Origin of the sequence: Pelagibacterium mangrovi (genome assembly GCF_036662815.1) — a bacterium.
Lineage (GTDB): Bacteria > Pseudomonadota > Alphaproteobacteria > Rhizobiales > Devosiaceae > Pelagibacterium > Pelagibacterium mangrovi.
On record NZ_JBAFXA010000008.1, the window covers coordinates 1 to 56,817 of the forward strand.

Here is a 56,817-nt window from a genome sequence, read left to right on the forward strand (position 1 = left end):
CTGAGGGAAACATTAGCGCTGCAAGGGGAGCCCCCTCGCCCCGTTGGGGAGAGGGTTGGGGTGAGGGGGCTGAGCTTCGGCGGGTACCATGGTTGTTGGGCAGGCTCAGCGCACCCCTCATCCGCCCCTGCGGGGCACCTTCTCCCTCAAGGGGAGAAGGGGAGCACTTGGCGGAGTCTGAGGGAAACATTAGCGCTGCAAGGGGAGCCCCCTCGCCCCGTTGGGGAGAGGGCTGGGGTGAGGGGCTGAGCTTCGGCGGATACCATGGTTGTCGGGCAGGCTCCGCGCACCCCTCATCCGCCCTTCGGGGCACCTTCTCCCCTCACGAGGGGCGAAGGGGAGCCCTTGGCGGGTGTTGTGGAAAATGTTGGGTGCTGCGAAGCCTATAATTGGGGGGGCTGGCCTTTGACCACCATCGGGAGGCCGGCGACGACGAAATAGACGTGGTCGCAGATGCCGGCCAGTTCCTGGTGGGCGGCGCCGGTGAGGTCGCGGAAGGTGCGGGCCAGCGCGTTGTCGGGGACGATGCCCAGACCCACCTCGTTGGAGACGAGGATGATCTGGGTGTTCTTGATCCCGGCCAGCACCTCGACGAGCGTGTCGATCTCGTCGGCCACGTCGCGCTCCATGCTGAGCAGGTTGGTGATCCAGAGCGTGAGGCAATCGATGAGGATCACGTCGTGGGACTGCGCCGCGGCGAAAATGGCCTGGGGGAGTTCGAGGGGTTCCTCGATGGTGGTGAAACGGCCCTCGCGGCTGCGTTGATGGGCCGAAACGCGCTCCATCATCTCATCGTCGAGCGCTTCGGCGGTGGCGAGATAGGCCGGCGCCACGCTCGTGCGCGTCGCGAGGCGCTCGGCAAGCGCCGTCTTGCCCGAGCGCGCGCCGCCCAGAACCAGGATGTGACCGTTCACTGCATTGCCTCCCGCAAGATTTTCTTTAGACCCCCTTTTTCGGTTCAACGGGCCGGAATCGCACTCTAGATCGAAACGAGGTCGAACAGGCCTTGAAAATGGTATCTACGATCAAGTTCGGCAATCAACCTGACACCGGGGCTGGGCCGATTTACGATTTGACCTCATTATACTTTCGTCCTATGCGCAATCCCGATATTGTCCGCCGCGTCGAACCGCAATCCCACCTCCTCCGGCCGGATTCGCCGTCCTCTGGCAGAGCGAGAATGAAGTGAGTACAGGCCTTTGAGCGTGCCCAGATATTTCCTCGGCGTCGATGGCGGCGGCACCAATTGCCGGATCAGGCTGGCCGATGCCGATCTCACGACCCTTGCCGAGGCGCGGGGCGGGCGGTCCAATCTCCAGCTCGAGGATGGCGATCCGGCCTATCGCTCGATCACCGAGGGAACGAGGGAAGTGTTCGCGATGGCGGGAATAGATTTCGCGCTGACCGCCCAGACCCATGCGTGTTTCGGCATGGCGGGCGCGCGGTTGCCTTCGGCGCGCGAAGCGTTTGCGGCGCGCGATTGGCCTTTTGCCCAGGTGACGGTCTATGACGATATCGATATCGCCCGGGCCGGCGCCCATGAGGGCGAGGATGGGGCGGTGATCATCGTGGGGACCGGCTCGGCGGGCATGGCGCTGGTCGAGGGTGCACGCTATCAAATCGGCGGCTGGGGGTATTTCATCGGCGACCAGATGTCGGGCGCGATCCTGGGGCGCGAGCTGGTGCGCCGGGCGGTGGAAGCGACCGATGGGCTGGTTCCGGCCTCCCCGCTGACGCGGGCGGTGATCGACACGCTGGGCGGCAGTCTCGACGCGGTGATGGCCTGGAGTTTTGATAAACGCCAGCCGGCCGATTACGGTGCGCTGATGCCCCTGTTCATCGAATATTTCGAAAACAATGATCCGGTGGCGGTCGAGCTGATGGAAATCGAGCTCGGCTATATCGACAATTACGTCAATTATTTCAAAGCCCGGGGCGCGGGGAAACTGGCCGTGGTCGGTGGATTCGGCCAGCGGCTGATGCCGTTGCTGTCCATACGCTACGGCGATTATGTCTGTTTGCCCCGCGCCGAACCGCTGCATGGCGCCGTGATCCTGGCGCGCCAGAACGCCCAAAACGCATTTTAAGACGGAGGCTCGTCCTTGTCCGCACGCATTATTCCCGTTCCTCCCTTCGATTACGTCGTTTTCGGCGCCACGGGCGATCTCACCCGGCGCAAGCTGATCCCGGCGCTCTATCATCGATTTGCCGACGGCCAGTTCGACGAGCGCTCGCGCATCGTAGGCGTGTCGCGATCGGAGTTGAGCGATGCCGATTTCCAGAAGGCGGCGCGTGATGCGGTGACCGAATTCGTGAGCGAGGACTATCGCGACGAAGCGACCGTCGAAAAGTTCGTCTCGTGCTTTTCCTATGTGGCCAACGATGTGACCGACAAGAAGGGCTGGGCGGACCTCGACAAGGCGCTGCGCACCGACCCCGAGGTGGTGCGCGCCTTCTATCTTGCGGTGGCGCCGGCTCTGTTCGGGCCGATCTGCGCCTATCTGGACGAAAAGGGCTATTGGCGCCGCGACGCCCGCGTGGTGGTGGAAAAGCCGCTCGGCCATGATCTCGAATCGTCCATGGAAATCAACGACGCGATTTCGGACGTTTTTGCCGAGGATCAGGTTTACCGGATCGATCACTATCTGGGCAAGGAGACGGTCCAGAACCTTCTGGCGCTGCGGTTCGGCAATATCCTGTTCGAGCCCATCTGGGACGCTGCCCATATCGACCACGTGCAGATCACGGTGGCCGAGGACGTGGGGGCCGGGACGCGCGGCTATTACGACGATTCCGGCGCGCTGCGCGACATGGTGCAGAACCATCTGATGCAGCTTCTGTGCCTGGTCGCCATGGAGCCGCCGGCCTCCGACGACGCCAATGCGCTGCGCGACGAAAAGCTCAAGGTGCTGCGGTCATTAAAGCCGATTTCCGGGGATAATGTAACCAAGAGCACGGTGCGCGGGCAGTATCGCGGCGGGGCGGTCAATGGCGGGTCGGTGGCCGGCTATCAGGACGAATTGCCGGTCGAAAAGAAGGGATCGCGCACCGAGACGTTCGTGGCCATCAAGGCCGAGGTGGAGAACTGGCGCTGGACGGGCGTGCCGTTCTATCTGCGCACGGGGAAAAGGCTGGCGAGCCGGGTGTCGGAAATCGTCATCCAGTTCCGCGCCATTCCCCATTCGATCTTCGACCACGCCGAGGGGGCGCCAAGGCCCAACAAGCTGGTGATCCGGCTGCAGCCCGACGAGGGGGTCAAGCTCTTCCTGATGATCAAGGACCCCGGCCCCGGCGGGATGCGGCTGCGCGAAGTGCCGCTCAACCTCTCGTTCGCCGAGACGTTCCACGAGCGCACGCCCGAGGCCTATGAGCGGCTGCTGCTCGACGTCATTCGCGGCAACCAGACCCTGTTCATGCGCCGCGACGAGCTCGAAGCGGCCTGGCGCTGGATCGATCCGATCCGCCAGGCCTGGGACAATGCGTCAGATGCCCCTCAGACCTATACTGCGGGAACATGGGGGCCGACCGGATCGGTGGCGCTGATCGAGCGCGACGGCCGGACATGGCACGAAGGGGATTATTAATCCCGATAAGGAGTTTGGTCCGATGACCATCGAGCGCAATGTTTTTGCCTCAAAGGACAAACTGGCCGAGGCGCTGGCCGAGGCGGTGGCGGAAAACCTCAATGCCGGGCTCGACGAGCGGGGCGCCGCTTCGCTCGCGGTTTCGGGCGGCTCGACCCCCAGGCGGTTCTTCGAGGTGCTGGGTGCGCGCACGGATATCGACTGGGAAAACGTCACAGTGACGCTGGTCGACGAGCGCTGGGTGGATGAAACTTCGGACCGCTCCAACGCGCAGCTGGTCAAGGAGAATTTGCTGCAAGGGCCGGCTTCGGCCGCCGCGTTCGTGCCGCTTTACGCGGGGACCGGGGAGCCCGACGCGACGGGTATCGCTGAAGCCAACGCGGCGGTTTCGCGCGTGCCCACCCCGTTCGACGCGGTGATCCTGGGCATGGGCAATGACGGGCACACCGCATCGTTCTTTCCGCAGGGCGATGCGCTCGAGGACGCGCTCAATGCCGAGGGGCCGGTGCTTGCCATCCGCGCGCCGGGGGCGGGCGAGCCGAGGGTGACCTTCACGCTACCGCGGCTGCTCGAAACCCGGGCGCTCTATCTCCATATCGAGGGCGAGGAGAAGGCGCAGGTGCTCGACAAGGCGCTCGAAACCGGGCCGGTCGAAACCATGCCGGTGCGCGCCGTGCTGTCGCAAAGCCATATTCCCGTTTCCCTATACTGGTGTCCCTGAACTTTTCCCCAGACCTCCACAATCCTCGCTCAGGAGGCGACCATGACCGTAAAGACCGCTATCCAGGACGTGACCGACGCCATCACCGCGCGCTCGGAACGCTCGCGCCGCGATTATCTCGACCGGCTCGACAAGGCGCGAGCGCAGGGCGTTTACCGCGCCGCGCTTTCCTGCGGCAACCTCGCGCACGGTTTCGCGGCGTGCGGACCCAACGACAAGGCCAATCTGGCCGGCGATGTGGCGCTGAACCTGGGGATCGTCACGTCCTATAACGACATGCTTTCGGCCCATCAGCCCTATGAGACCTATCCGGCGATCATCCGCGAGGCGGCGCGCGAGGCCGGCGGGGTGGCGCAGGTGGCGGGCGGGGTGCCGGCCATGTGCGATGGGGTGACCCAAGGCCAGTCGGGCATGGATCTATCGCTGTTTTCGCGCGACGTGATCGCCATGGCGGCGGCGGTGGGCTTATCGCACAACATGTTCGACGCGGCGGTGTTCCTGGGGATCTGCGACAAGATCGTTCCCGGTCTGGTGATCGCGGCGCTGACCTTCGGGCATCTGCCGGCGGTGTTCATCCCCGCCGGGCCGATGACCACGGGGCTGCCCAATGACGAAAAGGCGCGCATCCGCCAGCTCTTTGCCGAGGGCAAGGTGGGGCGGGCCGAACTGCTCGAAGCGGAAAGCAAATCCTATCACGGGCCGGGGACCTGCACCTTCTACGGCACGGCGAACTCCAATCAGATGCTCATGGAGATCATGGGGCTGCACCTGCCGGGCGCGAGCTTCGTCAATCCGGGCACCCCGCTGCGCGATGCGCTGACGCGGGCGGCGACAAGAAGGGCGCTGGCGATCACCGCCCAGGGCAATGAATATACGCCGGCCGGGCACGTCATCGACGAGAAGTCGATCGTCAACGGGCTGGTGGGGCTGCTGGCGACGGGTGGATCGACCAACCACACGATGCATCTTGTGGCCATGGCCAATGCGGCGGGGCTGCGGATCACCTGGGACGACATGTCGAAACTCTCGGACGTCGTGCCGCTGCTGGCGCGGGTCTATCCCAACGGGCTGGCCGACGTGAACCATTTCCACGCCGCAGGCGGCATGGGCTTCCTGATCCGCGAATTGCTCGACGCGGGGTATCTGCACGAGGACGTGACGACCGTCTGGGGCAAGGGGCTGGAGGCCTATACCAAGGAGCCGCGCTATATCGAGGACGAACTGACCTTCGAGCCCGTGCCGGAGCAAAGCGGCAATCCCAAGGTGCTGACGACGGCACAGGACCCTTTCGCCAAGACGGGAGGCTTAAAGCTGCTCTCGGGCAATCTGGGCAAGTCGGTGATCAAGATTTCCGCCGTCAAACCCGAGAACCGGCTGATCGAGGCCCCCGCCAAGGTGTTCCACACCCAGCAGGGGCTGCTCGACGCGTTCAAGGCGGGGGAGTTGACCTCGGACTTTATCGCCGTGATCCGCTTCCAGGGACCCAAGGCGATCGGCATGCCCGAGCTCCATAAGCTGACCCCGACGCTGGGCATTTTGCAGGATCGCGGCATCAAGGTGGCGCTTTTGACCGATGGGCGCATGTCGGGGGCGTCCGGCAAGGTGCCCGCCGCCATCCACATGACCCCCGAAGCGGCCGATGGCGGGCCGATCGCCAAGATCCGCGAAGGGGATATGCTGCGGCTCGACGCGGAGGCGGGGACGCTGGAGTATCTGGGCGACACCGACGAGTTTCTCGCTCGTCCCGCCGTCACCGCCGATCTCACCGGCGAGCATTTCGGCATGGGGCGCGAACTGTTTGCCGGCTTCCGGCAATTGGTGGGCGCTGCCGACCGTGGCGCGAGCGTCTTTGCGTGATGGAAAGCGCCGGTTTTACCCTGCTGGCGGTGCCGGTTTTCTCTCCGCTCTGTAATCTGGGCTTTGCGCTGCGGCGCGAGGTCTTCATCATCGAGCAGCAGGTGCCCGAGGATATCGAACACGATTCCGACGACCTGACGGCGACCCATATCGTCGGGATCATGGACGGGACGGTTGTGGCGGTGGCGCGTATCCTGTTCAAGCCCGAGCACGCCAAGATCGGGCGGGTGGCCATCGCCGGCGCTTACAGGGGCAAAAAGCTCGGTGCGGCGCTGATCGGGTTCGCTGTGGAATTGGCGCGCGAAAAGGGGCAGGCCCGGTGCTATCTGGAAAGCCAGGCGGACAAAATTGGCTTTTATGCCCGCCTGGGATTTACCGCCTATGGCGATGAGTTCATGGATGCGGGCATCCCGCATCTCAGGATGAAGAACTACTGACCTCCACGGTCTCGGGTTCGTGCTCGGGGGCGGCGGTGAGGAGCTGGGAGGCCGGGGAGGCGACCAGCGTCAGATAGCGCTCGAACTGCACCAGCACATCTGTAATGATCTGGTCCGGCGTCAGCCCCATGATGTCGTAGCCCGCGCTGCCATCGGAGAAATATGTGCGCGCCTCGTAACGCAGGCCGGGCCGGGTCGCGTCATGGGCGGAAAAGGCCGGCAACTTGTGTTCGGCCCGCTGCACGCCATAGACGAAATCGCGGCGGTCCTGGGCGGAAACGGTGAGCGCGATCGAACCCGTCTCCTCATTGCGGCCGACATCGGCCTGCTGCCCGCGTTTTTCGAGCTCGGCCTTGACGGCGTCCAGAGCCTGGGGGATCTGGGTGTCGATGAATTTATCGACCTCAGCGGCGGTGGGCGCGCGCAGCATCATGGCGAGCCTTCGCTGCCAGGTGACCCCGGCTGCCGGCTGGGGCGCGGCGGGGGTGCCGGCCGGGGCGAGCTGATGGGCCAGATCGGCCCGCATGCCGATAAACAGCGACCAGACGAGCACCAGCATGACCAGGGTGAAGGGCAGGGCGCTGGCGATGGTTGCCGATTGCAGCGCGGAAAGCCCGCCGGCCAGAAGCAGCAGCGCGGCAATGAGCCCCGCCATGCCGCACCAGAACAGCCGCTGGATCGGCTTTGTGTCCGTCTCGCCCCCCGCCGCGATGGTATCGACGACCAGCGAGCCGGAATCGGCCGAGGTGACGAAGAACACTGCGACGAGAATGATGGCGAGCGTCGAGGTGAGCCCGCTCAGCGGCAGATATTGGAAGAACTGGAAAAGACCGACCGAAATATCATCGGCGATGGCCGTGCTGAGCGCGCCGTTGGCGATGACGGAGTCTACGAAAATGCCGGTGTTGCCGAAGATGGTCATCCAGATGAAGGTGAACCCGGCGGGGATGAACAGGACCGCGACGAGGAATTCGCGCACCGTGCGGCCACGGGAAATGCGCGCGATGAACATGCCGACGAAGGGTGACCAGGAAATCCACCAGGCCCAGTAGAACAGCGTCCAGTCTTCGAGCCACTGGCGCGGATCGTAGGCGTAGATGTTGAAGGTCATCAGCAGGAAGCGGTCGAGGTAAAGTCCGATATTTTGCACAAGATCGCGCATCAGATCGGTGGTGGGACCCATGATGAGCACGAAGATCATCAACAGGATCGCGACCCCGAGATTGAGTTCGGACAGGATGCGTACGCCGCGCTCCACGCCGCTGACCACCGAAAACGCCGCCACCGAGGTTATGCCCGCGATCAGCAGCACCTGCATTTGCGGCGTGTTGGGGAACCCCACGAGATATTCGAGGCCGGCGCTGATTTGGTTGACCCCGAAGCCCAGCGAGGTGGCGAGGCCGAACATGGTGCCCACGATGGCGAAGATATCGACCGCATGGCCGATGGGGCCGTGGATGCGGTCCTTGAGCAGTGGGTAGAGGCCCGAACGGATAGTGAGCGGCAGATTGTAGCGATAGCCGAAATAGGCGAGCGCCAGCCCCACCACGGCATAGATCGCCCAGGCGTGGATGCCCCAGTGGAAGAAGGTCGAGCTCATCGCCTCGCGCACGGCCTGGATGGTAAAGGGATCGGCCTCGGGCGGGGCGGCGAAATGGGAGACGGGTTCGCCCACGCCATAATACATGAGCCCGATACCCATGCCTGCGGCAAACAGCATGGCGAGCCATGAATGATAGGCGAAATCGGGGGTGGAATCGTCGGGCCCGAGCTTGAGGTCGCCAAAGCGGGAAAAGGCGAACAGCAGGACAGCGATCAGCATGATGCCCACGGCCAGAAGATAGAGCCAGCCGAATTGATCGAGGATCAGCGATTGAAGCTGGTCGAAAAAGACGCTGGCCTGATTGGGAGCGATAATCCCGATGGCCAGGAAAAGACCGATGATGATCACCGATCCGAAAAAGACCGGCGGATTAATGACGAAGCCCAGCACGTTAATCCCCTTTGATGAACGGATCGCAACGTCGCCAGTGTGGAGAAAGTTCCTTTCAATCTTTTTAGCGGCGCCGATGAAGGGATCGGCGCGGGAACCGTCAGGGTTTCCGCGAGGCGGCGGCCTGCTTGAGCAGGAGGTCCTTGGCCTGGTTGATGCGGGCGGCGAGGAAGGCCGAGCCGCCGGCGTCGGGGTGGACCGATTTCATCAATTTGCGGTGCGCCGATTTGATCGCCTCGGCGCTGGCGCCCGGCTCAAGGCCCAGGACCTGATAGGCTTCCTCGAGCCCGCTCAAGCCCCTGGTGGGCTGGCTGTCCTGTTGGGCGTCCTCGCCCGGGTCCATACCGAATTCGGCGGCGAAATAATCGCGCCAGCCGGCCCGGTTGGCGTCGAGCCAGCTTTGGTAGAGCGCCATGGAATCGGGGTCGTCGCTGATCTCGTCGTAAAGCGCCCAGCATTCGGCGGCGGAAAGATCGGACAGTTCGCGCCCCGCGAAATGGCCGGCCCGGACCTTGCCCGAGACGGTGCCCGTCTCATGGTCGAGGCGCATGTCGAAATGATCAGAGGAGACCGAGGAGGCGTTGTTGGGGCTCGAAAAACCCGATCCGAAATCGATGGGCCCGAGCCGGCCCCGCATCAAAAGCCCGATGCCGCCGGCGGCCAGAAGGCTGGCGATGAACATCTGCCCGCGCACACCCAGAAAGGCTGCTCCGGCCAGAAGAACCCCGCTCACCACCCAGCGCAGGGAACGCACCAGCCGGCGGATTTCGCCGCGCATGAAAAGCGAGCCCAGATAGATCGCGAGCAGGGCGAGGGCGCCGATGAGGACCAGCCAGGTCATGAGAGCTGTTCGAGCAGCAGCCGCGCCGTCCCGCCTCCCTGTAGCTTGAGCGCCGCGCGTCCGCCGCTGGCATAGGCCGCGACGGCGCGCAAAAGCGCGGCCAGTTCGCCCGCCGCTCCCGCGTCGAAACGGGCGTAAGCGCCTTTCGAGAGGCGGGCGAATTCCTTGAATGCGGTCTGGGCCACGCCGTCATGACCTTCCTGGAAGAGAAAGATCGGAGAGCCCAGAAGGCCCAGTTCGCCGGCCTTTTGGGCGAGCTTGTCGACGTCTTCCTCCATGGCGTCCCCGACATAGACAACGGCGTTGATCTTTTCGCGCTTGTGCTCTGTGCGGGCGTGGGAGAAGACCTTGGAAATCTGGGTGTGGCCGCCCCGGCAATCGATGCCGGTCATCATCTGCGCGAGGGCCCTGGCGTCCGAGACCCAGCGCGAGGCGCGGCACTCGCCGAACCCGCGGAAATAGATGAGCTGGACGTCGAGCCCGCCGGTCCGCGCCACGGTTTCGAACATCTCGCCCTGCAATTGGCAGGCTAGATCCCAGGTGGGCTGCCGGCTCATCGTCGCATCGAGCGCGAACAGCAGGCGTCCACGCTGGTCGGGCGCCCCGGCCTGGCGCGCATCGGTCATGGCGCCGACCTTGGCAAGAAAATCGGCGATATCGGCGCTCCGCGTCTTTTCGGAGGCCGGTCTGTCTTCGGATTTGCGGGTCGGGGTCTTGTCGGCCACGGCCTCTCCTTTCGCTTTTGAATATGGGACGGCGCGCGAGGCGCTGCAAGGCCACACAGCCTGCTTGTGTTCGCCCCCGATATGCTGCAAAAGGAGGCAGACGCTTTGATTGCCGGGCCAAGCCACCGATTATGCCGATATCATCGAAGGGCTTTGCCCGGGTCAGCCTTGCCCTCATCATCGTCGGTGTCCTGGCGCTGATCGGCATAGTGGGCACGACGATATGGCTGGTCGAGCGCACCCAGGTCCATTTCGAGGATGTGGCCGAGGCGCGCGAAACGCGCGGGATTGCCGTCGAATTGCGCAATCTGCTCCAGGATGTCCAATCGAGCCAGCGCGGCTATCTGCTGACCCTCGATGAAATCTATCTCGAACCCTATCAGCACGCGCTGGGGGGAATCGAGGGCGCCTATGGCCGGCTTGCCACGGCGCTCGAACCCTATCCGGAATTCGCGGATATGCTCGAGAGCCTGCGTGCCGATATCGACACCAAGCTCACCGAACTGGCGCGGACCATTGCGTTGGCACGCGAGGAGCAGGTGGCCCAGGCGATCGCCGTGGTGAGAACCGACACCGGCGAAGTGGTGATGGGGCGCATACGCCAGGCGCTCGACGGGGTGATCGAAGCGGCCGACATGCGCACCTTCGGCGGCGTACTCGACCAGCGCGGCGCGGCCGGTGCCCTGCGCCTCGTGGCGCTGATCGCGGCGCTGGTGATCGTGGGTGTCGTGGGCGGGGCGGCCTGGCTGGTGCTGCGTTATACCCGCGAACTCGACTTCGCGCGCAGCGAAGTGGAAGGGCTCAACCGCGACCTCGAGGTTCGCGTGGCCGAGCGCACGGTGGACCTGCGCCGCGCCAATGAGGAGGTGCAGCGCTTCGCCTATATCGTGACCCACGATCTGCGCGCGCCGCTGGTCAACATCATGGGCTTTACCTCCGAGCTCGAAGCCGCGCTGGGCCCGATCAACGCGCTAGTCGAGAGCCATCCGGAAAACCCCGAAGATCCGGTTCTCGCCGAAGCGCGCCAGACCGCGCAGGAGGACCTGCCCGAGGCTATCGGGTTCATCCGCTCGTCGACCCGCAAGATGGACGGGCTGATCAACGCCATTCTCAAGATTTCACGCGAGGGGCGGCGCGACCTCAAGGCCGAGCGCATCGACCTTCAGGCGCTGACCGAGGGTGCCGTGGCCGCCGTCCGTCACCAGATCGACGAGACGGGAGGCGAGGCGAGCGTTACGGTCAGCACCCCGCCGGTGTTTTCCGACAGACTGGCGCTCGAACAGATATTGGGCAATCTTCTCGACAATGCGATAAAGTACAGGCATCCCGACCGGCCCATCGAAATCGCCGTGGAAGGCCGGCAGGAGCGTGACGGGCGCGTCGTGATCGATGTGCGCGACAATGGACGCGGCATCGCGCCAGAAGACCACGAACGCGTGTTCGAGCTGTTCCGCCGCTCGGGCAACCAGAGCGTTCCCGGCGAGGGGATCGGGCTGGCCCATGTGCGCATCATGGCGCGCAACCTCGGCGGCGATATCGAATTACACTCTAATCAGGATCACGGAACGACCTTCACAGTGATCATTGCGCCCGACCTGCGCGTCATTACCAGGAGTAAGGCTTGACCATGGCCGATGCAAAACCCGTTACCATTCTCATGATCGAGGACGATGAGGGCCATGCGCGCCTCATCGAAAAGAATATCCGCCGCGCCGGGGTGAACAATGAGATCATCCCCTTCGTCAACGGCACCGATGCGCTCGAATTTCTGTTCGGCCCGGACGGAAGCGGGGAAGTGAGCGCCCATCGGCACCTTCTGATCCTGCTCGATCTCAACCTGCCCGATACCACGGGTGTCGCGATCCTCGAAAAGGTGAAGGCCAACGCGCACACCAAGCGCACCCCGGTGGTGGTTCTGACCACGACCGACGACGAGCGCGAAATCCAGCGCTGCTACGATCTGGGCGCCAATGTCTATATCACCAAGCCGGTCGACTATGACGGCTTTGCCAATGCGATCCGCCAATTGGGATTGTTCTTCTCGGTGATGCAGGTTCCGGAGACCGCATAAGGCAAATGCCAAACAGCCCGGCCAAGATTTTATACGTCGACGACGATCCGGCCCTCGGGCGCCTGGTGCAGAAGGTGCTGGGACGGCAAGGCCGCGACATCGTGCACGTGACCTTTCCGCAAGCGGGGCTGGAGCGGCTCGCGGTGGGCGATATCGACGTGCTGGTGCTCGATCATTACCTGGCCGAGGGCACCGGGCTCGAAATGCTCAAGGACGTCGCGGCCCGCGAGGATGCACCGCCGGTGGTTTACGTCACCGGCTCGACCGAGGCGGCGATCGCCGTGGCCGCGCTCAAGGCGGGGGCGGCCGACTATGTGCTCAAGACCGTGGGCGAGGATTTTCTCGAGCTTTTGAGCAGCGCCATCGAGCAGGCCATCCAGACCTCGCGGCTCCACAGGGCCCGCGAGCGGGCCGAGCGGGAGACGCGCGAGGCCAAGGAACGGGCCGAACTGGCGCTGGCCGAGGTCAACCACCGCGTCGCCAATTCGCTCGCGCTGGTCGCGGCCCTTGTCCGGATGCAGATGTCGGCGGTTGCCGACCCCGCCGCCAAGGAGGCGCTGGCCGAAACGCAGGGGCGGATTTCGGCGATCGCGGGCATCCACCGGCGGCTGTACACCACCGACGACGTGCGGTTCGTCGATATCGACGCCTATCTGGGCAATCTGGCCAGCGACATCCAGGCCACCATGAGCCTGGACGGTTCGGGCGCCGATATCAAATTGCTGGCCGAACCGCTGCGCATGCCCACCGACAAGGCGGTTTCGGTGGGGGTGATCGTCAACGAATTGGTGACCAACGCGGCCAAATACGCCTATCGCGACCGCGAGGCGGGGGAAATCCGCGTGCGGGCGAATCAGCTCGAACCGGGCAAGATCGAGATCATCGTCGAGGACGACGGAATCGGCTGGATGGGCGAGGGCAAGATTCATGGCACGGGCGTGGGCTCGCGTGTCATCGCCGCGACGGCGAGCGGACTGGGCGCGACGCTGGCCTATGAGACAGTGCCGCGCGGCACGCGGGCAAGGCTGCAGATCGAGATTTAGGCTCGGGTGGCGTAGGCCGCCGCTGGACCCCGGGAATAAATCCCGGGGTGACAAGGGAGTGAGTGGGGCGAAGGCGTTTTCCCGCACTCATCGTATCGCCCCGGACTTGATCCCGGCTCTTGGGCCGGGATAACCCTTGGTGGGATGGGCGCTGGCGACGTGCAAGTCGGAGCGCTAGAGGGCAGGAATCGACCTAAAGCAAGACGTCCTGGGCAAGTTGTGTCGTATCCAAAAAGCAGTCATTTAAAGGTTTGAAAATGATGGTGGCTACGCGCGCCCTCATATTAACTAGAGGGAAGCAGGTACCAAATGCCGATCGGTGAACATCCCAGCTTCAATCGACCGCTAGTCTCCACTTCTCTTTGGCGCTACACTGACCTTTCGAAATTTGTTGACCTAATCACGTCACGTCAGCTTTGGCTGACGAACGCAGAAATTTTAGCTTCCGACGATCCTTATGAAGGGCGGCCGGGGCCAATCCGCTTCCCTCATAGGATTTGGAAAAGTATCGAGGAAGTGCCCGAAGAGCTTCGGGTGCAAATCCTTAGTATTTACGGACGAGACGAGCACAGCACTCCGCAGTCCGCATTTATGTCTTGGGTCATGATCGAGGAGCAGAGCTGCTTATTTACACAGTTTGGACGTCGCAACTACTACATGAACTGCTGGCACGCAGCGCCACACGAGTCCATTGCGATGTGGAAAATCTATGCCTCTCCGGGTGCAGGAGTGGCCATCGTCAGCAACGGAGCGAGGCTTGAGGCTGCCTTGGCTTCGAACTCTCAACAGCTTAATCTTGGTGCTGTGCGATACGAAGATCCAAATACATTCCAGATCGGGAATTCGAATGCGTTCGATACGCTGATGGTCAAACGTACAAGCTATTCGTACGAGCAGGAGGTCAGGCTTGTGTATTGGGATACTAAGGATGCCCATGACCCTCTACCCGATTTTTCGTGGAACGAGGAGACAATGCGCTTCGACAACATCGTCGAAGATCATCGTCCGTTGAAGCCTGGTCTCTCTCTGCAGTGCGATATTGACGTGTTGATCGAGCGGGTGATCATTTCGCCGTTCGCGCCATTATGGTACTTGGAAATGATCGAGAGACTTAAAAAGCAGTTGGGTTTCCAGTTTCCCGTCGCTGCCTCTAAACTCCTTGAGGTTCCACCAGTAATTCCCTAGGCGACAATCATTGCTCAATTTACGCAGGGAGTGCTCGATTAGAAATCTTGCATAAAAGCCGCCATTCCGTTTCCCACCCCATTCTGATTCCATCGTCGAGTAGCCGGCGATACCAAGCGGTCATCCGTGGTGAGCGAATGGTCGCTTTGCCGGAAGCGAAGAGAGACAGCCCGGCAACAAACGGTCTGTTCTTCTACGAGGCAAATGCGGTCTGTTCGGCGTGAGATACGGCCGGGTGGCCTTTGCGCAGGGCATTGCCGATGATGAGGAGGACCGGCTTTTGCAGGTCTGTTCTCGCCATGGCCTCGGGCAGATCCTTGAGGCAGGTGTGGATGATCGTTTGGCCGGGGCGGCTGATGTCGCTCGCAATGGCGGCGGGCGTATCTGGCGGCATGGCTTTGGCGATCAGCCGAGCGGCGATGTCGGCGGTGTTGCGGCCGGCCATGTAGTAAACATGGGTGGTGCCGGGATCGCTCAGGGCATGCCAGTCCAGGTTCTCGGGCAGGCCGCCATGGCGCGAATGCCCGGTGATAAAGCGGACCGATTGGGCGCAGTCGCGATGGGTCAGCGAGGTCTTGAGGGTGGCCGCCAGCGCGAAGGCGGCACTGATGCCCGGGACGATTTCGACGTCTATATGTTCTGCTTTAAGAGCCTCGATCTCCTCGCCGGCACGGCCGAAAATCATCGGATCGCCGGATTTGAGGCGCACGACATGACGGCCCTGCCTGGCCAGCGAGATCATTGTCGCGTTGATGTCCTCCTGCCTGCAACTGGGGCGGCCGCCGCGCTTGCCCACCAGAATGCGCTTGGCCTCGCGTCGCGCCAGTTCGAGCACTTCGTCGGACACGAGATCGTCGAACAGGATGACGTCGGCCGCCTGCAAGGCGCGGACCGCCTTGATCGTCAGATATTCCGCATCGCCCGGCCCCGCGCCAACCAGGGTGACTTTTCCGGGCCGGGCGCTGCTCGCCTGGCCGAGCCATTTGGCAATTTGGCTCGGATCAGGCGGTGACATAAAGGCGGCCTCGGACAGGCGCTCCCAGAAGGCGCGGCGCTGCGGTCCATGATCGAGCAGGGCGCCGACCCGATCGCGCACGGCACTGGCCACATTGGCCCAGCCGGCCAGTGCCGGCGGCAGCAGCATTTCAATGCGCCGCCGCACGGCCTGGCCAAGAATGGGCGCCGCCCCGGCGGTCGAGATGCCGACCACAAGGGGGGAGCGATTGACGATGGCGCCGAACTGGAAGCTGCACAGCGCGGGCTTGTCGATGACGTTGAAGGGCACGCCCATGGCTCTGGCATGATTGGCGAAAGCCAACCCATCGGGCTCGTTGCAATCGCCAACGGCCATCGCCAGCGTGCTCCAGTCGGCTGACCGCCAATGTGCCCGGTGCAGCGTAGCCTGCCCGGCCTGGGCCAATGCCATCATTTCGGCGCAGCATGCGTCGTGATCGGCAAAGACCTGAACCTGCGCGCCGGCCGCGGCGAGCAATTCGGCTTTCCATGCAGCGGTTTCCGAGCCGCCGGCGACCAGCACGCGTTTGGTGGTCAATGTGTAGAAGACCGGCAGGGTCGCCAGCTCTGCCATGCGGGGCGCTCTGGCCCCATTGCGGGTTTGCGACACGATATGCATTTGCCGGTCTCCTGGTTTTGCCGGGGCTTACTCGGCCGGAACCGGCGCGGTCTTGCGAGCCGCGCGGCCATGGTCCGCCGGCTGCCGCCGTGGCGCGGTGCGGGAGTGGGTGGCATAGAGGGTGAGGCCGACGAAGCTCAGTCCGCCGACCAGATTGCCGACAATGGTGGGGATTTCATTCCAGACCAAATAGTCCATGATCGAGAAATTGCCGCCCAGCATGATGCCCGAGGGGAACAGGTACATGTTCACGATGGAATGCTCGAAGCCCATGTAGAAGAACAGCATGATGGGCATCCACATGCCGATGACCTTGCCGGAAACCGAGTTCGACATCATGGCGGCGACGACGCCGGTCGACACCATCCAGTTGCAGAGAACTCCCCGAACGAACAGGGTCAGCATGCCGGCCGCGCCGTACTCGGCATAACCGACGGTACGGCCCTCGCCGATATGGCCGATGGCCTGGCCGACGGCATTGGGCTCCTGGCTGAAGCCGAAGGTGAAGGTTATGGCCATCAATACCGCGACGGTGAAGGCGCCGGCGAAATTGCCGGTAAAGACCAGGCCCCAATTGCGGAGCAGGCCACCCATGGTGACGCCGGGGCGCTTGTCGATCAGTGCCAGGGGCACGAGCGTCATGACGCCGGTCAGCAGGTCGAAACCCATCAGATAGAGCAGGCAGAAGCCGACCGGGAAGAGAATGGCTCCAGCCAGGGGCTGGCCGGTCTGTACGTTGATGGTGACGGCGAAAGCCGCGGCCAGCGTGAGAATGGCACCGGCCATATAAGCGCGGACCAGTGTGTCTCGCGTCGACATGAAGACCTTTGCCTCGCCGGCGTCGATCATCTTTTTCACGAAGTCTTTGGGAATGACATAGTCCATGGAAGTCTCCTGAGGGGGTGGGGATCAGGCGGCGGTTGCCGCTTGCAGAATGGATGCGTCGATGAAGAGGCGGCCATTTTCGGCCCGCATGGGGTACGTCCGCACCGCGCCGTCGTCGGCGCCCTGGGCCCGGCCGGTTTCAAGCGAAAAGACCCAATTGTGCAGCGGACAGGTGACCTGGTTGCCATGCACGATGCCCTGGCTCAGCGGGCCGCCTTTGTGGGGGCATTTGTCGTCGATGGCGAAAACCTCGTCGGTAGCGGTGCGAAACACGGCGATGCGGCCGAGTGGGGTGGCGATGCAGCGGGCGCCCCGGCGTGGCACGTCGGCCAGCGCGCCGATTTCGATCCAGGTGATGGGGCTCATGTCGGTCATGGCGCTCACTCCGCTGCCTGGAGCATGGCGAGATCGGCCATGGCCGCGAATTCATGGGCGTCCTTGCCGTTGACGCGCTCTTCCCACGGATCGACCTGGGCGAATTGCTGGGAATAGACGAAGCGGTCGAACAGCGTCCGGCGCCTGGCCAAATCTTCGACGATTGCGGCCTTGATCGAGGGGATGCCGACGCGCTGCATCCATTTGTAGATGCGTTCGAGATAGCGGCCCTGTTCGCGATAAAGCTGGGTCAGGGCGGCGATGATCTCGATGGCTTCGTCTTCGGTTCGGGCGTGGCCCAGAACTTCGGTGCCGCGAATGTCGAGGCCCGCGGCGCCGCCGAAATGAATCTCGTAGCCACTGTCGACGCAGATGACGCCGATGTCCTTGCAGGTGGCCTCGGCGCAGTTGCGCGGGCAGCCGGACACGGCCAGCTTGAGCTTGGCCGGGGTCCAGGAGCCCCACATGAACTTCTCGATCTTGATGCCGAGCCCGGTGGAATCCTGGGTGCCGAAGCGGCACCAGTCGGAGCCGACGCAGGTCTTGACCGTGCGCAAGCCCTTGGCATAGGCGGCGCCCGACACCATGCCGGCGGCGTTCAGATCGGCCCAGACGGCGGGCAGGTCCTCCTTTTTGACGCCGAGCAGGTCGATGCGCTGGCCGCCGGTGACCTTGATGGTGGGGATTTCGAACTTTTCCGCCACATCGGCGATGGCGCGCAATTCCTTCACATTGGTGATGCCGCCGAACATGCGGGGCACCACCGAATAGGTGCCGTCCTTCTGGATATTGGCGTGGACACGCTCGTTGATGAAACGAGACTGGCCATCGTCCTGGTATTGGCCGGGCCAGGTGGCGATGAGGTAGTAGTTGAGCGCGGGCCGGCATTTGGCGCAGCCGCAGGAGGTGGTCCAGCCCAGCTCCTGCATGACGGCGGGAATGGATTTGAGGTTCTGCGCGACGATGAGGCGGCGCACTTCGTCATGGCCGAGGTCGGTGCAATTGCACATGGGCTGGATGGCGGCGGGGTTATAGGCATCGCCGATCGTCGCCATCAGCAGTTTTTCAACGAGGCCGGTGCAGGAGCCGCAGGAGGCCGAGGCCTTGGTGTGGGCGCGGACATCGTCGAGCGAGGTCAGGCCCTTGGCGGTAATGGCATCGGTGATCCTGCCCTTGCAGACGCCGTTGCAGCCGCAGATTTCGGCATCGGCGGGGAGCGCTGCCACGGCGGCCAGCGGATCGGCGGCGGCACCGCCGCCATAGGACTGGCCGTAGATCAGCGTGTCGCGCATCTGGCTGATGTCGGTGCCGCGCTTGATGAGATCGAAGAACCAGGCGCCGTCGCCGGTTTCCCCATAAAGCACCGTGCCGATGATCTTGTTGCCGGCGAGCACGACGCGCTTGTAGATGCCTGAGGCGGCATTGCGGAGCACGATCTCTTCGCGGCCCTCGCCCTCGGCGAAATCGCCGGCCGAATAGAGGCTGACCCCGGTCACCTTGAGTTGGGTCGCCGTCTTGGGGGCGGCGAAGGCGGCAGGTTCGCCGACGAGCGTTTTGGCCGCGACTTTAGCCATGTCGTAGAGCGGGGCGACGAGGCCATAGACGGCTCCGTCGTGCTCGACACATTCGCCCAGGGCCAGGATGGCGGGGTCCGAGGTCTGCATGGAAGCGTCCACGACCACCCCGCGCTGGACTTCCAGGCCGGCATCGGTTGCCAGCCGCGTTTCCGGCCGGATGCCGGCGGCCATGACGACCAGATCGGCTTCGTACAGCGTGCCGTCGTCGAGAAGTACGGCTTCGACCCGGTCGGAGCCGAGAATGGCCTTGGTCTGGGCGCGACAGTGGATTTTGATGCCCCGGCGGGTCAGTTCGCGCTCGAGGAGATAGCCGGCCGCCGCATCGAGCTGGCGCTCCATCAAATGGCCGGCAAGGTGCAGCACGACGACCTGCATGCCGCGTTCGCGCAGGACGGCGGCCGCCTCCAGGCCCAGAAGGCCACCACCGATGACGACGGCACGGCCACTGGCCCGATCGGCGGCGGCGAGCATGGCATTGACATCGTCGAGATCGCGGAAGGCCCGCACGCCGGGCAGGTCACGACCGGCGATGGGGAGAATAAAGGGAGCCGAACCGGTGGAGATGACCAGCTTGTCGTAGGGTGTCTCGACGCCGTTGGCGAACACCGTCCTGGACCGGCGGTCGATTTTGGTGACGGCGTGGCCGAAACGGGTATCGACACCATTGGCCGCGTACCAATCGGCATCATGGGTGACGATGTCCTCGTAGGTCTTCTCACCCGCAAGGACCGGCGAGAGCATGATGCGGTTGTAATTGCCGCGCGGCTCGGCGCCGAACAGGGTCACCTCGTAAGTGTGGGGCGTCTCGAACAGATGCTCGAGCATGCGCCCGGAGGCCATGCCAGCACCGATGATGACGAGCTTTTCGGTCATGAAATCGACTGCTCTCGTTATGGCGGTCCTTGCCGGACCGCACGGCCAAAACGAAAACGCCGCCAACCGTCACGACCCGTCTCCCAAGGGAAGACCTGTCTTGATGGTTGGCGGCGTTGCCAGATGTGTCGGCGCCCGCCATTGGACGCCAGGAAATCACTGCGCCGGAGCGCTTGCAAAAGAAATTGCAGGAAGCGTGCCAGATTGCCTGCGCGGCAGAAAATCCAGCAAAATCAGGTCTATGAGGGGTTTGCGTCGATAAAGTCTAACGGCGGCAAAAAAGGTTTGCGCACAAGCCTGCAGCAAAATGCTTAATGTGTGGGCAGGTGGTACTTCTGGCCTGCGATATAATCATCAAGCCTGTCGAGGTCGAATTTCATGCCATCGAAGAAGCCGTCCGGCCCCAGCGTCAGCGCGCCGCCGGCAGCGCCAACCATGGTCGGCTCGGTCAGCGCGCCCTCGATCTTGGCATTGGCCGAGGGGATTGCGATGCCCTGTGCCGACAGCGCGGCGCGGAAGATATCGGGGCGATAGGTTGCGCGGGCCTTGGCGGCGTTTTCGGGCGTGTGTTCGACCTGACGCCACCGCACCATTTGGGAATAGAACCACATGGCATGGCTGATCCAGGGGAAATTGGCGGCACGCAGGAAGGGCACGAAAAATTCGTCGACCTGATGTTCTTCGCCGGGGCCGAAGAGCAGCCTGCCCGACAAGGGACGCAGCAAAAGCTCGGCGGGTAAGCCCAGGCGATCCTCGCGCGACAGGATTTCCGCGAGAGCGGGCATATTGTCCGGATCGCCGCACCAGCGGGCAGCACGGGTCGCGGCGCGGATGAGGGCGGCCAGTTGTTCGGGATAGCGATTGGCCCATTGGGCGCGGGTGCCGAGCACTTTTTCGGGGCTCAACCGCCAGATGGCCGACTTGGTGGTGACGATGCGGCCGATGCCGCGGGCCACGGCGACCGAGCTGAACGGTTCGCCCACGCAATAGGCATCGGTGCGGCGTGCAGCCAGAGCATCGGGCTGGAAGGGTGGCGGCACGATGACGATCTCGATATCTGTTTGCGGATCGATGCCCGAGGCCGCGAGCCAATAGCGCAATTCGTAATTGTGCCCGCTCTCGCGATGCACGACGCCAAAGCGCAGCGGCGGCAGGCCGCGTTGCTGGCGCTGGGCGATGACCCGGCGGAGTGCATGGCCCGTGCCGGCGGCCGAGCCATCCGTGGGTGCGCCGGCCGCAGCCATCTGCTCCCAGAGTTCGTTCGAAACGGTGATGGCATTGCCGCCAAGCCCCAGCGCCATCGGTGCGATAAGCGGTGCATCAAGCGGGGTCAGCCCCAAATTGGCGCTGAGCGGCATTGGGCCCAGCATATGGGCGGCATCGAAATGGCCGATAGCCACCCGGTCCCGAATATTGGCCCATGACGTCTCGCGCACCAGGCGCAGCTCCAGTCCTTCGGCCTCGGCAAAGCCCATGGCCTGCGCTGCGATCAGCACGGCGCTGTCCAGCAGCGGCACATAGCCCACGGTGATCTGCGTCAGTCCCATCTTCTCTCCTATGGCCCCAGAAGCTCGGCCGCTGTCACCAGGCTCTGAGCGATTTCGGCGATCTTGCGATTCTGGTTCATGGCCGTACTGCGCAGCAGGGCATAGGCCTCGTCCTCCGAGAGGCCGCGTGTGCGCATCAATATGACCTTGGCCTTGTCGATGACCTTGCGACCCTGCAATTCGGACCGCGCCGCCTCCAGCTCCCCTTGCATGCGGGAGAAGGCGCGAAACCGCAGAATGGCCATGTCGAGGATCGGCTTGACCCGGTCCTTGCGCAGGCCATCGACGACATAGGCCGAAACGCCGGCGTCCACGGCCGCTTCGATGGAGCTCAGGTCGGCCTTGTCGACGAACATGGCAATCGGCCGCTTGAGACTGCGCGAAAGGGCGAAAAAGTGCTCCAGCACGTCGCGATTTGGATTTTCGAGATCGATGATCACCACGTCGGGGGCGAGTGCGCCGATCTGGCTTGCAACATCGCCGATTTCGGTGATGACCCGCACATGTGCGTGCCCGGCCTCACGCAACCCGGCCTCGATGATAGAAGCGCGGATGGCGTTGTCATCGATGACGAGGATGGAAAGCGTGTCGGACATCACCCTGTTATTGCCGGATTTTGCCCGGCGGGCAATGAGCGTGGTTTGCTGTCTGACGCGGCTCTGTCTGTGATCGTGGAGGACACCCCGCCGCGCCAAAGGATGCGAATATCAGAACCCGCCGCCGGTCTTGAACCCGCCGCCCTTGAAGCCGCCGCCGGTTTTGAAGCCACCACCGCCGCCGAAGCCGCCACCGCGGGGGCGCGAGAAGCCGCCCCAATTGCCGCCCGAAGGCGGGCGGGGGGAAAAGCCGCCGGGAGGGACGGGGAAACCGCCCCGGCTTTTGGACGAGCGGGGGCGTTGGGTGGGAACGATGGGCCCCGACGTGCCGGACCAATCCTGGGAGTCGCGCCACTTGCCCCAATAGGTGGCCGCCGTCATGCCGCCCTTGAGGAAATCGGTGAGAAGATCGCCCACCAGCCGGTCCTCGCCGAAGCGCGAGCGCGGGTCGTCATAGCGCGATTTCTTGAATTCGAATTCGATGTCCTCAAGCTCGCGCCGGCGCGATTCCAGCGTCTTGAGACGGGCCCGTTCGTCGTCGAGTTCGACCTGTTCCTCGGCAATGCGGCGGCGGGCGTCTTCGATGCGGGCGACGATGGCGTCGTCTTCCTCGGTGCGCGTGGCGCGCGCTTCGGCCAACAGCTTTTCGATTCCCGTGCCCCGGATCGCCTCGGCGAGCATTTCGACCGCCTGCCCGAAGGCGGGGTCGCCCCCGTCGGCGATCTGTTTCTGGCGCTCGGTCAGCTCCTCGCGGGCGTCCTCATGGGTGAGCAGCTCGGCATCGATCGCCTCGACCCTGGCGCGGGCCGCCTCGATCTCGGTGCGCGCATCGCGCCCGCCGGCCGCGTCGAGCGCCGCTTTTTCCGTGTCCGCGATCTGGGCTTCCACGACCTCGACGTCGTCGGCCAGCCGCTCGGCGTGCTCGCGCAGCCGTTCGGGAATGGCGGTCAGCATGGCGTAATTGGCGCGCGCCTCGGTGTAGCGGACCAGCCGGGCCACCCAATCGTCGAGCATGCGCGTGATATTGCCGGCTTTATAGGCCGACGTTCCGTAGCCACGATCCCAGAGATAGGAAAACAGCGGATCGGAGCGGTAGGGCTCGCCCTTGGCGTCTCGGTCGGCCTCGGCCTGATCGGCCTTGCGGTCCGCTTCCAGGGCGGTGCGGTCGAGCTCCTCGCGTTGGGCGACAAGCTTTTCATAGTCCGTATCGGCGGCGAGCGCCGACGCGACCGGGGCCGAAAGGGCGTCGAGCTCGGCCTGGCGGCTTGCCGCGGTATCGAGCAGCGTCTGGCGTTCGGCGGTGAGCCCGGCCAGCGCAGCCTCGGTGTCGGCCAGCGTCTTTTCCATTTCGGCCATGGCCGCCGCATGCGCCTTGAGCATGTCGCGGGCCTTGCTTTCCGCCTGGGAAAGCGTGCCGGCCAATTCGTTCCTGACCTCGGGGGAAAGCCGCACGGTGGCAAGGGCGCGCAACTGCCCCAGTTCGGTCTCGCGCAGCTTGCCGGCCCGCTCGTTGGCGCGCGCGATGCGCTTGGTGATTTCGTCTTCCTCGCGCCTGATGTCGCGCAGCGCATCGTCGAGCGCGCGCATGGCCTGGGGTCCGCTTACACTCATTGCCGCCTCACCATTGGGTAATCGCTCCGTCGAGCACCGGCATGGTGTAGTCGGTATCAAGGAAGCCGTATTGTTTGACCCCCAGAACGTTGCGCTGGATGATGCCGTCGTCCTGCCGATCGGCGCGCACATTCTCATAGGTGATTTCGGGCACGCGGATCGCCCAGGTCGAAACGTCCTGGGTTTCGCCGGTTTCCTCATTGGTGACGGGCAGGGTCACCGCCTCGCCATCGGCGTCGAGCGCTTCGACTACGAGGTAGTAATTGGTCGCCGCCGTGTTGTTTTCCGGGAAGCGCCAGATGCCGGTGTCGCGTCCCGGCTCGTTGACGATGCGGATGGAATATTCGGCCAGAAGCGTCGAATGGATGGATTCCAGCTCATCGATGGCCGACAGCGCCGCATCGCGATCGCCTCGTTCGGCGGCGGCTTTGCCGCGCTCGACCCAGGGTTCGGCGATTTCCAGCGCCGACTGCACCTTGGTCTCGTTGAAGATGTTCTGGTAGAGCGTGTCCATCTGCGCGGGCAGGCCTTCGGCCAGCTCGATCCGCGCCGCTTCGGCGACGCCGGCCTGATAGGGGCGGTAAACGAAGAAATAGCCCCCCACGATCAGGACGAGCAGCGCGGCGACGATGAGCGCCGGCCGACCCCAGCGGACGCGGCTGACATAGAGCCGGGCCAGCCAAGTCGAGAAATTGTCAGGGGGCGGGGTATAGGTGAACCGGCTCTCGGCGAGGGCCTTGACGCCCTCGGCGAGGATATGGTCGGGCACCTCTATGCCTTGATCGTGATAGATCTTGCGCAGCCGCTCGATGAGCTGGGCTTCGCGCGCGCCGGCGCCCAACTCGCGGGCCACGAGGTTGTCCTCGTGGCGCAAGGTGTCCACGACGTCCATGGCGAGCATGACGTCGTCAAGCGGCGCCTTGCCCGCCTGCCCCGATATAGCCCCACCGCTGGTCATTGGCTGTTGCAACAGCTCCTATTGCGAGGCCACCAGGGCATTGCCCTGGGCGGCGAGCGTCGCCAGCCGCTTCTTGCCATCCTCGACGGCATCGCGGATTTCGACCGAATTCTTGGTCGCCTGGTCGCGCATCTCGGCGATGATGGTGTAGGAGTGCTCCTGGAAGTTGACGACGCTATCGACCAGCTTCTTGACCGCATCGGCGCGGATGGTGGGGCCGTAACCTGCCTTGAGCGCCTCTTCCTGCACCTTGCCGCCGATCTCGGAAAGCGTTTCCAGGCTCTGGCTCATGCCTTCCTTCATCGCATTGAGCGTTTCGGTCGATTCATGGAGACCGAACAGGCCCGTGAACGAGGCCGAGAGCGCGGTGAGCACCGTCTCATTGGTCGAAAAGAAGGAAATCGACTGCTGATAGACCCGCTCCTTGGCGTTGGTGGTCTGCATCAGCCGCGCCATGATCACTTCGGAGGTCGAATACGAGATCGTCAGGTTATCGGAAAGGTCCTTGGCGATCTGGTAGCGGCGCTCCTCGTTCTGAAGATCGCGCAGCTTTTCGTCACGCGCCATTTCCAGCCGCGCCCGGTCGGCCGGCGTGCCTTCGGTGAAGGCGGTGAGCGCCTCGGAGGCGGTGTTAAGCTCGTATTTGCGCTGTTCGAGCTGCTTGTCGGCGATTTCGAGCACTTCGAGCGCCATCACCTCGGCCTGCTTGAGCGCGCCGCGGAAATCGCGATAGGCCTCGAGGATGGTGTGCTCGCGGTCGATCTGGTCCTTGGTGTCTTTCGAGACGTCGAGATAGGTGTCGCGGATCTTGTCGAAGCGCGAAGCGATATCGCCGCGCGAAACCTTCATCCACACATTAGAAGCGCGCTCGAGCATGTCGAGCTTGCCGTCCTCGAGCTGGTCGACCATGCCCTTGGCGTCGTCGCGGATCGAGTTGAAGGATTTGGTGATGTCCTCGTAGCGCTCGCCCACATTCATGGACGCCACCTGGGTGCGGACCACTTCGTTGAAGGCGCTCGACTGGGTGAGGACACGGCCGATCAGGACCACTTTGGTGTCGTCGAGATGGGTGATTTCCGAAAGCAGGCCGGTGATCGGCGCTTCCTGGGGCTCGCCCTCCGGCCAGAGCCCCAATTCGCGGATCGCGCCCACCGCGCGGTCGAGATAGGCGAGAGGCTTGTCCATCACTTCGGTTGCCATTTGTCGTCGTCCCTGTTGTAACCTTTGACAGATGTGGTGCCATGATTCCGCCCGCCAAGGGAGAAGACAATTGCGCAAGCATCACAGGCGCCTGTTTTATCGCAACTGGTGCCAAAAAGCCGCATAAGGGCGACAGCAGGAAAACGAGGGGCCGGCGTGGATTTCGGAGGACGATACAGGGTCGCGGCGGGGCGCGGGGCGGTCTGGGCGGCGCTCAACGATACCGAAGTCCTCAAGGCCTGCATTCCGGGCTGCAAGCGGATCGACTGGGTGGCGGATGACGCGCTCGAACTCGAGGTCTCGGTCAATTTCGGCGTGGCGCACCCCACTTTCACCGGCGATCTGTTTCTTTCCAATGTTACGCCGGCCGAACGCTATACGCTGACCGGGCAAGGCCGAGGCGGATTGCTGGGCAAGGCGCAAGCTTCCGCCGATATCGAATTGGCCGATCTGGGCGCCGATACGCTCTTGAGCTTTGCGGCGAGCGGCGGCGCGTCGGGGCGGATAATGAGCATGGGCAAGGCGCTGATCGGCAATTCGGCGCAAAAGATCATCGACGGGTTCTTCGAGCGCTTCGGGGAAGCGATGGGGGCCCAGGTGTCGCCGCTGGAGGACTGACGCGTTAAGGCTCGCCGCAATCCCAAGATTTTTTGCCCAACTGGTCAAAAAACCGAAATTGACTATTGCGTCGGCCAGTTTTGCGCGATTGTATCTGGGGTTATCGTGCGCGGAAATGTCGCCGGCCATGGCCGGAGTTTCCGCAGCCCGGAAAAAGGGAGCATCGCATCATCATGTCCAAGACAAAATCGACTGGCCTGGCCGCTTTTGCCGGTATCGCGCTTGCAACGCTGATGGCCGGGACCGCACTGGCCGACGCCGCGCTCGTCTATGACGGCGGCGGCAAGTTCGACGCCTCGTTCAACGAATCCGCCTATAATGGCGCCCAGCGCTTCGCAGACGAGACGGGCGGGGCTTTCCAGGACCTCGAAATCAACGGCGATGCCCAGCGCGAGCAGGCCATCCGCCAGTTCGCGGCACGCGGCAACAACCCGATCGTTTTGCCGGGCTTCTCCTGGGAATCCGCCCTGCGTTCGGTCGCTCCCGATTTCCCCGACACATCGTTTTTGATCATCGACACGGTGGTCGACGATCTGCCCAACGTGCGCTCGGTGGTGTTCAAGGAGCAGGAAGGCTCGTTCCTCGTCGGCGTATTGGCCGCGATGGCATCGGAAACCGGCACCATCGGCTTCATCCCGGCCTTCGACTACGAACTGCTGCAGGCATTCGGGTGCGGTTACAAAGAGGGTGCGGCCTATGTCAATCCCGACATCGAAGTGATCGAAACCGCCATCGGCACGGGCTTTGACGCGTTCAACAACCCCGGCGGCGGCACCGAAGTAGCGCGCAGCCAGATCGACCGCGGCGCCGACGTCGTTTATCACGCCGCCGGTGGTGCCGGTGTCGGCGTGCTTCAGGCCGCGGCCGATGCCGGGGTTTACGGTATCGGGGTGGACTCCAACCAGAACCATCTCCATCCCGGCTCGGTACTGACCTCGATGGTCAAGCGCGTGGACGTCGCTGTCTATAATGCGCTCGAAGACTTCGCCAATGGCGAGTGGACGAGCGACGTGCAGGTGCTCGGTCTTGCCGAAGAGGGCGTGGGCGCAGCGTTCGACGAGAACAACGCCGATCTCATCACCGACGAGATGCGGACGGCAGTCGAAGAGGCGACCGCCGCGATCGTTGCCGGCGATATCGTGGTTCACGACTACCGGGACGATCAATCCTGCCCGGTCTGATGCTCCCTCGCTAAGGGAAAGGTCCGGCCATGGACACACCCAACGACACTCTCCAGCGGCCGCAGGCGGCCGCTGGGACCCCGCTTGCCATCGAACTTAAAAAGATCAACAAGCGGTTCGGGCCGGTTCACGCCAACCGCGATATCGACCTGGCCGTCAAACGCGGTTCGGTACACGGCATCGTGGGCGAGAACGGGGCGGGGAAATCGACGCTGATGTCGATCCTCTACGGCTTCTATCACGCCGACAGCGGCGAAATCCTGGTGAACGGGACGCCGGTCACCATCCACAATTCGTCCGACGCCCTGCATCTGGGCATCGGCATGGTGCACCAGCACTTCATGCTGGTCGACAATTTCACAGTGATCGAGAACGTCATTCTGGGCGCCGAGGATTCGGCGCTGCTCAGGCCCAGCGTCGACAAGGCGCGGCGCGAATTGCAGCGCCTGGCCGACGATTACGGGCTTAACGTGCCTGTCGACGCGGTGATCGAGGACCTTTCGGTCGGCCAGCAACAGCGCGTGGAGATATTGAAGGCGCTCTATCGGGGCGCCGATACGCTGATTCTGGACGAACCGACCGGTGTTTTAACGCCGGCGGAAGCCGATCATTTGTTCGACGTGCTGCGGACCCTGCGCGACGAGGGCAAGACGATCATCCTGATCACCCATAAGCTCAGAGAAATCATGGCCATCACCGATGCCGTCTCGGTGATGCGGCAGGGCCAGATGGTCGAAACGCTCGAAACCGCCAAAACGACGCCCGAACAGCTCGCCGAACTGATGGTGGGCCGCCGGGTGCTGCTGCGGGTCGACAAGGCGGCGGCCCATCCGGGCAAGGTGCTGCTCGATGTCAGCGATCTCACCGTCGCCGACGATGCGGGGGTCGAACGGCTCAAAGGCGTTTCGCTCCAGGTGCGGGCGGGGGAAATACTCGGGGTCGCCGGGGTGGCGGGCAATGGGCAATCGGAGCTGCTCGAGGCGCTGGCCGGCATGCGTCCGGCCAGATCGGGCACCATCCGCCTCAATGGCGAGGACGTGACCGCCGCAAACGAGGACAGCGCGGCGATCCTGCGCCGCAACGGGCTGGCGCACGTTCCCGAGGACCGTATCCGCATGGGGTTGGTCACCAATTTCTTCGAATGGGAAAACGCGATTCTGGGCTACCACGAAAAATATGGCGCGGGGCCGCTGCTCGACGTCAAGGCCGCCCGGGCCGAAGCCCAGCGCCATATCGAAAAATTCGATATCCGGCCGGCCAATACCGATCTCAAGACCGCCAATTTTTCCGGCGGCAACCAGCAGAAGATCGTCCTGGCCCGCGAGATGGAGCGCGATCCCGATGTGCTGATCGTCGGTCAGCCGACGCGCGGGGTCGATATCGGGGCGATCGAATTCATCCACAACCAGATCATCAAGATGCGCGACGCCGGAAAAGCGATATTGCTGGTTTCGGTGGAACTGGACGAAATCCGCTCGCTCTCGGACCGGATCGTCGTGCTCTTTGACGGCAATATCGTGGGCGAAGCCGATCCCGCGACGGCAGACGAGGGCGAACTGGGCCTGCTGATGGCCGGCGTCAAATCCGGCGAAACGCGCACAGCCGAGGCCAATCCATGAGCGGTTCCATGCCCTTGCCCCGCTGGGTCGATATCATCCTGTTGCCGGTGCTCAACGTCACGCTGGCTTTCATCATCGGCGGCATCGTGGTGCTGGCGGTGGGTGAAAACCCCATCGAAGCCGTGCAGATCATGCTCTATGGCGCGTTCGGGTACGGCTATGGGTTCGGGTTCACCCTCTACTACACCACCAATTTCATCTTCGCGGGGCTGGCGGTGGCCGTCGCCTATCATGGCGGGCTGTTCAATATCGGCGGCGAGGGACAGGCCTATGTGGGCGGGCTGGGCGCCATCCTCGTGGCGCTGGCGGTGGGTGGCCTGCATTGGGCCTTCGCGCTGCCCTTGATCATGATTTCGGCGGCGCTGTTCGCGGGTGCCTGGGCGTTCATCCCCGGCTGGCTGCAGGCCAGGCGCGGCTCGCACGTGGTGATCACCACCATCATGATGAATTTCATCGCCACATCGATGATGAGCTACATCATCTCGCGGATTTTGAAGCCCGAAAACGTCAATTCCGACGAGAGCGCCCGGATCGCCGAAATCACCCGCGTGCCGTTTCTGTCCGAATGGATACCGCTGCTGCGCAACACGCCGGCCAATATCTCGTTTTTCATCGCGCTTCTGGCGCTGGTGGGCGTCTACATCCTCATCTGGCACACCAAATTCGGCTATGCGCTGCGCACCATGGGCCATAACGGCACGGCGGCGCGCTATGCGGGCATGTCCAACGCCCGGCTGATCATGGTGACCATGGCGATTTCCGGCGCGCTGGTCGGGATGGTCGCTGTCAACGATACCGCCGGCGCCCATGGCCGCCTGCTTTTAGGCTATGTCGCGGGCACCGGGTTCGTGGGCATCGCCGTGGCCTTCATGGGCAAGGCGCACCCGATCGGGGTGGGCCTCTCGGCGCTGCTGTTCGGGGTGCTCTATCAGGGTGGGCAGGAGCTGGCCTTTACGATGCCCACGATCACCCGCGAGATGATCGTCACCATCCAGGCGTTGGTGATCCTGTTTACCGGCGCGATGAGCAATATGCTGCGCAGCCCGGTGGAATTTGCTTTCATGGCCGCCCGATCTCGGCGCGAGCCCGACCGGGTAACCGAAGAGAAGGAGGCGTAAGGCATGGAAGACCTCATCTCCGTTCTCATCACCACCATCCGCGTTTCGACCCCGCTGATCCTGGCGTGTCTGGCCGGGCTCTATTCCGAGCGCGCCGGGATCGTCGATATCGGGCTCGAGGGCAAGCTGTTGGGCTCGGCCTTCGGCGCGGCGGTGGTGGCGGCGCTGACCGGCAATGTGTGGCTGGGGCTGTTCGCGGGGATCGGCGTGTCGCTGGTCTTTTCGGCTATCCATGGGCTGGCCTCGATCAATTTTCGCGGCAACCAGATCATTTCCGGCGTGGCGCTCAATTTTCTGGCTTCGGGGCTGACGGTGTTTCTCGGCGGAGCATGGTTCGGGCGCGGTGGTAACACGCCCCCGCTCACCGGCGACGCACGCTTCTACGGCATCCGACTACCCTTCGCCCAGGAACTGGCCGGCGTTCCGGTGATCGGGCCGATCTATTCGGGGCTGCTTTCGGGCCACACCATCCTCACTTATATCGCCTTCCTCGCCGTGCCGGCGACGGCATGGGTGCTCTGGCGCACGCGGTTCGGGCTGCGGCTGCGGGCGGTGGGCGAAAATCCCAAGGCGCTCGATACCGCCGGCATGTCGGTTTCCTGGCTGCGCTACAAGGCGCTGATGATCACCGCCGTGCTGGTGGGCATGGGCGGGGCGTATCTGTCGACCGCGCAGGCGGCGAGCTTTTCGCGCGAGATGAGCTCGGGCCGCGGCTATATCGCGCTCGCCGCGCTGATCTTTGCCAAGTGGAAGCCTTATCCGGCGCTGGGGGCATGCCTGTTGTTCGGGTTCCTCGAGGCGTTGCAATATCGTTTGCAGGGCGTGTCTTTGCCCATCATCGGGCTTGTGCCGACCCAGGCGATGCAGGCTCTGCCCTATGTGCTGACCATATTGCTGCTGGCCGGGTTCGTGGGACGGGCCATCGCGCCCAAGGCTTCGGGCCAGCCCTATGTCAAGGAGCGCTGAGGTGCGGCTTTCGGGCGAGGACCAGACGCTGTTCGAAGCCGCCGAGGCCGTTCGCGCCAGGGCTTACGCGCCCTATTCGGGCTTTTCGGTTGGCGCGGCGATCCTTGCCGATGACGGGAAAATCTATAGCGGGTGCAATGTCGAGAATGCCGCCTACCCGGTCGGCAATTGCGCCGAGCCTTCGGCCATCGCCGCGATGATCGCCGGCGGGGGTAAGCGGATCGAAAAGATTTTCGTCACCGGCCCCGGCGCAACCCCGGTTACGCCCTGCGGAGGATGCCGCCAGCGTATTCGCGAGTTCGCTTCGCCCGAGACGCCGATCATCTGCCTTGGAGTGGAGGGGGAGCCGCTTCATACGACGCTGGGGGAATTGCTGCCCCATTCCTTCGGCCCGGAGTTCCTGGGGCGTTAAACAGGCATACGCACATGGCGAAAGCGATAAAGACCATCCGCAAGCTGGCGGGCGATGAGCCCGTAGAGGCAGCGCTGATCCTGGGCTCCGGGCTCTCGGAGATTGGCGACCTTCTCGAAGACAGGGTGGCGATCCCGTTTGCCGAGTTGAAGGGGTTCCCGCAGGGCGGGGTGTCGGGACATGGCAAGGAGTTGCTGGTTGGGCGGATGGGCGGCAAGCGACTGGCCATCCTTACCGGCCGGCAGCATTATTACGAGCATGGAGACCCGGCCGCCATGCGTCCGGCGCTCGAAACGCTGGACGAGCTTGGCGTCAAGACGCTGCTGCTCACCAATTCGGCCGGCTCGCTGGACCGCGACGTCGCGCCGGGCAATCTGATGCTGATCGCCGATCACATCAATTACGCGGGGGTCAATCCGTTGATCGGGGAAGCGACCGATGGGCGGTTCGTCAACATGGTCGACGCCTATGATCCCGAACTGCGTGCCGCGACCCATGCGGTGGCCTCCCGCCTCGAAATCGCCCTCAAGGAGGGCGTCTATATGTGGTATTCTGGCCCGAGCTTCGAGACGCCCGCCGAAATCCGCATGGCCCAGACGCTTGGCGCCAACGCGGTGGGGATGTCGACGGTGCCCGAGGTGATCCTGGGGCGGTTCCTGGGGATGCGGGTCTGGGCGTGTTCCTCGATCACCAATATGGGGGCGGGGATGGCGGCCGAGACCATCTCGCACGAGCAGACCAAGGACGTCGCCAGATATGGGGCCGAGAAGTTCAAGCGCCTGATCCCGGCGCTAGTGGAGGAGATATGAGTCTCAAGATCGTCGATACGCCCGCGCCTGGTGTCAGCCACAAGCGCAACCCCGGCTTTCCGCTCGACCTCGATTGGGTGGGGCGGGTGCGGATGAACCGCTCGGCGCTGGAGCGCCGCGCGTCGACCATTGGGGCGCGGCGGACGGTCAAGAAGGAATATCAGCTCGCCTGGCTCCTGAAGGCCGTGTCATTGATGGATCTGACGACGCTCAATTCCGACGATACCAAGGGCCGGGTCGAGCGGCTGTGCGCCAAGGCGCGCAATCCCATCCGCGCCGATCTGATCGAGGCGATGGGGGTGAGCCATCTGGGGATCACGCCGGCGGCGGTGTGCGTCTATCACAATTTCGTCGCGACGGCGGTCAAGGCCCTGGAGGGGACCGATATCCCGGTCGCGGCGGTGTCGACGGCTTTTCCGCACGGACTGACGCCGCTCAAGATCAGGCTCGCCGAGATCGAGGCCTCGGTCGAGGACGGGGCCAGGGAAATCGATATCGTCATCGAGCGCGGCATGGTGCTGGAGGGCGATTGGCAGGGGCTTTACGACCAGGTGAAAGCCATGCGCGCCGCCTGCGGCGATGCCCATATCAAGACCATTCTGGGGACGGGGGAGCTGGCGACACTCACCAATGTCGCCAAGGCTTCGTTGGTCTGCATGTTGGCCGGGGCCGATTTCATCAAGACCTCGACGGGCAAGGAAAAGACCAACGCGACGCTTTCGACCTCGCTGGCCATGATCCGCATGATCCGCTGGTTTTTCGAGGAGACCGGCATCGAGATCGGCTACAAACCGGCCGGCGGGATTTCCAAGGCCAAGGACGCGCTCACCTATCTGGCGCTGATGAAGGAAGAACTGGGGGCGCACTGGTTGCAGCCCCATCTGTTCCGGTTCGGGGCGTCCTCGCTTTTGACCGATATCGAGCGCCAGATCGAACACGGCGTCACCGGCCGTTACGCCGCCGATTACCGCTTCGCGATGGCCTGAGGGATTTGTTTCATGAGCAAGGTGGCTGAAATTTTCGAGACCCTCGAATACGGCCCGGCGCCCGAGGCGGCGGGGCCGGCGCTGGACTGGCTGGAAAAGCATGGGCGCAAGTTCGGGCACTTCATCGACGGCGGGTTCACCAAGCCGGGCAAGACCTTCGTTTCGGCCAAACCGGCCAATGGCGAAAAGCTCGCCGACGTAACCGAGGGCACCAAGGGTGACGTGGACAAGGCCGTCAAGGCGGCGCGCGCGGCGTTTCCGGGCTGGTCGGCGCTCTCGGGCTATGAGCGCGCGAAATATCTCTACGCCATCGCGCGGCAGATCCAGAAGGAAAGCCGGCTGTTCGCGGTGCTCGAAACGCTCGACAATGGCAAGCCGATCCGCGAGACGCGAGATATCGATATCCCGCTGGTCGCGCGGCATTTTACCCATCATGCAGGGTGGACGCAGCACATCGGGAAGAGCTTTCCCGAGCATGTGCCCTATGGGGTGTGCGGGCAGATCATTCCGTGGAATTTCCCGCTGCTGATGCTGTCCTGGAAGATCGCGCCGGCGCTGGCGGCGGGCAATACGGTGGTTCTGAAGCCCGCCGAATTCACCTCGTTGACGGCGCTGCTGTTCGCCGAAATCTGCGCGAGGGTTGGGTTGCCCAAGGGCGTGGTCAATATCGTGACCGGGGCGGGGGAGACGGGCGAGGCCATCGTCAACCATCCCGATATCGACAAGATCGCGTTCACCGGCTCCACGGAAGTGGGCAAGATCATCCGGCGGGCGACGGCGGGGTCGGGCAAGGGGCTGAGCCTCGAACTGGGCGGCAAATCGCCGTTCGTGGTGTTCGATGACGCCGATCTCGACAGCGCCGTCGAGGGGCTTGTCGATGCCATCTGGTTCAATCAGGGACAGGTGTGCTGCGCCGGGTCGAGATTGCTGGTTCAGGAATCGATCGAGGACCAGTTCATCGCCAAGATCAAGGCACGCATGAAGACCCTGCGGGTCGGCGATCCGCTGGATAAATCGGTCGATATCGGCGCACTGGTCGCGCCGGTGCAGGTCGAGCGCGTGCTGGACCTTTTGAAAACCGGCAGGCTGGAGGGTGGGGAATTCTATTCGCCCGATACCGAAATCCCCGGCGATGGCTGCTATGTGCGGCCGACGCTGGTGACCGGCATTTCGCCGGCCCATACGCTGGCCAGCGAGGAAATCTTCGGACCCGTGTTGGTCGCCATGAGCTTTCGCACACCCGAAGAGGCGGTGGCGCTGGCCAACAACACGCGCTACGGGCTGGCTGCCTCGATCTGGACCGAAAATATCAACCTTGCGCTCGATATCGCGCCGAAAATCAAGGCGGGCGTCGTCTGGGTCAATTCGACCAATCAGTTCGACGCCGCCGTGGGCTTTGGCGGCTATCGCGAATCCGGGTTCGGGCGCGAGGGCGGCAAGGAGGGCATGAGCGCCTATCTCAAGCCTGCCTGGGAGAAAAAGCTCAAAGCCGCGCCCGTGCTCAAGCTGGCTGACCCCGCCCAGACGCGCGAGGCGGACGGCATCGACAGGACCGCCAAGCTCTATATCGGGGGCAAGCAGGCTCGGCCTGATTCCGGGTATGCGACCCCGGTCGCGGGCGCCGACGGCAAGCATCTGGGCGAAGTGGGCGAGGGGAACCGCAAGGATATCCGCAACGCCGTCGAAGCGGCGCGGGCCGCACTCGGCTGGGCGAGCGCCACTGCGCACAATCGCAGCCAGATCCTCTATTATCTGGGCGAAAACCTCGACTACCGGAAGACCGAGTTCGCCGACCGTATCCGGTCGATGACCGGCGTTTCGGCCAATGTGGCGCGGCGCGAGGTCGAACTGTCCATCGAACGGCTGTTCGCCTTCGGCGGCTGGGCCGACAAATTCGACGGCGCCGTGCACAATCCGCCCGCCCGGATGATGGCGGTGGCGATGGTCGAACCCGTCGGGGTTCTGGGCATCGCGGCGCCCGTCGAAAGCGCGCTGCTGGGTGCGGTCTCGTTGCTGGCTCCGGCGATCGCCATGGGCAACACGGTGGTTCTGGTTCCATCCGAACCCCATCCGCTGGCGATGACCGATTTCTATCAGGTGCTGGAGACGTCGGACGTGCCCGCCGGGGTGGTCAACATCGTCACCGGTCCGGCTACGGCGCTGGCCAGGGTGCTGGCCGAGCATGACGGGGTGGACGGCATCTGGTTTGCCGGTTCGGCCGAGGATGGTGCGGAAATCGAGCGCCTCTCGGCGGGCAACGTCAAGCAGAGCTGGACGACGCGCGGGCTGGCCTATGACTGGGCCGATCCGGTGATGGAAGGGGCGTATCTGCTGGGCAAGGCCACGCAGGTCAAGAACGTGTGGGTGCCGTATGGGGCGTGAGGCATGAGCGAGAAAATCGAAGTTGAGAACTTTACCTCCCCAGGTCGCGTCCAACGCGTGGATAAAGCCAAATATACGGCGGTCCGAGAGGCGGTGATGCGCCACATTCCGACAGCGGAGCCGGGCGCGACGCCATCCGAGCTGATTACCGCGATCAAACCGGACCTGCCGCAGGATCTGTTTCCGGGTGGCGAAAAGGCCGGTTGGTGGTTCAAATGCGTTCAACTCGACCTTGAAGCCAAGGGTGTCGTCAAACGCGCGGCCAAGCCGCCCGTGCGGCTGCACAAAGTCTGACGTCCATGACCCTTCTCCCTCAGGAAGTCATCGCCAGGAAACGCGATGGCGAGCAATTGGCGGCCGACGATATCGCGGGCTTTATCGCGGGGCTTACATCGGGCGCTGTCAACGACGCGCAGGCGGCGGCGTTTGCCATGGCCGTCTATTTCCAGAACATGTCGCTCGACGAGCGGGTGGCGCTGACGATCGCCATGCGCGACACCGGGCGGGTGCTCGATTGGTCGGACCTCGACGGACCGGCCATCGACAAGCATTCGACGGGCGGGGTGGGGGACAACGTTTCGCTGATGCTCGCCCCGATCCTGGCGGCGTGCGGGGCCTATGTGCCGATGATCTCGGGACGGGGGCTGGGACATACGGGCGGCACGCTCGACAAGTTCGATTCCATCCCTGGCTACATGACCAATCCCGATATCGAGACGCTGCGGCGGGTGGTCAAGGACGTGGGTTGTGCCATCATCGGGCAGACCGACGATCTGGCGCCCGCCGACCGGCGGCTCTACGCGATCCGGGACGTGACGGCGACGGTGGAAAACATCTCGCTCATTACCGCCTCGATCCTGTCCAAAAAGCTGGCCGCCGGGCTCGACGCGCTGATCCTCGACGTCAAGACCGGCTCGGGCGCCTTCATGAAGACGCTGGCCGATTCCGTGGGGCTCGCGGAAAGTCTCGTCTCGGTCGCCAATGGTGCGGGAATGAAGACCGGGGCGCTGATCACCGACATGAACCAGCCGCTGGCGTCGGCGGCGGGCAATTGGCTGGAGGTCAAAAACGCCATCGACTTTTTGACCGGCGCGCATCGCGATGCCCGGCTCGAGGAGGTCACGCTGGCGCTTTGCGCCCAGGCCCTGGTTCTGGGCGGCATGGCACTGGACGCCGATGACGGATTGCTGCGGGCCAGGATGGCGCTCGACAGCGGCAAGGCGGCGGAAAAATTCTTCGCCATGACCAGCGCATTGGGCTCCTGGCACGATCTGAGCCGTTACGAGCCCGAGCCCGCGCCCATCGTCCGGGACGTTTATGCCAAGACCGAGGGGCATGTGCAAAAGATCGATACCCGCGCAGTGGGCATGGCGGTGGTGGTGCTGGGCGGCGGGCGTATCGACCCGGCGCAAAAGATCGATTATCACGTCGGCTTCGACCGTCTGGCCGGGCTGGGCACCGAGGTTGATGCCCGAACGCCGATCGCCCGCATCCATGCCCGCGACGAAGCGGGCGCCAAAGAGGCCGAGGAGCGGTTGCGCCGCGCCTATTTCATCGGCGAACCGGCGGCCCAGGCCCCGGTGATCTACGACCATATACCACCTCAAGGAGGCCAATGATGCCCCGCGCCATTCTCTGTCTGCTCGATAGCTTCGGCATCGGCGGTGCCCCCGATGCCGCCGATTTCGGCGACGAGGGCGCCGACACCCTGGGCCATATCGCAGAGGCTTGCGCCGAAGGGCGCGGCGATATCGATGGCGTTCGCTCGGGCACGCTTTACCTGCCCAACCTCGACGGGCTGGGGCTGGGCGCGGCGGCGGAGCTTTCGACCGGCACCGTTCCGCCGGGACTGACGAACACGCCCTTGGGTGGGCGCTGGGGCGTGGGCCGCGAGGTTTCGATCGGCAAGGACACGCCTTCGGGCCATTGGGAGATCGCCGGCGTGCCGGTGCCATTCGCCTGGGGGTATTTCCCCAATGAGAAGCCGGCTTTCCCCCCGGACTTGCTCGAACGGATTTACGAGGCGGCCGGCATCGAGGGTTCGCTCGCCAATACGCATGCCTCGGGCACGCAGGTGATCGACGATTTCGGCGAGGAGTCGATTTCGACCGGCAAGCCGATTTTCTACACCTCGGTGGATTCGGTGTTCCAGATCGCCGCCCATGAGACCCATTTCGGGTTGGAGCGGCTCTATGAGCTGTGCCAGACCGTGTTCGAATTCACCGCGCCCATGCGGATCGGGCGCGTCATCGCGCGGCCTTTCGTGGGTGGGGATGGCGAAGGGTTCCGGCGCACCGGCAACCGGCGCGATTTCGCCATCGATCCGCCCGAGGATACCTTGCTCGACCGGCTCAAGGCTGCCGGCCGGCAGGTTTATGCCATCGGCAAGGTGTCCGACATCTATGCGGGGCGCGGGGTGACCCACAAGATCAAGGCCTCGGGCAATATGGTGCTGTTCGACCGCACGCTCGAAGCCATGGACATGGCCGCCGATGGCGCGCTGGTCTTCACCAATTTCGTCGATTTCGACACCGAATACGGTCACCGCCGCGATCCGGGCGGTTATGCCAACGAGCTGGAGAAATTCGACCGGCGGCTTCCCGAGCTGATCGCCAAATTGCGCGACGACGATCTTCTGGTCGTCACCGCCGATCACGGCAACGACCCCACTTGGCGGGGCAGCGACCACACCCGCGAGCAGGTGCCGATCCTTTTGTTCTCACGTGCGCTCGAAAAGGGCTCCATTGGCTTGCGGCCGGTTCTGTCCGATATTGGCGAAACCATCGCCCATTGGCTGGCCATCGCGCCGGGCCCGCATGGGACGAGCGCGCTGTAATGGCGGCAACCAAAAGATAAAAAGGGCGGACATCATGCAGAATCTGACAATCATCGAGCACCCGCTGATCCAGCACAAGCTGACCATCATGCGCTGCAAGGATACCTCGACCGCAAGTTTCCGGCGCCTCTTGCGCGAGATCGCGCACCTGCTCTGCTATGAGGTGACGCGCGATCTCGAGGTTGAATATATCGATATCGAAACCCCGGTCGGGCCGATGAGCGCTCCGGCGCTCAAGGGCAAGAAGCTGGTGTTCGCCTCGATCCTGCGGGCCGGCGAGGGGCTTTTGTCGGGCATGCTGGATCTGGTGCCCTCGGCGCGGGTGGCCCATATCGGGCTTTATCGCGATCCCGACACGCTCGAAGCCGTCGAATATTACTTCAAGGCGCCGTCCGACGCCGCCGACCGGCTGGTGATCGTGGTCGACCCCATGCTGGCGACGGCCAATTCGGCGGTGGCGGCGGTGGAAAAGCTCAAGGAGCGCGGCGCCAACAATATCCGCTTTTTGTGTTTGCTCGCCGCGCCGGAGGGGGTGGAGCGGTTCACAAAAGCGCACCCCGATGTGCCGATCTTTACCGCCAGCCTCGATGAGCGGTTGAATGAGCATGGGTATATCGTGCCCGGTTTGGGAGATGCGGGGGATCGGATGTACGGGACGCGGTAGGACGCAAGGTTTCTTGTATCCCGCAACCGCTGAGAACCCCTCACCCCCGGCCCCTCTCCCTCAAGGGGAGAGGGGGGCTCTTGTAGCAAGCGCTTGCGACAATCACCCCTTCTCCCCTTGAGGGAGAAGGTGGGCCGGCGAAGGCGGATCGGATGAGGGGTGGGCCTAGGCCCCCTATCTCTCCAGAGGCAGGCCGTAGCTGATCAGTTCGGCGCGCAGGGCCTCTGGGGTGGAGAAATGGATGGTCTCCATGCCGATCGCGCGGGCGGAGACCACGTTGGCCTCATTGTCGTCGATGAAGACGCAGGCTTCGGGCGCCAGGCTGTAGCGGTCGCAGAACAGGCGGAAGATGCGCGGGTCGGGCTTGACCAGCTTTTCGAGGCCGGAGACCACGACGCCATCGAATTTTTCCAGGAACGACCACTCATCGAGCACCGAAACCCATTTCTCCCATGAGAAATTGGTGATGGCGAAGGTGGGGATATCGGCGTCGATCAGCTCGTTGTGGATATCGACGGTGCCCTGGTAGATGCCGCCGATGGTTTCCTTCCAGCGGGTGTCGTAGGCCTGGATTTCGCGCCAATAGCGGGGGAAGCGGGTGATCAGTCTCGCAACGCCCTCAGCATAGATGTCGCCCGCGTCGAATTCGAGGTTCCAGTCCTTGGTGCAGATTGTGTCCCCGAACCATTGTGCTTCCTCCTCGGTCGCAAAGAGCTTGCGGAACAGGTGCATGGGGTTCCAATCGACAAACACGCCGCCCAGATCGAAGACGGGGACGAGAGGTTCTGACATGGGAGAGGCTCCGGCGCTGGAAATGACCCGCCTGTCCTGTCAGACCTCTTGGCCGGGCGCAAGCGGGTCGGGCGCTACCAGCAGAAGAACCACCAGCAGTTCTTGTCGCTCGCTGGGGGATCGGGTTGGTCGGGAGTGGGTGTCTGAGGTGCCTCGGCGAGCGGAGGTTCCTCGGTCGGGGCTGGCTCCGCTGGCGTCACGTCTTCATCGGGTGCTGATCGATTGCTGCCGGCGAACCCGAAATCATCGTCGTCATCGATGTCGTTGCGCAGCACATTGGTCGAGCTTTGCGCAAGCTGCATCGAGCCGTCGAAGACGGTGCTGAACAGTGGCGTGAAAGTATAGCCGGCGTTGGTGATGACGACATGGCGGCCATTGGCCAGGGCCATGGTTTCGGCGGGCAGGGTGTAGCTGTCGCCCTTTTGCAGCGTCGTGGGCCAGTTGTGCTCGGCCACGGCGGTGATTTCGGCTGATCCGCCGTCCACTTTTACAACGGTGAGGAGGAGACGTGTCTGATCGAATTCGAAGGGCCGCATGATGGCCCGGCCGGTGTCGAAGAAGGCGAGAACCTTGTCTTCATCGATATTCGTTTCCCGCGCCACCAGATCGCCCACGGTGGCCGAGAGCTGTCCGAGCTTGCGGTCGATGGCCAACCCTTGCGTCAGATCGGTGGCGCCCAGATAGGCGACCAGAAGCATGGGGACGAGCAGGGCGAATTCCACGGCGGCAACGCCGCGGCGGCTGCGCCAGAAGCGCTTGAGGGTTTTGGGGAGATCAGGGCGCATCGCCGAAAGGCTCCGTGCGAAACACGTGGGTTGCGACCAGCAGCCGCTTGCCATCCGCCGTCTGGCCGGCATTGAGGCCCGGAATGTTGAAGATGGTCGGCCATTTGTAATAGGCCTCGACCATGTAATTCTGGCTGCCCGAAACGGCCGGCAAGGCGACGTCAACGCCCATCCGCCAGTCACCGCTTGTCTCGTCGATCGGCAGGTTGATTGAGAAATCGGCGAAATTGCTGATTTCGCGCACTTGAATGCGCAATTGATCGCAATCGAATATTCCGTAGAGCTTGCCGCAAACGGCGCTGCGGTAAGTAGAAGGACTGTCGAAATAGGCGGTTTGATTGGTGCGGATGTAACGCGAGCTGTCGATGACTGCGGAGTCCAGCGCATAACCGGCGAAAAAGGTCAGTGCCGTTTCGATGGTGGCGCCGATGATGGCGAAAAAGACCGGGCCCACTATGGCGAATTCGACGGCCGTCACGCCGCGCTCGCTGCGCCTGAACAGGCGCGCGAGCTTTCCGATGCTGCTGATGGTCCCACGGTTGCCCATGATCGATCGCGATTGCCCCCGATTTGGAGGCACAATACGCAGATCGTCCCTAACCGAAAGTTAGGGTTTTCCAGCGCGATCAGCCAGTTGCGGTCACGGTAAACCGGCGTTTAACCGGAAAGGCACAATCGGGCTCAGTTGGCGGCCGCGCCGTCCACCAGCGTGCTCGAGGCGATGACGTTGGACGTATAGCTCATGTCGTCGCCCAGCATGATGACCGGCTGGCAGCTCGGCGCGCAAGCGACCGAGGTGCGCTGGGCGCCGGAAAATATGGTGACGGTATCGGATTTGAGCTGGGCGACCTCGACCACGGTATCGGCGATGGGATCGCCATTGGCATCGAGGATGATCATATTGGTGCGCCCATAGCTCCTGCCGGTGAGGATCAGGGTCTGGGGATCCTGGATGGTAACGTCGGCGACGGCGGGGTTGCCGATGATGACGGTAGCCGCCGGCGCATTGATGCGCAGGATGCGGGCCATGTTGGCGTTGACCGTTACGGTCACCGCTTCCTGATCCTGCGCAAAGGCGGCGGGCTGGAGGCCGGCTATGAAAAGGACTGCAGCGATCGACGCGCTGCGCAATAGACCCGGCATGGCAACACTTCCGCCCTCAATGACATGGTTACCCGATCATGGTCGGCAATGGTTACCATTTGGCAAACGAGTTGGAAGGCGGTTTCTCATGGTTAACAAGTCTTCGCTAAGTCGTAATTTCATTTTTACGAAATCGATAAACCATTTGCTAGTCATATAAAGTATCCGTTCGGAGCTGGACGGTTTGAGCGCTTGGATTAACTTATTTTCAATTGGGTCGATTTAGCGTCCATCTCATGTTCGATGTGTGACGCGTCGAACGATGCGGTCACAAGAGGACGCGCGAACAAGGAGCTAGTCATGAATCTTTTCAAGAAATTCGTCGCCGATGAATCCGGCGCCACTGCAATTGAATATGGTCTTATTGCTGCGCTGATGGCTGTGGTGGTCATTGCTGCTGTCGGCTTTTTGGGTGGGCCTCTCCAAGAGGCTTTCTGTAATATTGGCGCGACAATGACCGACGGCGCCGGTGCGGAGGGCGGTCTGGCTACGGGGAACTGCGGCGAGTAAGCATTTCCAACAATTCGACTCGGAAAAGGGGGCCGACGGTCCCCTTTTCTACTAGAGATAAAGGTGCGGTTAACGCGCGGACACTAGTATTGTCGATACATCGTCGATGGACGGGGTAAGCCGATGCGATTTTTCAATGACCAATCAGGCGCGACGGCGATTGAATACGGTCTCATGGCTGCGCTGCTCGCCATCGTCGTGATAATGGCCGTTTCCTACCTTGATAGTCCTGTTAACGGAATGTTTGGCGGCATCGCTCAGCATTTTGAGGATATCGGGTCGGAATAGTAACCACGCATTTCCCATGACAGTGCAATCCATTCTTCTTATTATTTTCCCTCTTCTCATGGCCTTCGCGGCCTGTTCCGACTTGTTAACTATGCGCATTTCCAATGGATTGGTGGTGCTCGTGATTGCCAGCTTCCTCCTCCTTGCCTTTGTCGCTGGATTGCCCTTCCCCACTATCGGCATACATTTTGCGGCTGGGGCGTTGGTGCTGGCTGTGACTTTTGGCATGTTTGCCATGGGTTGGATTGGGGGCGGGGATGCCAAGCTGGTAGCGGCGATCGCCATCTGGATGGGGTTCGAGCTTTTGCTCCCCTATCTGCTCTATGCTGCCGTTTTTGGCGGGGTGTTGACGCTGCTGTTGCTCGTCGGGCGCCGCTACGCGCTGCCCGGTCCCCTTCTCAAGGCCAGCTGGCTGGTGCGGTTGCATCATCCCAAGACGGGGGTGCCTTATGGCATTGCGCTGGCGCTGGCGGCTATGCTGGTTTATCCGCAGACCTTCGCCTATGAGCGGCTGGTGACCAATCCGACGGTGCAGCAGACCCTGCTCGACGGGTTGCGCGATTTCTGAATCTCTTCCGTGAGCGGAAAGACCGCTGCTGGATTCCGGGATTTATTCCTGGAATCCAGTACGGCGTCACAAAGGGCGCCGGCTTTCGAGAGAACTCAATTCAGCTTTTCCCTCTAAACCATTGGTTAACCTTTTGAAACAAGCAAGGCTTAACCAAGTTTTGACGCTTTCCCGGCAATAGTTGCCCAATGCCGCCCGAGGGATGCGCCTTTTGCGTCGCCGGCGGCCACAGTGTTGCGGGGGCTTGAGGGATCGCTGGTAGCGGGTCTCCTCCCCAACGCGGGCGCACGCCCTTCGGGGCGCTGCCAGTTGGAGTTTGGGGACAGATGAAACCGGCGCGTATTCTGCTTATCGTGGTCGCGATCGTCGCGGGCGGGCTTGCAGCTTTCCTTGCGACGCGCGGTAACGCTCCGAGTACCGATCAACCGGTCGAGGCGGCGCAGGTCGAGCTTGAACCGAGGGCTCGCGTGCTCGTCGCCAGCCGCGCCATTGGCCTTGGCCAGCGGCTCACCTCCGACGATGTGAGCTGGCAGGATTGGCCCGAAGGCGCCCTGCGCTCCGAATATATCACCGCGGGCACCGTGCCCGACGCGGCCCAGCAGGTGGCGGGCGCCGTGGCGCGGTTTGAATTTTTTCCCGGAGAACCAATTCGCGAAGCCAAGCTCGTCAATGCCGATCAGGGATATCTGTCGGCGGTGATCGGGCAGGGCATGCGGGCCGTTTCGGTTTCGGTCACTCCCGATTCCGCCTCGGGCGGCTATATCGTTCCCAACGACAGGGTCGATGTGGTGCTGATCCGCTCGGGCGGCGATTATTCACAAACTATCCTCTCCAACATTCGCGTCCTCGCCATCGGCACGCGGCTTGGCGAGATCGGGGCGACCGGTGGGGGCGCCGATCCGGCCAACCCTTCCTCGCAGGTCTTTGAATCTGCCGAGATCGCCACGCTGGAGCTGACACCCGCCCAATCGGAAACCATTCTCCATGCCGGGGCTTCGGGCCGGCTGGCGCTGGTGCTCCGCTCGGTCGTCGATTTCGCAGAAACCGCCGATCCCGGCCAGGGGGCGAGCCAGACCGTGCGGCTGATCCGCTACGGCCAGGCCCAGTCGGTGACCTCGAACACACCGCGCAGCGCCCCGATTCCGGGCACTTCGGTTTCTGCATTGGAAAATCCCGCCGCTCCGGCGACGCCGGTCTCCCCGTCGTCGCCCGTCATCGAGGTCAGATAGATGTCTCTCGCTTCGAAACTTGCCCGCGCCGCCCGATTGGATCTGCTGGCCGTTGTGCTGGGGACCGCGCTGGCGGTTCTCGCGCTCGCAGCGCCCGCGCTTGCGGCCACATCGCCGCATCTGCGCATCGCCCAGGGCGAGATCGGGCGCACCCAATATGTGGAGATCGGGGTCAACAAATCGATCATCGTCGACCTTCCCGTCGAAGCGGGCGAGGTGATCATCTCCCAGCCCAGCGTCGCCAACGCCATCATGCGCACCAAGACCCGCGCGGTGATCCAGGGCATGGCGGCGGGGGAAACCAATATCTTCTTTCTCGACCCTTCGGGCGCCGGCATCGCGGTGATCGAAATCTCGGTGGCCCAGGATTCCTCGGGCCTTGCCGCAATCATCAACCGGCTGCTGCCGGGCTCGCGCGTTCAGGTGCAGTCCTTCGCCAGTTCGGTGATCCTTTCGGGCGACGTGCAGTCGGGCGACGACATGGAAAAGGCCATAGCGATCGCCGCGCAATATGTGGGCGGGGAAGCCAACGTCACCAGCGTCATCAATGTGGGTGGCGGCCAGCAGGTGGCGCTCAAGGTCACCGTCGCCGAAGTCAAGCGCGATGCGGCCCTGGCACTGGGGATCAATCTCTCGGGCAGGCTGTCGGTCGGTTCGCTCGATTTGTCGCTTGGCTCGAGCCCTCCGGTCGCCAATCCCACCGGGAATTATGGCGCCGAATTCGCGCAAGGCAGCTTCCAGCTCAACGCCAGCCTCAATGCCCTGCAATCGCGCGATGCGCTGCGGCTGCTGGCCGAGCCGGTGCTGACGGCCATGTCGGGGCAATCGGCCCAGTTCCATGTGGGCGGGGAATTCCCGATCTATACCGGAACGGGCGACGATCAGCAGGTGATGTTCAAGGAATACGGTATCCGGCTCGATTTCACCCCGACCGTGCGATCAAACGGACTGATCGGGCTCACCATCGATACAGAAGTGTCCGAACTCGCCGATACGATCACCGGAGCGCTCAACACGCGCCAGGCCAGCACGTCGGTCGAACTGGGCGCGCACCAGACGCTGGCCATTGCCGGGCTCATCGACGAGCGGACGCGGCGCCAGATCAACCAATTGCCGGGGCTGGGCAATATCCCGATCCTCGGCGCGCTGTTCAGGTCCTATGATTTCGTCTCCGAACAGACCGAACTGGTCATTCTGGTGACCCCGATGATCGCCCAGCCCTCCAACATGCCGGTGGCGACCCCGCTCGATTTCCACCAGCCCTCCTCGGACGCCGAAGCGGTTTTCCTGGGGCGCATGGAAAACCTCTATGGGGTTGGCGGCGGCGGTCATGGCGGGCAGTTCCGCGGCTCGGTGGGCTTCGTGCTCGATTGATCAGTGCTCCGCATGCCGGAGCGCAGCAGGTGAGAATGATGAATTTTATCGAAACCGAAGATCGCCCGAAATCGCCCGAAACCCCGACCGAAACGGTTTCGGGGGCACGGCTGATCCCGCGCATCACCATCCAGGCATTCTGCGAGCACTCCCAGACCGCCCAGATCATCGAGGACACGACGCAGGACCGGCGCATGTCCAAGGTGGCGCTGACCACCCATAATGGCGGGCTCGAGGGCGCGGTAGAGACCTATCGCACCAACCCCACGCCCAACCTCATCATCGTCGAAACGACGCTGCCGGCCGACCGGATCGAGGCGGCGCTGGCCAAGCTGGCCGAGGTGTGCGACGCCTCGACCCGCGTCATCGTCATCGGCCATGTCAACGACGTGATGCTCTATCGCAGCCTGATCAGGGCCGGGGTGTCCGAATATCTGGTGATGCCCGCCAACAGCGGCACGATCATCAACGCCATCACCGATCTGTTCGCCTCCGACAACGCGGCGCCCATCGGGCGGTCCATCGGCTTTATTTCGGCCAAGGGTGGAGCGGGGGCGTCGACCATCGCGCACAATGTGGCCTGGGCCATCGCCCATTCGATCCGCCAGGACGTGCTGGTCGTCGATCTCGACCTGCCGTTCGGCACCGCCGGGCTCGATTTCAACCAGGACCCGCCCCAGGGCGTCGCCGACGCCGTGTTCGCCCAGGACAAGATGGACGCCGTGATGCTCGACCGGCTGATGAGCAAGGCGGCCAATCACATTTCCCTGCTCGCGGCGCCCGCGACGCTCGATCGGACCTATGATCTGGGCGAACGCAGCTTCGAGCAGATCATCGAGCTGAGCCAGAAGCATGTTCCTGTGGTGGTTCTCGATATCCCGCATCTGTGGACGGGATGGGTTCGCCATACGCTGGCCGCTGTCGATGAGGTGGTGATCGTCGCCGAACCAGACCTCGCCAATCTGCGCAACGCCAAATCCATAGCCGACGCGGTCAAGGCAATGCGGCCGAGCGAAAGCGATCCCATCGTCGTCGTCAACAAGACCGGCATCGCCAAGCGGCCGGAGATCCCGGCGCCCGAATTTGCCGCTTCGATCGAATGTCGGCTTGCCGCCCAGATCGGGTTCGAACCGGCGCTGTTCGGGACCGCCGCCAACAATGGGCAGATGGTGGCCGAAGTGTCCGCCGGCCACAAGGTCAATGAAACCTTCCGCTCGGTTGGCATGCAGGTGACGGGCCGGACCAGCGTGGAAGCGGGCGCGCGGGCCGGCGGCATCCGGCTGCCCGATTTGTTTCGGATGCGCAAGAGAGCTTAAGGCGGGGACGAGATCATGTTCGGCAAGCGTACGAGTTTCGGCGGCAATACCCAGGCGGCTCCCGCCCGGTCCGCGCCGCCTGCCGTGCCCGAACTCGAGCGCGCGCCCGTCCAGCCCGTGCCGATCTCCACAGAGCGCGCCAAACCCGAAGAGGCTGCCGATGCCGCCGAGCCGGCGGGCCGCGACAAGGCCTATTTCCAGACCAAATCCTCGATCTTTTCGGCGCTGATCGATTCCATCGATCTTTCCCAGCTCGCCGCCATGGATCAGGATTCGGCGCGCGAGGAAATCCGCGACATCGTCGCCGAAATCATCGCGCTCAAGAATTTCGTCATGTCGATCTCCGAGCAGGAAGACCTGCTCGACGACATCTGCAACGACGTGCTCGGCTATGGGCCGCTCGAACCGCTCCTGGCGCGCGACGACATCGCCGACATCATGATCAACGGGTCCCAGCGCTGCTATATCGAAGTCAACGGCCGCGTGAAGCTGACCAATGTGCGCTTCCGTGACGACGCGCATCTGATGAATGTCTGCCAGCGCATCGTCTCCCAGGTCGGGCGACGGGTCGATGAATCCTCACCCATCTGCGACGCGCGCCTGCCCGATGGTTCACGCGTCAACGTCATCGCCCCGCCGCTCTCGATCGACGGGCCGGCGCTGACCATCCGCAAGTTCAAGAAGGACAAGCTGACGCTTCCCCAGCTTGTCAAATTCGGCTCGATCTCGCCCGAAGGCGCCGAGGTGCTGCGGGTGCTGGGGCGGGTTCGGGCCAATGTCCTGATCTCTGGCGGCACGGGTTCGGGCAAGACGACGCTTCTGAACTGCCTCACCGCCTTTATCGACAAGGACGAGCGGGTGATCACCTGCGAGGATTCGGCCGAACTCCAACTCCAGCAGCCCCACGTCGTGCGGCTCGAAACCCGCCCGCCCAATCTCGAGGGCGAGGGCGAGATCACCATGCGCGAGCTGGTGAGGAACTGCCTGCGTATGCGCCCCGAACGCATCATCGTGGGCGAAGTGCGTGGCGCCGAAGCGTTCGACCTCTTGCAGGCCATGAACACCGGCCATGACGGCTCGATGGGGACGCTCCACGCCAACTCGCCACGCGAGGCGCTGTCGCGTCTCGAATCGATGATCACCATGGGGGGCTTTTCGCTCCCAAGCCGCACGATCCGCGAGATGATCGTCTCGTCCATCGACGTCATTGTCCAGGCGGCGCGCCTGCGGGACGGTTCGCGCCGCATCACCCACGTCACCGAAGTGCTCGGCATGGAAGGCGACGTGATCGTCACCCAGGACGTGTTCCTCTACGACATCATGGGCGAAGACGCCAACGGTACGCTGATCGGGCGTCACCGCTCCACGGGCATTACCAAGCCCCATTTCACCGAGAAGGCGCGCTATTTCAACGAGGAAATGGCGCTGGTCGAGGCGCTCGAACGCGCCAACGTCGAACACCACGAGATGTTGCGCTGATGAGCCCCTTGCTTGTCGCTCTGTTGGTCGTCGTCTGTGTCGGAGCTCTCGGCTTTGCGCTGGTGCCCTCGATCGCCGGTTCGAGCCGGGCCGACAAACGCATCAAGGCGCTCCAGGGCGATGTGCAGGTGCGCCGCGAGGTCGCCAATGTCGACAAGCTCCGCGAAACCCGCCGCCGCACAGTGCAGGACGCGCTCAAGCAGCAATCGGACGCGCTGAACGCCCGGCGCGCCAAGAAGTCATTGAAGCACCGCATATTCCAGGCGGGCGTCCAGACCCAGCCCAAGGTGTGGGTCCGCAACTGCATAATCCTGGGCGTCGGCCTTCTGGTCGTTCTGGTCATCGTGCAGGTGCCGTTGCTCTATGCCGCCGTGCTGGCCGTCGGGGGCGCCTATGTGCTGCCCAATATGTATCTGGGCTGGCGGCGGAAGAAATACCAGAACGCTTATCTCGACGAATTGCCCAACGCCGTTGAAGCCATCGTGCGCGGCGTTCGGGCGGGCATGCCGCTCAACGATTCCATCCGGCTGGTGGCCAAGGAGGTCAAGGAGCCGGTGCGCTCGGAATTCATGCGCGTGCTCGACCAGCAATCGATCGGCAAATCCATGGCCGAGGCGGTCGAGGTGCTGTTCGACCGCGTGCCGCTGGCCGAAGTCAACTTCTTCATCGTCGTCATTACCGTCCAGCAGCAATCGGGCGGCAATCTTTCCGAAGCTCTTTCCAACCTCGCTATCGTCTTGCGCAATCGCAAGAAGATGAAGGCCAAGGTCAAGGCGATGAGCTCGGAAGCCAAGGCCTCGGCGATGATCATCGGTGCGCTGCCCGTGTTCGTCATCGGCGCGGTTTCCGTGGTCAGCCCCACCTATCTCACCCCGCTGTTCACGACGAGCGGGGGCATGATCTGCCTGGGCATCGCCGCGGTGATGATGATGACCGGGGCCTTCGTCATGAACCGCATGATCCAGTTCGATTATTAGGAAACGTTCAGCGTGACCCTAGCCGACCAGATCGCCAGCCCCGATTTCCTGATCGCGATCTTTGCCGCGATCTCGGCCGCCGCGATCGTCTTCACATTCGGCGCGCACATCTTCGAGCGGATCGAGCGCAAGGACCGCATGAAGAAGGTGGCGCTCGAACGCGAGCAGATGCGGGCCCGCGAGATGGCGCGCATGCGCAACCAGGCCGCCGGCAAGGAAAACCCGCGCGCCAATATCCGGGGTGCCGACGCGCGCGCTTACATGAAGTCCACCGTCGAGCGCTTTTCGCTCCAGAAGGCCTTCATGGACGAAAACACGATCGACAAGCTCGCCCAGGCGGGGCTGCGCGGCCAGGGGGAACTGACCAAGCATCTGTTCCTGCGCTTCATCACCCCCTTCGTCCTGTTCGCGCTGGGGCTCGTCTATCTCGTCTTTATCGCTCCGGGCGGACGGCCGGTGTTCATCAATTTCGTCTATGCCATCGGCGTGGGGTTGGTGGGCGCCTACGTGCCCGTGCTGCTGCTGCGCAACAAGATCCAGAAGCGTCAGCAATCGGTGCGCAGCGCATGGCCCGATGCCCTCGATCTGGTGCTGCTGTGCGTGGAATCGGGCATGTCGATCGAACATGCCATAAGGCGAGTGGCCAAGGAAATCGGGTTGCAGAGCACCGAACTCGCCGAGGAGCTGACGCTGACCACTGCCGAGCTTTCCTTCCTCGAGGACCGTACGCGCGCCTATGACAATCTGGCCCGGCGGACGGGGCTCGACGGAGTGCGCTCGGTGATGACCGCGCTGATCCAGGCCGAGCGTTACGGCACCTCGGTGGGACAGGCGCTCCGCGTCATGGCCGAGGAAGGTCGTGAAGCGCGCATGATGGAAGCGGAGAAAAAGGCTGCGGCGTTGCCCCCCAAGATGACGGTGCCGCTGATCGTCTTCTTCCTGCCGGTGCTGTTCATCATCATCATGGCGCCGGCCATCATCACGGCGATGTCGCTCTAGCCGTCGCTGCGGATGGCCTGCCAGCGGTCCTGCTGGGTGAGAAGTGCGCGGATATAGTCCATGTTGGCTTCGACCGCTTCGGGAGGCAACTCGGCGGCATAAAGCGCGCGCGAGGCATCGAATTGGCCTTGGAGCCCCAGAACCAGCGCCAGGTTCTGGCGCACGCGCGTCGTCGCGCCGGGCAGGGCGGCAGCCTGGCGCAGATGCATTTCGGCGGCCTGAAGCTCGCCCGTCATGGCGTAGGAGAGGCCCAGATTGGCGTGGAGCCGCGATTCCTGCGGGGCGAGCAGCAGGGCTTGATTGTAATTCTGCCGCGCTTCGGCGTGGCGTCCCATCTGGTCGAGGATGGCGCCGCGCACCGAAAGCGCATCCCAATGGGGCGTAACCGGGTTGATGGCGTTATCGACGACGCGCAGGCCCTGATCGAACCGGCCGGCCGCGGAGAGTGCCTTGGCATAGGCAAGCCCGACTTCCGGATCGCCCTGATGGGCCCCCATGAGGTTTTCGAGCACGGTGACGGCGGGATCGGTCTGCCCCGCGGCGCGCAGGGCGGCGGCGTAGTGGATACCCAGCGATTTGTTGCGTGGATCGCGGCCATAGCGCTGGGAGAGATCGGCGACGCTGGCCTGGATCTGCGGCCCTGACAGGTTTGAATAGTCGGCATCGAGCGCGCCAGTGCGATTGGTGGCGCAACCGGCCAGCGCCAGCGTTGCCACCCCCACAAGCATCATCGATGCGAGCGACCTGCCCATATCCGAACCCCCAGCCTGAAAGGCAATTTGAGCTATGATAAGTAATTCATTAACCCTAACGCGTGGTTAAGCGCGGCCTCCGCCAATTGCCGTGCAGGGGGCGAACCGCTACAAACGATCGTGATCGAATAGGTTGGAGTTGGTTGATGTCCTTGCCCATTATCTGTGTCGCCGAAGATGAAATTGCTGGCGCGGGGTTGTCTCCGACCCATCAGGGCTGGGCCAAGGCCAATGGTTTCGACGGCAAACCGGGCAAGCTCCTCGCGCTGCCCGATGCCGAGGGGGCGATTTCGGGCTATCTGTTCGGGCTGGGGGCTGAGGTTGGCCGCTCGGCTTTGGTGACCGGGCTGGCGGCAGCGGCGTTGCCGGCGGGCACCTATCGGCTGGAGGGCGCCTTCGGTGACCCCACGCTTGCCGTGCTCGGGTTCCGGCTCGGCGCCTACCGCTTTGACCGCTACCGCACATCGAAGGACCGTCCGGTGCTCGAAATGCCCGAGGGGGCCGATGCGGCCGAAATCGAGCGGCTGGAACGCTCGGCCTTTCTGGCGCGCGATCTGGTCAATACGCCGGCCAACGATCTGGGGCCGGATGCTTTCGAAAAGGCGATCGTCCAATTCGCCAAGGAGCGGGGCGCAGAGGTGGACGTGGTGCGCGGCGACGATCTGGTTGCCCGCAACTTTCCCATGATCCACGCGGTGGGCAGGGCTAGCGCCGAGGCGCCGCGCCTCGTCGATTTTTCATGGGGCGATCCGGCTCACCCCAAGCTGACGCTGGTGGGCAAGGGGGTGACCTTCGATACCGGCGGGCTCAACATCAAGCCGGGCAATTCCATGGCGCTGATGAAAAAGGACATGGGCGGAGCCGCCAATATCCTGGGGCTGGCCAATGCCATCATCGATGCCAGGCTCAAGGTGCGCCTGCGGGTGTTGATCCCGGTGGTGGAAAACGCCATCTCCGGTTCGGCGTTCCGTCCGGGCGATATCCTGCCCTCGCGCAAGGGGCTGACTGTCGAGATCGGCAACACCGACGCCGAGGGACGCCTGATCCTGGCCGATGCGCTGGCTTTGGCCGACGAGGAAAAACCCGACCTCATCATCGATATGGCGACCTTGACCGGGGCGGCCCGCGTGGCGCTGGGCCCCGATCTGCCCCCGCTCTATGCCCGCAACGAGGCGTTCGGGAAAACCGTGGTCGAGCACGGCATGGCCGTGGACGATCCGCTTTGGGCGATGCCGCTCTGGCCGGGCTATGACAAGCTGCTGGCCTCCAAGATCGCCGATGTCAATCACATCTCGTCGGGCGGGCACGCGGGATCGATCACCGCGGCGCTGTTTCTGGGCCGCTTCGTCGAAAAGCAGACCGACTGGATGCATCTCGACATCTTCGCCTGGGCGCCCGAGCCGAGGCCAGGGCGCCCGTTCGGGGGCACCGATCAGGGCATCCGCGCCCTCTATGGGGCACTCAAGGCGCGTTACGGTCAGTAGCCGCGATCGCGGTCCACAACGTTGCGCAGCGGTTTTCCATCCTGATGATCGCGGATCATGCGGGAGAAATACTCGACGCCGCTGCGCTCGTTGGAAATGGCTGCGATGTGGGGGGTGATAAAGCAGTTATCGAGTTCCCAGAGCGGGCTGGTGACAGGCAGGGGCTCGACCTCGAAGACGTCGAGGCTGGCGGCGGCGAGCGTGCCATCCTTGAGCGCGGCCACGATATCGGTTTCCTTCTGATGGCCGCCACGCGCCGCGTTGATCAGCACCGGCCCGCCGGTCAACCCGCTGCGCCGGAGGGTCTTGAAGGTTTCCATGTTGAGGATGCCGCGCGTTTCCTCGGTGAGCGGCAGGAGGCAGACGAGAATGTCGGTTGCGGCAAGGAAATCGCTGAGCTGACCATTGCCCGAAAAAAGCCGGACGCCATCGACACCCTTGGGCGTGCGGCTCCAGCCATTGACCTCAAAGCCGATCGTCTTGAGCTTGAGCGCCGCGTCGGTGCCCAGGACCCCCAGCCCCATGATGCCGACGGCGGTCTCATGGCTGGCCGGCGGGTAGAACTGGCTCCAGCGCTTGGCCTTCTGGTCGGCGGCGTAGCGGGTGAACAGGCGCTGATGCATGGTGACCTGCGAGATCACATAATCGCTCATGCACTGGGTCAGTGAATTATCGACGAAGCGAACGACCGGGACGTCGGGCAGCGCGGGGTGGCCGAGCATGGCATCGACACCAGCGCCCAGCGAAAGAATCGCCTTGAGATTGGTCATGCCCTCGAAGGCATTGTCGGCGGGTCGCCAGCCGAAGAAATATTCGATTTCGGACGGATCGTATTGGTCGGCGCGGGTGAGGATGCGATAGCCCGGCAAGGCTTGCGCAAAGCCCTTCGCCCATCCCGATTCGTCGATACCCGAAAGGTGCAGCAGCAGCGCCATAGTCTCTATCCCTCACGCCAACAAAAAACCGCGCTCCGTAAAGAGCGCGGTTTTGTTACTAGCGGCTTATGCCGCCGATGTCATTGCTCAGTGAAGATGTTGGGATTGCGCCAGGAACGCCCGCCTTCGACTTCCTCGGCAGCCTCTTCCTGCGGAGCCTCTGCCTCGGCGGCCGGAGCCTCCTCAGCAACGGGAGCCTCTTCAGCCGGGGCGGTTTCCTCTGCGGGAGCCGCTTCCTCGGCAGGGGCAGTCTCTTCAGCCGGGGCGGTTTCCTCTGCGGGAGCCTCTTCCTCAGCCGGGGCAGCCTCCTCAGCCGGGGCAGCCTCCTCAGCAGGAGCTTCATCCTCCGCTGGTGCAGCTTCCTCGGCAGGAGCTTCTTCATCTGTCGGAGCGGCTTCGCCTTCCGCGGCGCCGCCGCTCAGATCCATGGGATCGGCCGACAGCGTGTTGAGATAGACGATCAGCGCTGCGCGGTCTTCCACATCAGCGATGCCGGGGAAGGCCATGCGGGTGCCCGGAGCGAAATCGGCAGGGGCTTCGAGGAAGTGCGAGAGGTTCTCGGGCGTCCAGGTTTCGCCATCAGCGCCAAGCGAAGCGAGCACATCGGAATAGGAATAACCCTCATGGTGCGCGATCTGCTGGCCGACGACGCCATAAAGGCCCGGACCGACGCGGTTGGCGTTGGCTTCCGAATAATCATGGCAGGACTGGCAGCGCACGATGAGCGCCTGACCGTCTTCCGGCGTCACCGCAGCCATGGCGGCCCAGATCGGGTCCTGTTCGGCCGGTGCCTCGCCTTCGGCGGTGGCATCGCCCTCGGCGGGCGCTTCTTCGGCCGGAGCCTCGGGCAGCGGGTAAGGATCGTCCGAATTTTCGCGCAGGAAGGCGATGAGATCGGCGCGGTCCTCGGGATCGGGCAGGCCCGCAAAGCTCATCAACGTGCCGGGCGCATGGGTGCGCGGGCTTTCGATGAAGGCGTCGAGGTGCTCGTAATCCCAGACTTCGCCGGCTGCGCCGAGCGAAGCGAGCGCGTCCGAATAGCTGAAGCCCTCATGGCCGCCGATCGGGTGGCCGACGATGCCGTAAAGGCCCGGGCCCATCCGGTTTTCGTTGGCTTCCGAGTAATCGTGGCACGACTGGCAGCGGGTCATGAGGCTCGCGCCGGCTTCGGCCGAGGCGGTTTGCATCCGCGCTGCGATCGAGGGCACGCCGGGCGTCTCGCTGCCGCCTGCTTCGCCCTCGGCCTCTGGTTCGGGCAGCGCGTAGTCGGCGCCGCGCCCCTCGATGGGGGCATAGATCTCGTCGGCGATGAAGCCGACACCCATCACAAAGACCAGGGTACCCAGAATGGCACCGAAAATCTTGTTGAGTTCAAATGAATTCATAACCTCGGTCTCTCCGTACCGTTATTCCCGCCCGAGCGCCGTCAGCAGAACGCAAAACAACGGGCTTCGATCGGCAAACCGGGCGGCAAGACCACAAGGTCTCGCGCCAAAGCCCCGGAATCGCCCCTAAAGCCCGCGCGCGGACCATATAATGGAAGCGCCAGCCCGTGCAACCGGCATAGGCCGGGTGCGACAATCCCGCAAGCCCCTTTCTGACATGGTTTTGACGGTAATTGACACCCGGCGGAGCGCGGCGTTAGGTGCGCGCGCATTTCAAGGGAACCACCATCATGTCACGCAAGATCGCCTTTCAGGGAGAATTGGGAGCTTTCAGCCACGCCACGGCGCGGCAGGTGTTTCCCCAAGACGAACCGCTTCCTTGCGTAACGTTCGAGCAGACCCTGGGCGCTGTGCAGTCGGGCGAGGCCGATTATGCGGTTGTTCCGGTGGAAAATTCGCTCTATGGCCGTATCACCGATATCCACCATATCCTGCCCGAAAGCGGGCTCTACATTATCGGCGAGCATTACCTGCCGGTGCGTATGAACCTTCTGGGCGTGCCCGGTGCGACGCTCTCGGATATCGAGGCGGTCCAATCGCTTTCGGTGGCGCTGGGCCAGTGCCGCAAATTCATTGCCAAGCACAAGCTGCGCACCATCAATGCCGTCGATACCGCCGGCTCGGCGCGCGAAGTGGCGCAAAAGGGCGATCGCACCGTCGGGGCCATCGCCTCGCGTTTCGCGGCGGAAACCTATGGCCTGGACGTGCTGGCCGAAAATATCGAGGACGAGGCCCACAACACCACGCGTTTCCTCGTCATGTCGCGCGAGCCGCGCCGGCCCGAGCCCAATGGCAACAAGGTCAAGACCACCTTCGTGTTCCGTGTCCGCAACGTGCCCGCCGCGCTCTACAAGGCCATGGGCGGGTTTGCGACCAATGGCGTCAACATGACCAAGCTCGAAAGCTACATGGTGGGCGGCTCGTTCACCGCCACCCAGTTCTATGCCGATATCGAAGGCCATCCGGACGACCACAACGTCAAGCTGGCGCTCGAGGAACTGGGCTTTTTCTCCGACCACTTCAAGTTTCTGGGCATCTATCCGGTTGCCGACTCCGCCCCTGCAAAGAGTCTTTAGAGCCTCTTGCAAACGCCTCCCCGATGCAGCACATAGGGGGCGGAGGTTGGTGGCGGACGAACCGCTCGCCAACCGGGTCAGGTCCGGAAGGAAGCAGCCCTAACGAGTACGGCACGGGTCGTCGTCAGCCTCCACTTTAGAGTTTCCGCCCCTTCTGCGGGCGCGTTTCCCCACACAACGGCACGCGATGGTGACCCCCACGACCCCAGCAACGCCCTATCAGGTTCTGGCCCGCAAATACCGGCCATCGAGCTTTGAGAGCCTTGTGGGGCAGGACGCCATGGTCCAGACGCTGGGCAATGCCTTTGCGACCGGGCGCATCCACCACGCCTTCATTTTGACCGGCGTGCGCGGCGTGGGAA

Annotated in this window: 54 protein-coding genes and 1 other RNA gene (1 of these 55 only partly in view); 35 read left to right on the forward strand and 20 right to left on the reverse strand. The window is 63.4% G+C overall.

Annotated features, from left to right (window positions below):
• Window positions 1–383: 383 nt before the first annotated feature.
• On the reverse strand, window positions 384–914 hold the full coding sequence (gene cobU / locus V4T21_RS14350) for a bifunctional adenosylcobinamide kinase/adenosylcobinamide-phosphate guanylyltransferase (protein WP_332718003.1): 531 nt from the start codon (window positions 912–914) through the stop codon (window positions 384–386).
• A 291-nt stretch (window positions 915–1,205) separates the two neighbouring features.
• Here cobU and V4T21_RS14355 point away from each other — a divergent pair, with 291 nt between their 5' ends.
• From V4T21_RS14355 to V4T21_RS14375, 5 genes are read left to right on the forward strand one after another with little or no spacing between them, the layout of a single operon-like run.
• Entirely contained in the window at window positions 1,206–2,087 is an 882-nt protein-coding gene (locus V4T21_RS14355; protein WP_332718005.1) for a glucosamine kinase nucleotide-binding domain-containing protein, read from the forward strand.
• Window positions 2,088–2,102: 15 nt separating this feature from the next.
• The gene (gene zwf, locus V4T21_RS14360) at window positions 2,103–3,584 is read left to right on the forward strand and encodes a glucose-6-phosphate dehydrogenase (protein ID WP_332718007.1); all 1,482 of its coding nucleotides are present in this window, start codon (window positions 2,103–2,105) and stop codon (window positions 3,582–3,584) included.
• A 22-nt stretch (window positions 3,585–3,606) separates the two neighbouring features.
• Entirely contained in the window at window positions 3,607–4,305 is a 699-nt protein-coding gene (gene pgl, locus V4T21_RS14365; protein WP_332718009.1) for a 6-phosphogluconolactonase, read from the forward strand.
• Window positions 4,306–4,347: 42 nt separating this feature from the next.
• Window positions 4,348–6,162, forward strand: a complete 1,815-nt coding sequence (gene edd / locus V4T21_RS14370; protein WP_332718011.1) for a phosphogluconate dehydratase — start codon at window positions 4,348–4,350, stop codon at window positions 6,160–6,162.
• Window positions 6,162–6,599 carry a GNAT family N-acetyltransferase gene (locus V4T21_RS14375; protein WP_332718472.1) on the forward strand — a complete coding sequence of 146 codons (438 nt, stop codon included), beginning with the start codon at window positions 6,162–6,164 and terminating at the stop codon, window positions 6,597–6,599. Before edd ends, V4T21_RS14375 begins: the two co-directional genes overlap by 1 nt.
• Here the strand turns inward: V4T21_RS14375 and V4T21_RS14380 are convergent.
• The 3 genes from V4T21_RS14380 to V4T21_RS14390 all read right to left on the reverse strand — a co-directional run bounded on the left by V4T21_RS14380 (window position 6,580) and on the right by V4T21_RS14390 (window position 10,158).
• The gene (locus tag V4T21_RS14380; RefSeq protein WP_332718012.1) at window positions 6,580–8,592 is read right to left on the reverse strand and encodes a BCCT family transporter; all 2,013 of its coding nucleotides are present in this window, start codon (window positions 8,590–8,592) and stop codon (window positions 6,580–6,582) included. The genes V4T21_RS14375 and V4T21_RS14380 overlap by 20 nt on opposite strands.
• A gap of 100 nt (window positions 8,593–8,692) precedes the next feature.
• Window positions 8,693–9,433 carry a DnaJ domain-containing protein gene (locus tag V4T21_RS14385; RefSeq protein WP_332718013.1) on the reverse strand — a complete coding sequence of 247 codons (741 nt, stop codon included), beginning with the start codon at window positions 9,431–9,433 and terminating at the stop codon, window positions 8,693–8,695.
• Window positions 9,430–10,158 (reverse strand): VWA domain-containing protein, encoded by a 729-nt coding sequence (locus V4T21_RS14390; RefSeq protein WP_332718015.1) that lies wholly within the window; start codon window positions 10,156–10,158, stop codon window positions 9,430–9,432. Before V4T21_RS14390 ends, V4T21_RS14385 begins: the two co-directional genes overlap by 4 nt.
• 131 nt (window positions 10,159–10,289) lie before the next feature.
• Between V4T21_RS14390 and V4T21_RS14395 the strand changes: the two genes are divergently transcribed.
• From V4T21_RS14395 to V4T21_RS14410, 4 genes are all read left to right on the forward strand, one after another.
• Complete coding sequence (locus V4T21_RS14395) at window positions 10,290–11,783, forward strand: sensor histidine kinase (protein ID WP_332718016.1); 1,494 nt, start codon at window positions 10,290–10,292, stop codon at window positions 11,781–11,783.
• 2 nt (window positions 11,784–11,785) lie between these two features.
• Window positions 11,786–12,229, forward strand: coding sequence for a response regulator (locus tag V4T21_RS14400; protein ID WP_332718018.1), 444 nt, complete (start codon window positions 11,786–11,788; stop codon window positions 12,227–12,229).
• 5 nt (window positions 12,230–12,234) lie between these two features.
• Complete coding sequence (locus V4T21_RS14405; protein ID WP_332718020.1) at window positions 12,235–13,272, forward strand: histidine kinase dimerization/phosphoacceptor domain -containing protein; 1,038 nt, start codon at window positions 12,235–12,237, stop codon at window positions 13,270–13,272.
• Window positions 13,273–13,581: 309 nt separating this feature from the next.
• Window positions 13,582–14,457: a DUF2971 domain-containing protein gene (locus tag V4T21_RS14410; RefSeq protein ID WP_332718022.1), complete on the forward strand. Its 876-nt coding sequence runs from the start codon at window positions 13,582–13,584 to the stop codon at window positions 14,455–14,457.
• A gap of 193 nt (window positions 14,458–14,650) precedes the next feature.
• Here the strand turns inward: V4T21_RS14410 and cysG are convergent, their stop codons facing one another.
• The 9 genes from cysG to V4T21_RS14455 form a co-directional block, all read right to left on the reverse strand.
• Complete coding sequence (gene cysG / locus V4T21_RS14415) at window positions 14,651–16,090, reverse strand: siroheme synthase CysG (RefSeq protein ID WP_332718024.1); 1,440 nt, start codon at window positions 16,088–16,090, stop codon at window positions 14,651–14,653.
• Window positions 16,091–16,117: 27 nt separating this feature from the next.
• A complete protein-coding gene (locus tag V4T21_RS14420; RefSeq protein WP_332718026.1) occupies window positions 16,118–16,975 on the reverse strand; it encodes a formate/nitrite transporter family protein in 858 nt (285 codons plus the stop codon).
• Window positions 16,976–16,999: 24 nt separating this feature from the next.
• Entirely contained in the window at window positions 17,000–17,350 is a 351-nt protein-coding gene (gene nirD / locus V4T21_RS14425; RefSeq protein ID WP_332718028.1) for a nitrite reductase small subunit NirD, read from the reverse strand.
• 5 nt (window positions 17,351–17,355) lie between these two features.
• Window positions 17,356–19,800 (reverse strand): nitrite reductase large subunit NirB, encoded by a 2,445-nt coding sequence (nirB, locus tag V4T21_RS14430; RefSeq protein WP_332718030.1) that lies wholly within the window; start codon window positions 19,798–19,800, stop codon window positions 17,356–17,358.
• 311 nt (window positions 19,801–20,111) lie between these two features.
• On the reverse strand, window positions 20,112–21,347 hold the full coding sequence (locus V4T21_RS14435) for a CmpA/NrtA family ABC transporter substrate-binding protein (RefSeq protein WP_332718032.1): 1,236 nt from the start codon (window positions 21,345–21,347) through the stop codon (window positions 20,112–20,114).
• Window positions 21,348–21,355: 8 nt separating this feature from the next.
• Complete coding sequence (locus V4T21_RS14440) at window positions 21,356–21,943, reverse strand: ANTAR domain-containing response regulator (RefSeq protein WP_440589660.1); 588 nt, start codon at window positions 21,941–21,943, stop codon at window positions 21,356–21,358.
• A 111-nt stretch (window positions 21,944–22,054) separates the two neighbouring features.
• Complete coding sequence (locus V4T21_RS14445; RefSeq protein WP_332718036.1) at window positions 22,055–23,554, reverse strand: coiled-coil domain-containing protein; 1,500 nt, start codon at window positions 23,552–23,554, stop codon at window positions 22,055–22,057.
• A 7-nt stretch (window positions 23,555–23,561) separates the two neighbouring features.
• The gene (locus V4T21_RS14450; RefSeq protein WP_332718038.1) at window positions 23,562–24,512 is read right to left on the reverse strand and encodes a DUF6384 family protein; all 951 of its coding nucleotides are present in this window, start codon (window positions 24,510–24,512) and stop codon (window positions 23,562–23,564) included.
• 18 nt (window positions 24,513–24,530) lie between these two features.
• A complete protein-coding gene (locus V4T21_RS14455; protein WP_332718040.1) occupies window positions 24,531–25,712 on the reverse strand; it encodes a cell surface protein in 1,182 nt (393 codons plus the stop codon).
• Between the two features lie 156 nt (window positions 25,713–25,868).
• Here V4T21_RS14455 and V4T21_RS14460 point away from each other — a divergent pair, with 156 nt between their 5' ends.
• From V4T21_RS14460 to upp, 13 genes are all read left to right on the forward strand, one after another.
• The gene (locus V4T21_RS14460; RefSeq protein WP_332718042.1) at window positions 25,869–26,330 is read left to right on the forward strand and encodes an SRPBCC family protein; all 462 of its coding nucleotides are present in this window, start codon (window positions 25,869–25,871) and stop codon (window positions 26,328–26,330) included.
• Between the two features lie 173 nt (window positions 26,331–26,503).
• A complete protein-coding gene (locus tag V4T21_RS14465; protein WP_332718044.1) occupies window positions 26,504–27,511 on the forward strand; it encodes a BMP family lipoprotein in 1,008 nt (335 codons plus the stop codon).
• A 29-nt stretch (window positions 27,512–27,540) separates the two neighbouring features.
• On the forward strand, window positions 27,541–29,130 hold the full coding sequence (locus V4T21_RS14470) for an ABC transporter ATP-binding protein (RefSeq protein ID WP_332718046.1): 1,590 nt from the start codon (window positions 27,541–27,543) through the stop codon (window positions 29,128–29,130).
• On the forward strand, window positions 29,127–30,248 hold the full coding sequence (locus V4T21_RS14475) for an ABC transporter permease (protein WP_332718048.1): 1,122 nt from the start codon (window positions 29,127–29,129) through the stop codon (window positions 30,246–30,248). The genes V4T21_RS14470 and V4T21_RS14475 overlap by 4 nt, the downstream gene beginning before the upstream one ends.
• A 3-nt stretch (window positions 30,249–30,251) precedes the next feature.
• Complete coding sequence (locus V4T21_RS14480; RefSeq protein ID WP_332718050.1) at window positions 30,252–31,214, forward strand: ABC transporter permease; 963 nt, start codon at window positions 30,252–30,254, stop codon at window positions 31,212–31,214.
• Entirely contained in the window at window positions 31,198–31,626 is a 429-nt protein-coding gene (locus tag V4T21_RS14485) for a cytidine deaminase (protein WP_332718052.1), read from the forward strand. Before V4T21_RS14480 ends, V4T21_RS14485 begins: the two co-directional genes overlap by 17 nt.
• 14 nt (window positions 31,627–31,640) lie before the next feature.
• Window positions 31,641–32,435: a purine-nucleoside phosphorylase gene (locus V4T21_RS14490; protein WP_332718054.1), complete on the forward strand. Its 795-nt coding sequence runs from the start codon at window positions 31,641–31,643 to the stop codon at window positions 32,433–32,435.
• The gene (gene deoC / locus V4T21_RS14495) at window positions 32,432–33,421 is read left to right on the forward strand and encodes a deoxyribose-phosphate aldolase (RefSeq protein ID WP_332718056.1); all 990 of its coding nucleotides are present in this window, start codon (window positions 32,432–32,434) and stop codon (window positions 33,419–33,421) included. Before V4T21_RS14490 ends, deoC begins: the two co-directional genes overlap by 4 nt.
• Before the next feature lie 12 nt (window positions 33,422–33,433).
• Entirely contained in the window at window positions 33,434–35,803 is a 2,370-nt protein-coding gene (locus tag V4T21_RS14500; protein ID WP_332718058.1) for an aldehyde dehydrogenase family protein, read from the forward strand.
• A 3-nt stretch (window positions 35,804–35,806) separates the two neighbouring features.
• Window positions 35,807–36,097 carry a DUF6958 family protein gene (locus V4T21_RS14505; RefSeq protein WP_332718060.1) on the forward strand — a complete coding sequence of 97 codons (291 nt, stop codon included), beginning with the start codon at window positions 35,807–35,809 and terminating at the stop codon, window positions 36,095–36,097.
• Window positions 36,098–36,102: 5 nt separating this feature from the next.
• Complete coding sequence (gene deoA / locus V4T21_RS14510) at window positions 36,103–37,422, forward strand: thymidine phosphorylase (protein ID WP_332718061.1); 1,320 nt, start codon at window positions 36,103–36,105, stop codon at window positions 37,420–37,422.
• Window positions 37,422–38,639: a phosphopentomutase gene (locus V4T21_RS14515; protein WP_332718063.1), complete on the forward strand. Its 1,218-nt coding sequence runs from the start codon at window positions 37,422–37,424 to the stop codon at window positions 38,637–38,639. Before deoA ends, V4T21_RS14515 begins: the two co-directional genes overlap by 1 nt.
• Window positions 38,640–38,673: 34 nt before the next feature.
• The gene (gene upp, locus V4T21_RS14520; protein WP_332718065.1) at window positions 38,674–39,303 is read left to right on the forward strand and encodes a uracil phosphoribosyltransferase; all 630 of its coding nucleotides are present in this window, start codon (window positions 38,674–38,676) and stop codon (window positions 39,301–39,303) included.
• Between the two features lie 174 nt (window positions 39,304–39,477).
• Here upp and V4T21_RS14525 read toward each other — a convergent pair whose 3' ends face one another.
• From V4T21_RS14525 to V4T21_RS14540, 4 genes are all read right to left on the reverse strand, one after another.
• The gene (locus tag V4T21_RS14525) at window positions 39,478–40,095 is read right to left on the reverse strand and encodes an HAD family hydrolase (RefSeq protein WP_332718067.1); all 618 of its coding nucleotides are present in this window, start codon (window positions 40,093–40,095) and stop codon (window positions 39,478–39,480) included.
• A 74-nt stretch (window positions 40,096–40,169) separates the two neighbouring features.
• A complete protein-coding gene (locus V4T21_RS14530) occupies window positions 40,170–40,880 on the reverse strand; it encodes a TadE/TadG family type IV pilus assembly protein (protein WP_332718069.1) in 711 nt (236 codons plus the stop codon).
• Window positions 40,870–41,427 carry a TadE/TadG family type IV pilus assembly protein gene (locus tag V4T21_RS14535; RefSeq protein ID WP_332718071.1) on the reverse strand — a complete coding sequence of 186 codons (558 nt, stop codon included), beginning with the start codon at window positions 41,425–41,427 and terminating at the stop codon, window positions 40,870–40,872. The genes V4T21_RS14530 and V4T21_RS14535 overlap by 11 nt, the downstream gene beginning before the upstream one ends.
• A 134-nt stretch (window positions 41,428–41,561) precedes the next feature.
• Window positions 41,562–42,023: a pilus assembly protein N-terminal domain-containing protein gene (locus V4T21_RS14540; protein ID WP_332718073.1), complete on the reverse strand. Its 462-nt coding sequence runs from the start codon at window positions 42,021–42,023 to the stop codon at window positions 41,562–41,564.
• Between the two features lie 300 nt (window positions 42,024–42,323).
• On the opposite strand from V4T21_RS14540, the gene V4T21_RS14545 reads away from it, so the two are divergent.
• The 9 genes from V4T21_RS14545 (at window position 42,324) to V4T21_RS14585 (ending at window position 50,763) form a co-directional block, all read left to right on the forward strand.
• On the forward strand, window positions 42,324–42,533 hold the full coding sequence (locus tag V4T21_RS14545) for a Flp family type IVb pilin (protein WP_332718075.1): 210 nt from the start codon (window positions 42,324–42,326) through the stop codon (window positions 42,531–42,533).
• Between the two features lie 123 nt (window positions 42,534–42,656).
• A complete protein-coding gene (locus V4T21_RS14550) occupies window positions 42,657–42,821 on the forward strand; it encodes a Flp family type IVb pilin (protein WP_332718077.1) in 165 nt (54 codons plus the stop codon).
• 16 nt (window positions 42,822–42,837) lie between these two features.
• Window positions 42,838–43,389: an A24 family peptidase gene (locus V4T21_RS14555; RefSeq protein ID WP_332718079.1), complete on the forward strand. Its 552-nt coding sequence runs from the start codon at window positions 42,838–42,840 to the stop codon at window positions 43,387–43,389.
• A 326-nt stretch (window positions 43,390–43,715) separates the two neighbouring features.
• A complete protein-coding gene (gene cpaB / locus V4T21_RS14560) occupies window positions 43,716–44,618 on the forward strand; it encodes a Flp pilus assembly protein CpaB (protein WP_332718081.1) in 903 nt (300 codons plus the stop codon).
• A complete protein-coding gene (locus tag V4T21_RS14565) occupies window positions 44,619–45,992 on the forward strand; it encodes a type II and III secretion system protein family protein (protein ID WP_332718083.1) in 1,374 nt (457 codons plus the stop codon).
• A gap of 35 nt (window positions 45,993–46,027) precedes the next feature.
• On the forward strand, window positions 46,028–47,308 hold the full coding sequence (locus V4T21_RS14570) for a CpaE/TadZ family protein (RefSeq protein ID WP_332718085.1): 1,281 nt from the start codon (window positions 46,028–46,030) through the stop codon (window positions 47,306–47,308).
• Window positions 47,309–47,323: 15 nt separating this feature from the next.
• Window positions 47,324–48,787: a TadA family conjugal transfer-associated ATPase gene (locus V4T21_RS14575; protein WP_332718087.1), complete on the forward strand. Its 1,464-nt coding sequence runs from the start codon at window positions 47,324–47,326 to the stop codon at window positions 48,785–48,787.
• Window positions 48,787–49,764: a type II secretion system F family protein gene (locus V4T21_RS14580; protein WP_332718089.1), complete on the forward strand. Its 978-nt coding sequence runs from the start codon at window positions 48,787–48,789 to the stop codon at window positions 49,762–49,764. The genes V4T21_RS14575 and V4T21_RS14580 overlap by 1 nt, the downstream gene beginning before the upstream one ends.
• Before the next feature lie 12 nt (window positions 49,765–49,776).
• A complete protein-coding gene (locus V4T21_RS14585) occupies window positions 49,777–50,763 on the forward strand; it encodes a type II secretion system F family protein (RefSeq protein ID WP_332718091.1) in 987 nt (328 codons plus the stop codon).
• Here V4T21_RS14585 and V4T21_RS14590 read toward each other — a convergent pair.
• Window positions 50,760–51,515, reverse strand: a complete 756-nt coding sequence (locus tag V4T21_RS14590; RefSeq protein WP_332718093.1) for a tetratricopeptide repeat protein — start codon at window positions 51,513–51,515, stop codon at window positions 50,760–50,762. The genes V4T21_RS14585 and V4T21_RS14590 overlap by 4 nt on opposite strands.
• Window positions 51,516–51,661: 146 nt before the next feature.
• Here V4T21_RS14590 and V4T21_RS14595 point away from each other — a divergent pair, with 146 nt between their 5' ends.
• Complete coding sequence (locus V4T21_RS14595) at window positions 51,662–52,999, forward strand: leucyl aminopeptidase family protein (protein ID WP_332718095.1); 1,338 nt, start codon at window positions 51,662–51,664, stop codon at window positions 52,997–52,999.
• On the opposite strand, the gene V4T21_RS14600 is transcribed toward V4T21_RS14595, so the two are convergent.
• Both V4T21_RS14600 and V4T21_RS14605 read right to left on the reverse strand, forming a co-directional pair.
• Window positions 52,993–53,934 (reverse strand): 2-hydroxyacid dehydrogenase, encoded by a 942-nt coding sequence (locus V4T21_RS14600; protein WP_332718097.1) that lies wholly within the window; start codon window positions 53,932–53,934, stop codon window positions 52,993–52,995. The genes V4T21_RS14595 and V4T21_RS14600 overlap by 7 nt on opposite strands.
• A gap of 80 nt (window positions 53,935–54,014) precedes the next feature.
• Window positions 54,015–55,319, reverse strand: coding sequence for a c-type cytochrome (locus V4T21_RS14605; RefSeq protein ID WP_332718099.1), 1,305 nt, complete (start codon window positions 55,317–55,319; stop codon window positions 54,015–54,017).
• A gap of 290 nt (window positions 55,320–55,609) precedes the next feature.
• Here V4T21_RS14605 and V4T21_RS14610 point away from each other — a divergent pair, with 290 nt between their 5' ends.
• The 3 genes from V4T21_RS14610 to V4T21_RS14620 form a co-directional block, all read left to right on the forward strand.
• The gene (locus tag V4T21_RS14610; protein WP_332718101.1) at window positions 55,610–56,455 is read left to right on the forward strand and encodes a prephenate dehydratase; all 846 of its coding nucleotides are present in this window, start codon (window positions 55,610–55,612) and stop codon (window positions 56,453–56,455) included.
• Between the two features lie 41 nt (window positions 56,456–56,496).
• Window positions 56,497–56,591, forward strand: an RNA gene (ffs, locus tag V4T21_RS14615) — signal recognition particle sRNA small type.
• 51 nt (window positions 56,592–56,642) lie between these two features.
• A protein-coding gene (locus V4T21_RS14620; RefSeq protein ID WP_332718103.1) for a DNA polymerase III subunit gamma/tau crosses the window boundary here: on the forward strand, window positions 56,643–56,817 show its 5' end (the start). It continues 1,553 nt past the right edge of the window; 175 of the gene's 1,728 nt are visible here — the first part of the coding sequence; its start codon is at window positions 56,643–56,645; its stop codon lies beyond the right edge, outside the window.

Coding starts and splice junctions, on each gene's coding strand:
- V4T21_RS14605 (WP_332718099.1), bottom strand. CDS start 55,319: ATGAATTCATTTGAACTCAACAAGATTTTCGGTGCCATTCTGGGTACC.
- V4T21_RS14405 (WP_332718020.1), top strand. CDS start 12,235: ATGCCAAACAGCCCGGCCAAGATTTTATACGTCGACGACGATCCGGCC.
- cpaB (WP_332718081.1), top strand. CDS start 43,716: ATGAAACCGGCGCGTATTCTGCTTATCGTGGTCGCGATCGTCGCGGGC.
- V4T21_RS14485 (WP_332718052.1), top strand. CDS start 31,198: ATGTCAAGGAGCGCTGAGGTGCGGCTTTCGGGCGAGGACCAGACGCTG.
- V4T21_RS14375 (WP_332718472.1), top strand. CDS start 6,162: ATGGAAAGCGCCGGTTTTACCCTGCTGGCGGTGCCGGTTTTCTCTCCG.
- deoA (WP_332718061.1), top strand. CDS start 36,103: ATGACCCTTCTCCCTCAGGAAGTCATCGCCAGGAAACGCGATGGCGAG.
- V4T21_RS14500 (WP_332718058.1), top strand. CDS start 33,434: ATGAGCAAGGTGGCTGAAATTTTCGAGACCCTCGAATACGGCCCGGCG.
- V4T21_RS14600 (WP_332718097.1), bottom strand. CDS start 53,934: ATGGCGCTGCTGCTGCACCTTTCGGGTATCGACGAATCGGGATGGGCG.
- V4T21_RS14450 (WP_332718038.1), bottom strand. CDS start 24,512: ATGACCAGCGGTGGGGCTATATCGGGGCAGGCGGGCAAGGCGCCGCTT.
- V4T21_RS14385 (WP_332718013.1), bottom strand. CDS start 9,433: ATGACCTGGCTGGTCCTCATCGGCGCCCTCGCCCTGCTCGCGATCTAT.
- V4T21_RS14505 (WP_332718060.1), top strand. CDS start 35,807: ATGAGCGAGAAAATCGAAGTTGAGAACTTTACCTCCCCAGGTCGCGTC.
- V4T21_RS14555 (WP_332718079.1), top strand. CDS start 42,838: ATGACAGTGCAATCCATTCTTCTTATTATTTTCCCTCTTCTCATGGCC.
- nirB (WP_332718030.1), bottom strand. CDS start 19,800: ATGACCGAAAAGCTCGTCATCATCGGTGCTGGCATGGCCTCCGGGCGC.
- cysG (WP_332718024.1), bottom strand. CDS start 16,090: ATGCATATCGTGTCGCAAACCCGCAATGGGGCCAGAGCGCCCCGCATG.
- V4T21_RS14435 (WP_332718032.1), bottom strand. CDS start 21,347: ATGGGACTGACGCAGATCACCGTGGGCTATGTGCCGCTGCTGGACAGC.
- V4T21_RS14590 (WP_332718093.1), bottom strand. CDS start 51,515: ATGGGCAGGTCGCTCGCATCGATGATGCTTGTGGGGGTGGCAACGCTG.
- V4T21_RS14410 (WP_332718022.1), top strand. CDS start 13,582: ATGCCGATCGGTGAACATCCCAGCTTCAATCGACCGCTAGTCTCCACT.
- V4T21_RS14475 (WP_332718048.1), top strand. CDS start 29,127: ATGAGCGGTTCCATGCCCTTGCCCCGCTGGGTCGATATCATCCTGTTG.
- upp (WP_332718065.1), top strand. CDS start 38,674: ATGCAGAATCTGACAATCATCGAGCACCCGCTGATCCAGCACAAGCTG.
- deoC (WP_332718056.1), top strand. CDS start 32,432: ATGAGTCTCAAGATCGTCGATACGCCCGCGCCTGGTGTCAGCCACAAG.
- V4T21_RS14595 (WP_332718095.1), top strand. CDS start 51,662: ATGTCCTTGCCCATTATCTGTGTCGCCGAAGATGAAATTGCTGGCGCG.
- V4T21_RS14455 (WP_332718040.1), bottom strand. CDS start 25,712: ATGGCAACCGAAGTGATGGACAAGCCTCTCGCCTATCTCGACCGCGCG.
- V4T21_RS14395 (WP_332718016.1), top strand. CDS start 10,290: ATGCCGATATCATCGAAGGGCTTTGCCCGGGTCAGCCTTGCCCTCATC.
- V4T21_RS14525 (WP_332718067.1), bottom strand. CDS start 40,095: ATGTCAGAACCTCTCGTCCCCGTCTTCGATCTGGGCGGCGTGTTTGTC.
- V4T21_RS14400 (WP_332718018.1), top strand. CDS start 11,786: ATGGCCGATGCAAAACCCGTTACCATTCTCATGATCGAGGACGATGAG.
- V4T21_RS14515 (WP_332718063.1), top strand. CDS start 37,422: ATGCCCCGCGCCATTCTCTGTCTGCTCGATAGCTTCGGCATCGGCGGT.
- V4T21_RS14480 (WP_332718050.1), top strand. CDS start 30,252: ATGGAAGACCTCATCTCCGTTCTCATCACCACCATCCGCGTTTCGACC.
- V4T21_RS14465 (WP_332718044.1), top strand. CDS start 26,504: ATGTCCAAGACAAAATCGACTGGCCTGGCCGCTTTTGCCGGTATCGCG.
- V4T21_RS14490 (WP_332718054.1), top strand. CDS start 31,641: ATGGCGAAAGCGATAAAGACCATCCGCAAGCTGGCGGGCGATGAGCCC.
- V4T21_RS14565 (WP_332718083.1), top strand. CDS start 44,619: ATGTCTCTCGCTTCGAAACTTGCCCGCGCCGCCCGATTGGATCTGCTG.
- V4T21_RS14540 (WP_332718073.1), bottom strand. CDS start 42,023: ATGCCGGGTCTATTGCGCAGCGCGTCGATCGCTGCAGTCCTTTTCATA.
- V4T21_RS14530 (WP_332718069.1), bottom strand. CDS start 40,880: ATGCGCCCTGATCTCCCCAAAACCCTCAAGCGCTTCTGGCGCAGCCGC.
- V4T21_RS14550 (WP_332718077.1), top strand. CDS start 42,657: ATGCGATTTTTCAATGACCAATCAGGCGCGACGGCGATTGAATACGGT.
- pgl (WP_332718009.1), top strand. CDS start 3,607: ATGACCATCGAGCGCAATGTTTTTGCCTCAAAGGACAAACTGGCCGAG.
- V4T21_RS14445 (WP_332718036.1), bottom strand. CDS start 23,554: ATGAGTGTAAGCGGACCCCAGGCCATGCGCGCGCTCGACGATGCGCTG.
- V4T21_RS14610 (WP_332718101.1), top strand. CDS start 55,610: ATGTCACGCAAGATCGCCTTTCAGGGAGAATTGGGAGCTTTCAGCCAC.
- V4T21_RS14570 (WP_332718085.1), top strand. CDS start 46,028: ATGATGAATTTTATCGAAACCGAAGATCGCCCGAAATCGCCCGAAACC.
- nirD (WP_332718028.1), bottom strand. CDS start 17,350: ATGACCGACATGAGCCCCATCACCTGGATCGAAATCGGCGCGCTGGCC.
- V4T21_RS14440 (WP_440589660.1), bottom strand. CDS start 21,943: ATGTCCGACACGCTTTCCATCCTCGTCATCGATGACAACGCCATCCGC.
- V4T21_RS14545 (WP_332718075.1), top strand. CDS start 42,324: ATGAATCTTTTCAAGAAATTCGTCGCCGATGAATCCGGCGCCACTGCA.
- V4T21_RS14535 (WP_332718071.1), bottom strand. CDS start 41,427: ATGGGCAACCGTGGGACCATCAGCAGCATCGGAAAGCTCGCGCGCCTG.
- V4T21_RS14580 (WP_332718089.1), top strand. CDS start 48,787: ATGAGCCCCTTGCTTGTCGCTCTGTTGGTCGTCGTCTGTGTCGGAGCT.
- edd (WP_332718011.1), top strand. CDS start 4,348: ATGACCGTAAAGACCGCTATCCAGGACGTGACCGACGCCATCACCGCG.
- V4T21_RS14470 (WP_332718046.1), top strand. CDS start 27,541: ATGGACACACCCAACGACACTCTCCAGCGGCCGCAGGCGGCCGCTGGG.
- V4T21_RS14420 (WP_332718026.1), bottom strand. CDS start 16,975: ATGGACTATGTCATTCCCAAAGACTTCGTGAAAAAGATGATCGACGCC.
- V4T21_RS14575 (WP_332718087.1), top strand. CDS start 47,324: ATGTTCGGCAAGCGTACGAGTTTCGGCGGCAATACCCAGGCGGCTCCC.